This window comes from Dokdonella fugitiva (assembly GCF_004342425.1).
In the GTDB taxonomy this organism is placed as follows: Bacteria; Pseudomonadota; Gammaproteobacteria; order Xanthomonadales; family Rhodanobacteraceae; genus Dokdonella_A; species Dokdonella_A fugitiva.
Genome location: NZ_SLWQ01000006.1, coordinates 238,610 through 285,813, shown reverse-complemented (window position 1 = coordinate 285,813; position 47,204 = coordinate 238,610). Strand labels below are relative to the sequence as shown.

Genomic DNA, 47,204 nt, shown 5'->3' with positions numbered 1-47,204 from the left:
CAGCCGACGCCCGCACCAGGCATTGGGAATGAAGACGCCGGACGAGGCGTTCAAATTAGCGGCGTGACCTGAGCAGAAACCGCTGGGTCATTACAGGTGTGACATATTGCGGCCTAAGGAAGGTCTGATCAAGTCACTCGCACGCCATCACTGAGAGCGGATCGTGGTGGCGGGCCGACGGAATGCACTCGACCACCGAAATAGTTCGGTTTCTCGCCGTTCGCGTTCCTTTTCTTGCCTCATTTTGCGAACTGCGGACGCAATGACCCTGTCATCGCCAATAGCCTTCGCCGCGCCATCCACAAATTCGACAGCGCGAACAGGGTGATGATGTGTGCGGTGTTCTTCGCCAACCCACGGAACCGCACCTTGACCAAGCCGAATTGGCGCTTGATCACCCGAAACGGGTGCTCGACCTTGGCACGAATACTCGCCTTGCGCTTCTCGATCTTCTCTGCGGTGCGTTTGGCCTGGCCTTCCGGCATGGCCTGGATCTTTCCGCGCTTGGCGGCAATTTCCCAACGCAGGTTCTTGCGCTCGACACGCTTGTCCGCTCCGGTGTAGCCGGCATCGGCGTACGCGACTTCTTCCTTGCCGTGCAGCAGTTCATCGACGACCGCCACGTCCGCTTCGTTCGCCGCAGTCGTCACCACGGTATGCACCAATCCCGACTCTGCATCGGCCCCAATGTGCGCCTTCATGCCAAAGTGCCACTGGTTGCCCTTCTTGGTCTGATGCATCTCCGGGTCGCGCTCGCCCTCGGCATTCTTGGTCGAACTCGGTGCCGCAATGATCGTCGCGTCCACGATGCTGCCACGCTTGAGCAGCAAGCCTTTCCGGCCCAGGTACTTGTTCACCCGCGCCAGAATCTCCGGCGCCAGCTCGTTCTGCTCCAGCAACCGGCGAAAGTTCAGGATCGTCGTCTCGTCCGGAATCGCCTGCGTCAAGGTCAGCCGCGCAAACTGCCGCATCGACGTGATCTCGTACAACGCTTCTTCCATCGCCGGATCGCTCAACCCGAACCAGTTCTGCATCAGGTGCACGCGCAGCATCGTCGCGATTGGATACGGATGCCGGCCGCGGCCTGCCACCGGATAGAACGGCTCGATCAGCGCCAACAACGAGCCCCAGGGAACGACTTGCTCCATCTCGGCCAGAAACTGTTCGCGCCGCGTGCGCTTCTTCTTGCCGCTGTATTCCGCATCCCCGAAGCTCATCTGATTCATCGCACGACCCTGGCTCGACGTTGAGCAGAAGTATACTATCCGTGCGCAGACTTGTTCAGACCTTCCCTAACTACAAATAGACCCCGAAAGCGGGGCGTTGCACGGCATCCTGCGCGTGTGCGGATACAGCGTCAACCCGTATTCTTACACAATGTCAGTAACTTGCGCGGTCGCGCCTGCCGTCCAGGGCGATCACACTCCGTCGCAACATCCCTGGCGCGAGGGCGTAATGGATTACGCATCCGGAAACGAGGGCGTAACGGGTGGCGGTGCCAGCGCGCGCGCCTCGCCTGATGGACGAAGTTCGGCGCAGGATCCGGCTCAAGCACTACAGCTTGCGCACCGAGCAGGCTTACGTGGGATGGATTCGGCGGTTCATCCTTGCCAACGGCAAGCGGCATCCGCGCGACCTCGGCGCGACGGCGGTGTAGGCGTTCCTGGGTGCACTCGCGAAGGACGGCGGCGTTGCGGCGGGGACGCAGAATCAGGCACTGTCGGCGATCCTGTTCCTGTATCGCGAGGTGCTGCGCCTCGATCTTCCGTGGTTGAGCAACGTGGTTCGCGCGAAGCGTCCGCGTCGCCTGCCGATGGTGCTGGCGAAAGACGAGGTGGTGCGGCTGCTCGCAGTAATGGAAGGCAGGACCTGGTTGATGGCGAGCCTGCTGTACGGCGCCGGCATGCGCCTGATGGAATGCCTGCGCCTGCGCGTGAAGGACGTCGATTTCGCCCGCAACGAAATCCTCGTGCGCGACGGTAAAGGCGGCAAGGATCGCCGCACGATGCTGCCGCGTTCGTTGGTCGAGCCGCTGCAGCGGGAGATCGAGCGGTCGTTGCGGCTGCACGCGGTGGATCTCGCCGCCGGCTTCGGCGCGACGCGCCTTCCGCACGCGTTAATGCGCAATATCCGGGCGCGGCGCGCGAGCCTGGTTGGCAGTTCGTGTTTGCGGCGACGCAGCGGTCGCGCGATCCGCTCGACGGCGCCGAGCGGCGTCATCACGTCGACGATGCCGTCCTCGCCCGTGCGCTCGCGCGCGCGCGTCGGGCTGCCGCGATCGCCAAACCGCTGAGTGCGCATGAGCTCCGCCACAGCTTCGCGACGCATCTGCTCGAAGCCGGCTACGGTCGGCGCACGATCCAGGAACTGCTCGGCCACAAGGACGTGTCGACGACGCAGATCTATACCCACGTGTTGAATCGGGGCGGGCGAGGCGTCGTCAGCCCCCTGGATTGATTCGCAGGGTGCGCAGCGGGTTCGCCACGGGCGACGGCACTCGTCTTCGAACGGATGCGTGGGGCGCGCGTGTCGAAGAAACACCCGGCACGTCAGCGGCCGCTCGATCGAGGTGTCCGGCCACTCCACGCATCCGTCGTTACCTTGGACGAACCGTCAGTCGCCGCTCCGCTTGACCGTCAGTTTCAGCCCGATGTCGCCGACATCGATGCTGGCTGGCACCCCCGGCCTGACGACGACCGTCGGCGCCATCATCCCGTGCGGTGAGTCCACCGTCGCAACGACTTCGATCTCGTTCGCGGCCAATTCCCTGACGGTGAATCCAAGCCTGTACGGATCCGCGCCGGACGCCTCCACGGACGCGGGTTCGCCTTCCCGCACCACGGCCGACGGTGCAGCAAATGCTTTGCCCTGGTGCGACAGCTCGGCCGACACCGCGAACAGGCCCGACGCATGCGCAGGGAACGATACGGACAAGGCAAGCAGCGGGATGGCGGAAAACATCGTTCGCATGTTCATGGTTCCTGAGCGGTGCGACCCCAGCGCCGCTGCCGCACGAAAGGTCGGAAATCTGCGTGCAGCCGCCGTGATCGAGCCCGTGACAGCATCGCTGGCACTCGCGCTACCCGATTGCATCGCGGCGATTGCACCAGGAAGAAGTTGCAGTCGCCTGGAAGTGTCCCTGGATGTCGCGTGGGCACCATCAGTATACCCATCGAGGGTCCTGAAGGTTCCCCGGGGAAAGCCGGCAAGGGTGCGAGAGGGGGATGACCAGTCAGGTTGTAGCCGACGGCGCCGTCTCGGCGCGGGCAGCGAGCAGGCGGAATGCCACGCCCGAACGGCGCATACGTGCGATGCGGGCGCGATCGAGACCGGCGACGCCATCTTCGCGAACGGCTTCAACTGATCGTCGATCCCGGTCGTGCGGCAGGGGAACGCTGCAACCCCCGCGGTCACGCGGGCAGCTCGCGCAGGCGATAGATGTACGCTTCGACGGGCGAGCCGTCGTCGAGCCGCGCGGTCGTTGGCACGCGTTCGTAACCTTTGCCCTCGAATGCGTCGAGGCGTTCCCAGTGCGCAGCGAGTTCCTCCGAACTGAAGACGAGGCCGCGCACGGGTTCGCCATGGTCGTCGAGCACGATGCCGGGAAAGCCGAGCGCCGCGCCCCAGCCTTCCGCGAGCAGGCGACCGTTCACGCTCGCGGGCTCCCAGGTGCCGCGCACGCCGGCGAGCACGTGCGCGTTCGGCTTGCCCGGCGCGAGGGTTCCGTAGACGAAAAGGCGCTCGATCATGGATGCAGCATGCGAACCGCGCCCGGCGATTGCAAGCCCGCGCATGGGCATGGATTCGATGACCATGGGTGAGACCGCGGCGTCGCGATGCACCGCGGCGCGATGGTCGCGCACAGGGGTGCGCTCCTGCACGGCGCCGGCCACCTCGCTTCGTGGCGAAAGGCCGTTGAGCGACGTCGCTAGTGGTCGCACGCCCGGTCGGTCAGAATGCCGCACCTCACCCGCGCCGGAGCCCCGTCATGAAACACCGCCTCGCCTTCGCCGTCCTCTGCGCGCTCGCGCCACTCGCCGCCATCGCCGCCGACGGCGCGCGCTACACGGCGATCTTCGGCGGCAAGAACGTCGGCCACGTGTTCGTGACGACCGAGGGCGACACCAGCACGGTCGACTACGACATCAAGAACAACGGCCGCGGCCCGACGATCGTGGAAACGCTCACCCTGGACGAAAGCGGCTTGCCGCGGGCATGGACGATCAAGGGCACGACCACGTTCGGCAGCAAGGTCGACGAGACCTTCGAACGCAGCGGCGCCGACGCGAGCTGGGTCGATTCGACCGGCAAGGGCACGGCCAGGGTCGACGCGCCGGCGGTCTACGTCGCGCAGAGCGCGAGCCCATGGTCGGACGAAGTGTATGCGCGCGCGTTGCTGAAGCGGCCGGATCTCGGCATGCCCGCATTGCCGGGCGGCACGTTGCGGCTCGAGAAGGGCGCCACCATCGACGTCGACGGTGCGGGGGGCAAGCTGCAGGTCACGCGTTACGATCTCTCCGGCATCGACACGCAGCCCGAGACGATGCTGCTCGATGCGAACGATCGCCTGTTCGCCGCGGTGTCACCGTCGTTCATCCTAGTGCGCGAAGGCTACGAGGCGGAGGAAGTGCGCCTGCGCAAGCTCGCCGCGGACTGGACCACCGAACGCTACGCGACGATCCAGCGCGAGATCGCGCATGCGTACGGCGCGCCGGTGCGCATCCGCAACGTGCGCGTGTTCGATCCCGTCACGGGCGCGCTCGGCGAGCCGGTGGCGGTGCTCGTCAACGGGCGCGAGATCGCCGCGATCGAGCCGCTCGACAGCCCGGCGACACCGGGCGAGGTCACGATCGACGGCGCCGGCGGCACGCTCGTCGCCGGCATGTTCGAGATGCATGCGCACCTCGGCCAGAACAGTGCCTTGCTGAACCTGCTCGCGGGCATCACGACCGTGCGCGACATGGGCAACGACAACGCCGTGCTCGACGCGCTCGTGCAGCGCATCGAGAAGGGCGAGACGGCCGGCCCGCACGTCGTGCGCTCGGGCTTCATCGAGGGCAAGAGCCCGTTCAGCGCGAACAACGGCTTCGTCGTCGACAGCCAGGACAAGGCGATCGACGCGGTACGCTGGTACGGCGCGCGCGGCTACTGGCAGATCAAGGTCTACAACAGCATGAACCCGGCGTGGGTGCCGGCGATCGTCGCCGAGGCGCACAAGCTCGGCATGCGCGTGACCGGCCACGTGCCCGCGTTCGCGACGGTGGACCAGATGATCGAGGCCGGCTACGACGAGACCACGCACATCAACCAGTTCGCGCTCGGTTGGGTCATCGGCCCCGGCGAGGATACGCGCACGCTGTTCCGCCTGACCGCGCTCAAGCGCCTGCCGGCGCTCGACCTCGACAGCGCGAAGGTCCAGCACACGATCGACCTCATGGTGAAAGGCAAGAAGGCGATCGACCCGACCCTCGGCATCCACGAAATGCTGCTGCTCAACCGCGACGGCCAGGTGCCGCCGGGGGCGGTCGACTACCTCGACCACCTCCCGGTCGGCGCCCGCCGCGACGCGATGAAGCAGCTCGCGGACACCTCGGCGCCGGGCGACGACGCGGCCTATCGCGGCGCGTTCGACAAGCTCATCGACGTCGTGCGCCGACTGCACGATCGCGGCGTGTTCATCGTGTTCGGCACCGACACGGGCGGTTCGTTCACCTACCACCGCGAGCTCGAGCTGTACCAGAAGGCCGGCATGACTGCGCCCGAGATCCTCAAGCGCGCGACGCTCGACAGTGCACGCTACCTCGGCCGCGACCAGCGCACGGGCTCGATCGCGAAGGGCAAGCTCGCCGATTTCTTCCTCGTGCCGGGCGATCCGACCAAGGACCTCAAGGCGATCAAGAAGATCGCGATGGTGGTCAAGGACGGCACGTTCTACTACCCGTCCGAGGCGTATCCGAAGTTCGGCATCGTGCCGTTCGTGCCTGCGCCGAAGGTGACGTTGCCGGCGCCGCCGCCGCCCGCGGCGAAGTAGCGCGCGACGAAGCCGTTCGCGACGAAGGGGTTCGCGACGAAGTGGTTCGCGCGGGCGAAGCGGCGCACCGGTGTTCGCCTCTCCCGCTCGCGGGAGAGGCCGACGCGCGCAGCGCGGCGGGTGAGGGGAATCGCGCGCGGCGTCCCGAGGTCGCGCCGTCGACGGTGACGCGCTCGAGGCTCGTGCTTCGTCATCGCCGGCGATTCGCCCGGCGTCGTCGTCGACAGGCTCGCGTACACCGGCAACAGCGAGCCCGTCGAGATCAGCGGCGACGCCGTGGTGCTGCTGTGCGACAGCACGTTCGCACAACGTCGCGCTCGACGGCGCCGACCAGCCGGGCGCGTTGTGGGTGCACGGCGCGGGTGCGATCGTCGGCATCGACCGCTCCACGTTCGAGCGCAACCGCGACACGGCCGACGCCGGCAGCGCGGTGGGCTATCGCGGCAGTCAGGCGCAGACGATCCTGCGCCTGCAATGCGGCGCTGGCTCACAGTCCCGCTCCGCGCGCGCGGCTAGGATCGCCGCACGATCGAACCGGGGAGGCGACGCGATGCGGGCAATCACGCAGGGAAGGGGCGTGCACGTCGTGCTGGCGCTGCTGGCGATGTTCGCCGGCGTGCGCGAGGCGCGCGCGTTCGACACGCTGTTCCGCAATGGCTTCGAGCATCCGCTCAATTACGATTCGCCGCTCGGCGCGAACCTCGACGGCGTGGTCGACTATTCGACCAGCTACAACTTCGTCGACGCGATGAAGCAGTCGCGCGCCTGGATCACCCAGGACACCACCGGCAGCGGCGTGTTCGACACCGGCGAGGAAGACTGCCTCGACCTCGATGCCAACGGCTACCTGCGCACGCTCGCGCCGGTGGCGAGCCGACCGGGATGCGCGGGTACGTCGTACAACGCGGTCGCGACCCTGTTCTTCTTCGGCGACTTTCCGGGCCACTATCCGAGTGGCCGCTACGTCGTCACCTACCAGGGTCACGGAACGATCAGCTACTTCTTCGCCGCGCATCGCAACGCGGCGCTGTCGACGCCTGGACGGGACGTGCTCGACGTCGACGCGGGATCGGGCGGCTGGATGATGCGCTTCGATGCGATCGACGCGGCGGACCCGCCGCGCGACATCCACGTCTGGATGCCCGGCTACGACGAGCACTCGGGTCCGTCGCAGCTGTTCCATCCGGATTTCCTGTCGCTGGTCCGACGCAACAAGGTGCTGCGCTTCATGGACTGGATGCAGACCAACAATTCCGCGCAGCAGGATTTCGTCGACCGCCCGATGCTCGACGACGTGCGCTGGACCGAGCACGGCGTGCCGCTCGAGATGATGGTCGAGCTCGCCAATCGCACCGACGCGCAGCCGTGGTTCAACGTGCCGCACCGCGCCACGGACGACTACATCACGCAGTTCGCCCTCCGCGTGAAGGCGCTGTTGCGACGCGACCTGCGCGTCTACGTCGAGTACTCCAACGAGGTGTGGAACGGCCAGTTCGGCCAGGGCGCGTACGTCGAGGCGATGGGCACGGCCGAGTATGGCAACGTCGGCTCCGGCTTCGATCGGCGTCTCAACTGGCACGGCGAACGCACCGCGCAGATGTGCGACCTGTGGAAGGCCGCGTGGGGCGGCGAAGCCTCGCGCGTGACCTGCGTGCTCGGCGCCCAGGCCGCGAACGCGTACACGCAGACGCAGTCGGCCGACTGCCCGCTGTGGAGCGGGGGTGCGCCGTGCAGCGCGCACGGCATCGATGCCGTGGCGATCGCGCCGTACTTCGGTGGCTACCTCGACGGCCCGGATACCGCGGCGACCGTGCAGGGCTGGACGACGACGACATTGTTCGCCGAGCTCACGAACGGGGGCCAGGTCGCGGGCGGCCCTCCCGGAGGTGCGCTGGCCGACGTGCGTGGCTGGATCGATGCGCACCACGGCGCCGCCGTCGCGCGCAGCCTGCGTCTGGTGAGCTACGAAGGCGGCCAGCATCTCGTCGGCATCCTCGGCGTCGAAAACAACGACGCGATCACCGCGTTGTTCACGTCGGCCAATCGCGACGCGCGCATGGGCGCCGCGTACGCGCAGCACCTCGTCGACTGGCGCGAGCACGGCGGCGAGTTGTTCATGAACTTCACGGCGTCGAGCGGTTACGGCAAGTTCGGCAGCTGGGGTGCGGTCGAATACCTCGATGCGCAGGACACGCCCAAGCAGCAGGCGCTGCTCGGCTTCATCGATGCGAATCCGTGCTGGTGGAGCGGCTGCACGCAATGATGCGAAACCGGGCGCGGGACCACGGACGGGTACGCCGGGCGGGCTGAAGGGCGGATCCCTGCCGCGCGTTCCGTCGCGCAGGGACGTCGTTCGTGCCGTCGCCACCGTCGCTCGTCGCACGCGGGTTCGTGCGCGAGCAAGGCGTCGCTAGGCTGCGCGTATCTCATCGAGGATGCTCGCATGCCGCCGTTAGTCGCCACCGCCGATACGCTCGAACCCGCCGAAGCCGTTGCGATGCCGCAAGCGCCAGCACGGGCGGGTGGCAGGGCCCTGCGCGGCGTCGCCGCGGCCTGGTGGGTGGTTGCAGTCGCGGGCCAGCTGCTGTTCGCGTTCTACATCGTGATGTTCTATGCGCGCAGCGCGCTCGCCGGCCGGCCGGAAGCGTGGAATGCGGTGGTCAAGGGCGCCTACGCGCCCGGCGACACGGTCGGCAACCTCGTGTTCGCGTCGCACCTCGTGTTCGCCCTCGCGGTCGTCGCGGGCGGCGCGCTGCAGCTCGTGCCGCGCATCCGCAGCCGGTGGCCTGCGGTGCATCGCTGGAACGGTCGCGTGTTCGCGACGGCGGGCGTCATCGCCGCACTCGGCGGCCTGTTCATGGTGTGGAGCCGTCCGAAGCCGGAGCAGTTCGTGCAGCACCTCGGCATCAGCCTCGACGCCGTGCTCATCCTCGCCTTCGCGTTCCTCGCCGTACGCGCCGCGCGCGCGCGGCGCTACGACGCGCATCGGCGCTGGGCGCTGCGCCTGTTCCTCGCGGTCGGCGGCGTCTGGTTCTTCCGCATCGGCCTGATGGCATGGATCGTCGCGAACCAGGGGCCGGCCGGCTTCGATCCGAAGACGTTCTCCGGACCGTTCCTGTCCTTCCTCGCGTTCGCGCAGTACCTCGTGCCGCTCGCGTTGCTCGAGCTTTACATCCGCGCGCAGCGCGGCAGCGCGCGCGTGCAGCTCGCGATGGCGTTCGGACTCGGCGCGGCGACGCTCGTGATGGCCGGCGGCATCGCGGCCGCGGGCGCGATCCTCTGGCTGCCGCGCATCTGATGCGCCGGCCGCGGCCGGCGCGGTGCCGCCGCCACGCGCGGGCCGGCTGCACTATGCTCGCGCCATGACCGCGACCGCGCCCATCGACGAGCCGCCTGCGCCGATCTTCGGCTGGCGGCGCGTGCGCGTCGTGCTGATCGCCGCCGCCGTGGTCAGCCTGCCGCTCGCGCCGGGGTGGCAGGTCTCGTACGCGATCCTCTACGGTCGCGTGTTCTTCATCGCGCTCGCGCTGTTGTGCGTGTTCGGCGTGTTCGAGCGCTGGCCGCCGCGCCTGCCGCGCTGGTTCGCGCGCTGGGCGCTGCAGGTGATCGCGGTCGCGCTCGCGGTGCCGTTCGTCGTCGCGATCGCGTACTGGCTGACCACGCTCGGCCTCGATCAGCCCTGGTACAAGGACAAGGATCGCCTCGGCGGCTACTCGGCGATGACGATGCTCGCCCTGCTCACCGCGCCGTGGATCGCGGTCGCCGCGCTGCTGCGGCAGATCAAGGAGGTCGCGCAGAAGCAGGCGCTCGCGTTCGAGCTCGAGCGCAGCGAGTACGAACGCCGCGCGCTCGACGCGCGCCTGCGCCTGCTGCAGGCGCAGGTCGAACCGCATTTCCTGTTCAACACGCTCGCCAACGTGCGCGAACTCGTCGATCGCGGCTCGCCGCAGGCATCGGGCGTGCTCGGCAGCCTGATCGCCTACCTGCGCGCCGCGGTGCCGCGCCTGCACGAACCGTCGACGACGCTCGGCCAGGAGATCGAACTCGTGCGCGCCTATCTCGAGGTCATGCACATGCGCATGCCGGACCGGCTGCAGTTCGCGCTCGATGTCGACCCGCTCGCGCGCGGGCTCGTGCTGCCGCCGATGAGCGTGCTCACGCTGGTCGAGAACGCGGTGCGCCACGGCATCGATCCGAGCGAAGAGGGCGGGCGCATCGACATCGAGGTGCGCCGTCGCGCCGATCGCTGCCTCGTGCGCGTGCGCGACACCGGCGTCGGCTTCGGCACTGGCGGCGACGGCCTCGGTACCGGGCTCGAAACCTTGCGCGAGCGGCTGCAGCTCGTGTTCGGCGAAGCGGCGCGCCTGCGCCTCGACGGCGTCGTGCCGCACGGCGTCGAAGCCGAGCTCGACCTGCCCGCGCGCGAGGCCGGCGTATGAACGGCCGCCCGACCGCGCTGATCGCCGAAGACGAACCGCTGCTGCGCGACGCACTCGCGCGCCAGCTCGCGCAGGCGTGGCCGGAACTCGAGATCGTCGCGCTCGCGCGCAACGGGCGCGAGGCGATCCGCCTGTTCGACGCGCGCCTGCCCGACGTCTGCTTCCTCGACGTGCACATGCCGGGGATCTCCGGCATCGAAGCCGCGCGCCACATCGGCCGCCGTGCGCACCTCGTGTTCGTGACCGCGTACGACCAGTACGCGGTGCAGGCATTCGCGCAGGGCGTGCTCGACTACCTCGTCAAGCCGGTCGAGATGGAGCGCCTCGCCGAGACCGTCGCACGCGTGCGCGAGCGCCTGCGCGCGGCACAGCCCGCGATCGATACGGAAGCCTTGCTGCAGCAGCTCGCCGCGCAGTTGCAGCGCGGCGCCGCGCCGGCACCGCTGCGCTGGATACGCGCGCAGGTCGGGCAGACCTTGCGGCTCATCGCGATCGACGACATCGACTACCTGCGTTCGGACACGAAGTACACGCTCGTCGCCTGGCGCGGCGACGACGGCCAGCCCGGCGAGGCGCTCGTGCGCACGCCGCTGAAGGAACTGCTCGCGCAGCTCGACCCAGCGCAGTTCGCCCAGGTGCATCGTTCCGTCGTCGTCAACCTGCGCGCGGTCAGCCACGTCACGCGCGGCGACAACGAGACCGCCGACGTGCACCTGCGCGGGCGCAAGGACGTGCTGCCGGTCAGCCGCAGCTACCTGCACCTGTTCCGCCAGATGTAGCAGGTCACATGTGGGAGCGGCGGAAGCCGCGATGCTTCTTCCTGGCCGGAACGAAGGGCATCGCGCCTTCCGGCGCTGCCACACATGCGCGCGGCGGTGCTCGAACGGAAGGCCCGCGCACGTGGGAGGTGGAAGCCCGCGATCGGGGCCGACGAACAACCGTCCGTGTCGTCGTTCGTCGCCTCCGCCTCGTGGTCCGTCACGTGCCTCCTTGTGGCGAGCGCGACCGCACCGGGCCCTGCAGCGGTCACGGTCGTGCAGGGGACGCATGAAAGCCATCCACATCATCGCCGGGCTGCTCGCGCTCCTCGCGGGCGCGGTCGCGCTGTACGCGACGAAGGGCGCGCCGCTGCATCGGCGCAGCGGCTGGGTGTTCGCGGTCGCGATGGCGACGATGACGACGACCGCGGCGGTGATCGCGCAGTTCTTCTCGCCGAACCGCGTCAACGTCGTCGCCGCGGTGCTCACGTTCTACCTCGTCGCGACCGGCGTGCTGGCCGTGCGCCGCACGGTGCCGCAGATGCGCGCACTCGCGACCGCGTTCATGCTCGTCGCGGTCGCGATCGGTGCGCACGCGCTCGCGCTCGGCGTCGAAGCCGTGTCGTCGACGGCGCATCGCGTCGACGGCATTCCCGCGCCGCCGTTGTTCATGTTCGGCAGCGTCGCGCTGCTCGCCGCGTTCGGCGACCTGCGCATGCTCCGCGCGGGCCGCATCGAAGGCGCTCGCCGGCTCGCGCGCCATCTCTGGCGCATGAGCTACGCGATGTGGATCGCCACGACCTCGGCCTTCCTCGGCCAGGCGAAGTTCATCCCCGAGCCGTTGCGCAAGCTGCCGCTGCTCGTCGCGCCGGTGCTGCTCGTGCTCGTCGTGATGGTCTATTGGCTCGTGAAGGTGCATCGCCGCCCGCGTGTCGCGGCGACCGTGCGCTGATCCGTCGTCATCGCACGCTGGCGCGTCTCGTCGCTGCGACGGCGGCGACGAGCATGAGCGTGAATCCGCTGGCGACCTCGAACAGGATCGTCGCGTTCGTCGCCAGCGTGTGCTCGGAACAGAGCGCGAGCGTGTAGTGAGCGAGTCCGTCGAGGCCGAGTGCACCGTACGCGCTCACGACCGCGAGGCCGAGCGCGTGCAGGCCGAGCCGCACGAGGCCGAGCCCGGCCACGCCGACGCCGGTGACCGCGAGCCAGGCGAAGTAAACCTTCTCGCGCGTGAGCCAGGCGGGCATGTTCGGGTAGATCGAAATGTACTCGGCGTTGTGCGCGAAGTGGGCGAGGCTCGCGACGAAGTAGACCGCGACGAGCACGACGAGCGCCCTCGACAGCGCGCTTCGCGTGCGTGCACTCCCGGCACGGACACCCATGACGCGTGCTGCTGGTGGTGGCATGACGGACATCTTCAGCTCAGGGTGAGCCGAGAGCTGAGGGCCGCAGCGGCGGCGCACAAGGGCCGGAACCGTATCGCGGACGCAGCGACGCAACGTCACGCCGCGATGAATCGCAGCGCCGAGCCGGCGAGGAACAGGCCGACGCCGAACACCGCATGCGTAACCAGGCTGCGCATGCGCGCGGCTCTCGGATCCGGCGTGCGCCACGCGGCGATGCCCGCGCCCATGCCGGGCTGCATGAGCAGGAACGGCGCGGCGACGCTGCCGATGCCGACCGCGAGCGCGGGCAGCACGGTCGGATCGCGCACCCAGCCCGGACCCGCGAGCACGAGCAGCAGGCCCGCGAACGCGATGCCGGTCGCGTAGTGCACCACCCAGCCGAGCGCGCGCTCCGCGCGAACCGCAGGGGTCTTTGCGATCGCTGCATGACGGAAGCGGCCGCGGCCCATGTGCGCGATCCAGCGCCCGACCAGCGCGTAGTCGGGCAGCGGCGTGCCGGACAGGCGCCGTCGCACGAGCGCGAACAGGTCCATGAACGCGGTCGCGGCGAAGCCGATCGGGACCGCGTGGACGAGGTACGCGACGACGGCGTTCATCGCGATCCTCCCGCGCCCGCCGCGGTGGTCGATCGCGCGACGATGCGCCAGCACGCGGCGTCGAAACGCACGTCGTCGCCATGCACGAACGGCGCGAACGCCTCGTGCGCGGCCGATACGATGCGTGCGCGCGTCGACGCGTCGACGTCCGCCAGCATGCGCCCGAGCGGTCCGAGCCGGGTGAAATAGCGCTCGAGCGATGCGGCCGGGAAGCGCATCGGCACATCGAGCGCGTCGATCGCCACGTCTGCCCAGCCGGCCCCGGCGAGGATGCGCGCGACGCGGTCGCGCTCGGCGAACGCGAACTGCCCCGGCGCGTGCGGATCGGCGACGGGCATCCGCGGCAGCCAGGGGCGTGCAGCGCGTTCGGCGGTCGTTATGAACGGGTTTTCGGCCGGGCTGCGCCAGACGTAGCCGCACAACGAAGCGTCGTGCGTCGCGGCGCGACGCAGGTTCGAGAATGCGGCGACCGGGTCGTCGAAGAACATGAGGCCGAAGCGCGACACGAGCAGGTCGTACGCGCCGGCGTCGAACGCGTGGCGTTGCGCGTCCGCGCAGACGAAGTCGGCGTTCGTGCCGGCATCCGCGCGAGCGCGCGCGGCGGTGATCAGCGGCTGCGAGATGTCGACGCCGGTGCCGCGGCCTCCGGCGGGCAGCGCGCGCGCGATCGCGAGCGTCGTCGCGCCGCTGCCGCAGCCGACATCGAGCACGCGGCGCGCGGATCGGCGGCGCGCGTCGTCGACGAGTCGGCGCTCGATCGGTTCGAACAGTGCGTCGAGCAGCGCCTGGGCGTCGACCCAGGCCTGTCCGGCACTGCCGTTCCACAGCGTGGCCTGGTCGATCGGTTCGGGGCGTTCGGGATGCATGGTCGGTCTCCGGTGCTTGCTTGCGCGAAGCGGTGAGCGCAAGGTACGACTTCAAGTCGACTTGAGGTCAAGCCCCATGCGCGAGCTGGACATCGGCGAGGTGTCGCGACGCTCGGGCGTGTCGGCGTCGGCGCTGCGTTACTACGAGGAGATCGGCCTGATCCGCCCGATCGGCCGGCGCGGCCTGCGCCGCCAGTACGACGAGGCCGTGCTCGAGCGGCTCGCGCTCGTCGCGCTCGGGCGCGCGGCGGGGTTTTCGCTCGAGGAGATCGCCTCGATCTTCGCGCAAGGGCGTCCGCGCATCGATCGCGCACGCCTGGCCGCGCGCGCCGACGAACTCGATGCCACGATCCGCACGCTCGCGGCGATGCGCGACGGCCTGCGCCACGCCGCTGCCTGCCGCGCGCCGAGCCATCTCGAATGCCCGACTTTCCGTCGCCTCATGCGGGCGGCCGTGGCGGGTGCATTCGAGCCGGTGATGGCGGCGCCGTCGCGTGCGGCGCCGAAACGTTCACGCGCTCGCAAGCGCGCCTAGTCCGGCGGCCAAGGGCGGTGCGCCGCAGCGCACGCCTCGACCGCCATGGCGCGTCAGGGTACGACCTGGTCGATCACGAGCGCGATCGGTTCCTTGCGCTGCACGTCCGTCGGCGGCGACAGTGCCTGCAGGTCGCCGCTTTGCGGCATCGCGTTGCCGGACTTCGACACGCGCGCACCGATGACGACCTGCGGGAACATCGAGAGCCTGAGGTTCGGCAGCATGCCGTTGCCCTCGTCGAGCGTGACCGTGAGCGGCAGCTGCGACGCCTTCAGGCGCTGGATCGCGAGCGGCATCGGCGGACCGCTAGCCGCGCGCGCGAACACGAACAGCGTCGCGGCGGGATCGAGGCGGTCGACCAGCTTCGGATCGAGTGCGACCTGGACGGTGAGCCTGGGCGCATTCGCCGTGGCCGTGCCGGAATCCGTGGCGGCAGCGGATGCGGCCGCGCCCGTGCCGTTGGTCGACGGCAGCGGCGCCGGCGCTTCCTTGCCGTCACGCCGCGCTTCGGCGAGCGCGATCTGTTCGCGCACGCTGTCGGCGACCGGGCCGGGGCCGAGCAACGGCAGCAGGTGGTTCCAGCGCGCGATGGCGGCATCGTAGCGGTCGGCCTGGAATTCGCTGATGCCTACCAGCCAGAGCGCGCGCTGGTTGTCCGGATCGGCCGCGAGCACGCCGTCGAGCAGGCTGCGCGCCTCGCCTTCGATGCGATGGCCGGGCGCGACGACCGCGAGCGCCTGCGCGTATTCGACGGTGATGCCGGTGTTGTCCTTGGCAAGCGCGTGGGCGCGGCGATAGGCATCGAGCGATTCCTGTGCGCGCCCGGTCGCCTGGTACGCGCGCGCGAGCAGGGCCCAACCCTCGACGTCGTCGGGTTGCTCCGCCAGGCGCGCAGCCAGCGCGGCGATCGCCTGGTCCATGTCGGCGGCGCGCTGGCCGTCGTTCGTGGCGAGGTTGGCCGGGTCGAGCGCCTGCGGCGTGCCGACGAGGCGATAGAGCAGCAGCGCGGACGCCGGCAGCAGCAGCGCGACCAGCAACAGCGCGGCGAAGGCGGCGCGCGACGGCCGCGCCGGGGCCTGCGCCGTCGAGGCGAGCGCGGCGCGCTTGCGCGCATGCTCGCCGGCGTCGATGACGCCGGCGGCGAGCGCCTCGTCGAGCGCGCGACGCTGGCGTTCCCCGAGTCCGCCGTCCGCGCCTGCACGCCGATGGCGCAGCAGCGGCACGAGCACGAAGGCGAGCGCGACGGCGATCATCGACGCCGCGCACAACACGAAGATCGCCATCACCAGTCGTCCTCGACGTCGCTCGACGCGCGCAGCGCCGGGGGTTGCACGGCGGCCGCGGCACGCGCACGGCGCCGTACGCTGAGCGCGACCGCGGTCGCGCCCGCGCCGAGCACGAGCAGCGGCCCGAACCACAGCAGGAACGTGCTGCCGCGCAGCGGCGGGTCGTACAGCACGAAATCGCTGTAGCGCGCGGTCAGCCACGCCTTGATCTCGTCGTCGCTCTTGCCTGCGCGCATCTGCTCGAACACGTCGCGACGCAGGTCGGCCGCGAGTGGCGCGCTCGAATCGTTGAGGCTTTCGTTCTGGCAGACGAGGCAGCGCAGCTGCTTGGTCAGGTTCTGGAAGCGCACCTCCTCGGCGCGATCCTTGAACGGTAGCGGGTCGATCGCGGCGTTTGCGGCCGAGGCGGCCAATGCCAGCGCGAGCGCGAGCAGCAGGCGCGTCATTTCGTCTCCTGCTGGAGCTTGGCGATGCGCGGCAGCAGCTCGGTCGCGATCACCTGCGGCGTGATCGGGCTGATGTACTTGTAGCGCACGATACCGTCCGCATCGACGAGGAACGTTTCGGGCGCGCCGGTCACGCCGAAGTCGATCGCGACGTCGCCGGGCAGGTCGGCGACGACGTCGTCGTAGGGGTTGCCGTATTGCGCGAGCCAGCGCTTCGCGTCCTCGGCCGGGTCCTTGTAGTTGAAGCCGACCAGGCGGATGCCGAGGCGCTTGCCTTCGCGCATGAGGATCGGGTGCTCGTCGCGGCAGGCGACGCACCAGCTCGCGAACACGTTGAGGAGGTACGGCTTGCCGGCGAGGTCCTTGCTGCCGAGCGACTTCGAGGGATCGTCGAGCAGCGGCAGCGAGAATGCCGGCGCGGGCTTGCCGATCAGCGGCGAGGGCACCTCGCGCAGGTCGTGCGTGCCACTCCACCAGACCCCGAAGCCGAGCAGTGCGAGCACGAGCAGGAAGCCCGCGAAGGGGAGCAGGCGCGTGGTCATGCGGGGGAGCCGGGAGAGGGGAGTGGGGAATGGGGAATGGGAGAATCCGGTTCGATGCGATCGCGCGCGCTCCCGGCTTCGCCGATTTTCGGGTCGCGCCCTGAAGCCCGCAGGCGTCGGTCGCTGGCGGCGAGCAGGCCGCCGAACATCATGAACAGCGCGCCCAGCCAGATCCAGCGCACGAACGGCTTGACGTAGACGCGCACCGCCCAGGCGCCGTCGTCGCCGACCGGTTCGCCGAGCGCGACGTAGATGTCGCGGAACAGGCCCGGGTCGATCGCCGATTCGGTCTGCGGCTGCTGGTTGCGCGCATAGATGCGTTTCTGCGGATGCAGGGTCGCGACGACCTTGTCGCCCTCGAGCACGCTGATCGTGCCCTGCTGGGCGCGGAAGTTCGGCCCCTGCGCGTCCTTCACGCCGTCGAAGCGGAACGCGAGCGCGCCGATCGTGACGCTCTGGTCCGGTGCGAGGCGCACGTCCTTCTCGACACTGGTCGCTTCCACCACAAGCACGCCGGCGAGGAACAGCGCGACGCCGAAATGCGCGCAGATCATGCCGAGCATCTCGGGCGTGTAGCGGCGCCCGCGCGGCGCGGTGCGCCAGCGGTGCAGCGCGTACAGCACGATGCCGAGGCCGACCCAGAGCGACGCGGCGACGCCCCAGTACGCGCGACCCCAGGCGGAGACATCGCCGCCGCGCAGCCACGCGGCGAGGAGCAGGGCGACGGGCAGCACGTAGAGCGACGGACGCAGGCGCGCGAACGCCGCCTTGAAGTCGCCGCTGCGCCACTTCACGAACGGCCCGAACGGCAGCAGCAGCACCACTGGCAGCATCAGCAGCACGAACATGAAGCCGAAGTAGGGCGGGCCGACCGAGATGCGGCCGAGGTCGAACGCGTCGCCGATCATCGGGAACAGCGTGCCGAGCAGCACCATCGCCGCGGCGACCGTGAACATGAGGTTGTTGACGAGCAGCAGGGTCTCGCGCGACGCCGCCGCGAACGGTTCGCCGCCGGCGACCTTCGGCGCGCGCAGCGCGTACAGCAGCAGCGAACCGCCGATCACGATCGCGAGGAACGAGAGGATGAACAGGCCGCGCTTCGGGTCCGCCGCGAACGAGTGCACGCTCGTCAGCACGCCCGAACGCACGAGGAAGGTGCCGAGCAGCGACAGCGAAAACGCGAAGATCGCGAGCAGCAGCGTCCATGCGCGGAACGAGCCGCGTTTCTCGGTCACGGCCTGCGAGTGGATGAGCGCGGTGCCGACCAGCCACGGCATGAACGAGGAGTTCTCGACCGGGTCCCAGAACCACCAGCCACCCCAGCCGAGCTCGTAGTACGCCCACCAGCTGCCGAGCGCGATGCCGAGGGTGAGGAACGACCACGCGACGTTCGTCCACGGTCGCGCCCAGCGCACCCAGGCGACGTCGAGGTTGCCGCCGAGCAGCGCCGCGATCGCGAACGCGAAGGCGACCGAGAAACCGACGAAACCCATGTAGAGCATCGGCGGATGCACGATCATGCCCGGATCCTGCAGCACCGGGTTGAGGTCGTTGCCGTCGGCCGGCACCGGCAGCGCGCGCAGGAACGGATTCGACGTCAGCACCATGAACAGCAGGAAGCCGAAGCTGACGAAGCCGAGCACGCCGAGCACGCGCGCGATGAAGTCGTCGGGCAGGCGCCGGCTGAACGCGGCGACAGCGACGGTCCAGAGGTTCAGCACCAGCACCCACAGCAGCATCGAGCCCTCGTGCGCGCCCCAGACTGCGGTGCAGCGGTAGTACCACGGCAGCAGCGAGTTCGAATTCTGCGCGACGTAGGCGACCGAGAAGTCCTGCGTGACGAACGCGTACGTGAGGATCGTGAACGCGAGCACGACGAACACGGCCTGGCCGGCGACCGCGGGCCGCGCGACCGCGATCAGCGCACGGTTACGAAGCTGTGCGCCGAGGATCGGCAGCACGCACTGCGCCGCCGAGAGCAGCAGGGCGAGGATCAGGGCGAATTGGCCGAGTTCGGGGATCATGCGGGCGACGAGGCGGCGAAACCGCAAGCTTACGCGACTTGCGCAGGGGACTGAACCGCGCCGGGCGCGGCATGAGGGCGCAGAGCGGCCCCGCGCGGGGGATTGTCCGTGTTTCCTCCGCGCGAACCTGCCGTTACCATGCCCGCCGCCTCAGGAGGCCCCGCATGCTCGCGTATTCCCACCGTCGCCGCGCGCATGGCGCGTGCATCTTCGTTCTCGCCGCATCCGCGGCGGTGCTTGCTCCCTGCGCGTCCGCGCACGATTTCTGCGTCGCCGACGCCGCCGGCCTGCAGCAGGCGCTCGCCGCGGTCTCCGACGGCGGCGCCTTCGTCGACGAGGACAGCACGATCCGCGTCGTCGCCGGCAGCTATGCGACCGGCGCCGCCACCGGCGATGCGCCGTTCACCTCGGTCGCGATGAGGACCACGCACGCATTGGCGATCGAAGGCGGCTACGACACCGGCTGCACCCAGCGGGCGTTCCCTGCCGCGGCGACCGTGCTCGACGGCCAGGAAGCGACCGGCGTGATGGTCCTCGGCCGCCCGAACGGCGCGCTGGCGGTGAGCCACCTCACGTTCACGCGCGGCAACGCCGACGTCGGCGTGGGATTGCAGGTCAACTACGATCTCTCACCGGCGCGACCCGTGAGCATCGACCACGTCATCGTGCGCGACAACCACGCGAGCGGGATGTCGGCCGGCGGCCTGTACGCAGTCGGTAGCGCGCCCGCAGCGAACGCAGTCGCGGTGCTGCTCGACGCGAGCCTGATCAGCGGCAACAGTGGCCGCTCCGGCGGCGGCGCCTATGTCATGGCGAACCAGGGCGTCGCGGCCGTGACCTTCACGACGATCGTCGGCAACAGCAGCACGGTGAATGGCGACGGCCTGCTGTGCGCGCACGGTCCCGGCAGCACTTGCTACCTGCGTGGCGTGGTCGCCTGGGGCAACGACACGTCGAGTGTCCACTTCATCTCCTACCGCGACAACATCGGTGTCTGCAACGACATCGACCTGCGCACGGGCTACCCGTTCTACGGCGAAGCCGACAACCGTTCGGTGGACCCCGGCTTCGTCGGCCCGGCCAACGGCGACTACCACCTGCGCGGCGATTCGCCGCTGTTGCGGGCCTGCCCATGGCCGGCCTACGGCGCGACGGATCTCGATGACCGCCCGTATCCGTCGTCGGGCCTCGCCGACCCCAGCTTCGGCGCCTACGGCGACACCGTGTTCGCCGACGGGTCCGAACCATGAGTCGCGCCACCATGACCTGCGACGTGCACGCATCGCCATGCCGGAGCTGCCGCATGCCCGCCCTTCCATCGCAACGCCCGTCCGTCCGTTTCGCCGCCGGCCTGCTCGTGCTGTGCGGGCTGCTCGCAAGCGTCGCGGCACAGGCGCGCGGTTTCTGCGTGGCCACCGCGGCCGAGCTGCAGCATGCGCTCGATCTCGCCTCCGACGGCGGCCCCTACGTCGACGAAAACGTGACGATCCAGATCGTCTCGGGCACGTACCTCACGCCGGGACAGGCGTTCACCTCCAAGGCACTCGAGACGACGAGCGGGCTGACGATCGAAGGCGGCTTCGCTCCCGGCTGCCCGGGCGTGGCGCGCGACGCGAGCACGACCGTGCTCGACGGACAAGGCGTGAACGGCGTGCTCATCCTGCGTCGCCCGCATGCCTGGACGACGGTGCGCCACCTGACCCTGCAGAACGGCAACAGCGACGTCGGCGCCGGCCTGCAGGTGAACTACGACGTCACGCCGACCGAGCGCGTCGCGGTCAACCACGTCATCGTGCGCGGCAACCACGCCAGCGGCGCGGGCGGCGGGATGTACCTGCGCGGCGCCGCACCGGCGGGCTTCCTCGGCGTCGACGTGCGCTGGGCGCTCGTCGTCGACAACGCCGCCGGCGACGACGGCGGGGCGATCAATGCATTGGCCACGTCGGGCGGCGCGAGGGTGGAGCGTTCGACGATCATCGGCAATTCCGCCGCTGGCAGTACCGTCGGCGGCGTCACATGCGGCTGCCCGCAGGCCTGCCTCATCAAGGCCGTGTACGCCTGGGGCAACAGCACGAGCAGCCTGCACCTGTTCGTGCCTTCCTCCGTCGCCTGCGTCGACGCCGACGTGCGCACCGGCGTGGCGCCCTATTACGAAAGCAGCAACCTTTCGGCCGAGCCGATTTTCGTCGACGCTGCCGGCGGTGACTACCGCGTGCGCACGGATTCGCCGGGCTTTCGCGCCTGCCTGGACCTGGTGCCTCAGGATGTCGACCTCGACGATGGCATCTACCAGACGCCCGGCACGTCGAGCCACATCCTGACCACGTTCGGCGCCTACGGCGACGTGCCGTTCGCCGACGCCTTCGACGGCTGAACGGCGCGGCGCCGGCGCATCGCGCGATGCGCTGCCGGCGGGTGGCCTAGTCGCGCAGGTCGACCACCGCGCACGGCGCGACGAGGCGGTCGATCACGGCCGCGGTCATCTCCGCGGTCGTCGCCGCGCGGTACGGCGACAGGTCGGCGGTGAACACGCCGGCATCGAGCGCATCCGACGCCGCGCGCTCGACGCGCACGGCCTCTTCCTCGAGCCCGAGCGAGTGGCGCAGCAGCAGTGCCGCGCTGAGGATCGCGCCGACCGGATTGGCAATGCCGCGCCCCGCGATATCGGGCGCCGAGCCGTGGATCGGTTCGTACAACCCCGCGCGGCCTTCGCCGAGGGAGGCCGACGGCAGCAGCCCCATCGAGCCAGCGAGCATCGACGCCTCGTCGGTGAGGATGTCGCCAAACATGTTCTCCGTGACGACGACGTCGAATGCACGCGGCTTGGCGAGCAGGTGCATCGCCATCGAATCGACGAGCTGGTGCTCGAGCACGACGTCGGGGAATTCCTCGCGCGCGACGCGCGTGGCGACGTCGCGCCAGAGGCGCGAGGTCTCGAGCACGTTCGCCTTGTCGACCGAAGTCACGTGCCGGCGCCGCGAGCGCGCGAGCGTGCACGCGCGCCGCACCACGCGCTCGATCTCGGCGACGCTGTACGCGCACAGGTCGCTCGCGCCGTCGCCGTCGCGCGTCTTGTCGCCGAAATAGATCCCGCCGGTGAGTTCGCGCACGACCACGAGGTCGACGCCGGCGAGCAGGTGCGGCTTGATCGGCGCCGCGCCGAGCGTCGCCGCATGGGGCTGCACCGGGCGCAGGTTCGCGTACAGGCCGAGGCCCTTGCGCAGCGTGAGCAGGCCCTGTTCCGGGCGCACCTTCGCGTTCGGGTCGGACCACTTCGGGCCGCCGACCGCGCCGAGCAGCACCGCGTCCGCCGCGCGGCATGCGGCGAGCGTGGTTGCCGGCAGCGGCTCGCCGCAGGCATCGATCGCGGTGCCGCCGATCGCATGTTCGTGCAGGTCGAAGCGATGGCCGTGCACGCGCGCGATTTCACGCAACACGGCGACCGCCGCGGCGGTGACCTCGGGGCCGATGCCGTCCCCGGGCAGTACGACGATGTCAGCATGCATGGGCGGGTTCCTCGTGGACGGGAAGGCGGGATTCCCAGGCGCTGATCGCGGCGTCCTGGCGCAGCAGGTAGCCGAGCGTGTCGACGCCCTCGAGCAGGCAGGTGTGCGCGAACGCGTCGAGCGGGAACGTGAACGCACGGCCGTCGGGCAGGGTGAGCGTGCGGGCGGCGATGTCGACGACGAGCTCGATGCCGGGGCGGGCGAGCAGTTCGTCGACGATCGCCTCGTCGAGCACGATCGGCAGCAGCCCGTTCTTCAGCGCATTGCTGCGGAAGATGTCGGCGATCTCGCTGCTCACGACCGCGCGCAGGCCGAGGTCGAGGAGCGCCCACGGCGCGTGCTCGCGCGACGAACCGCAACCGAAGTTGCGGCCGGCGACGAGGATCGCCGCGCCCGCATTGGCCGGGTCGGCGAACGGAAAATCCGGGTTCGGCGTGCCGTCCGCGCGCGTGCGCCAGTCGGCGAATGCGTGCCGGCCGAGGCCGCGTCGTTCGGTGGTGGTGAGAAAGCGTGCGGGAATGATCTGGTCGGTGTCGATGTTGCGCTGGGGCAGCACGACGGTTGTCGAGGCGAAGCGGTGGTTCATGTCGAAGCGTCCCGTTGTTGGCAGCCGTCATGCCCGCGAACGCGGGAACCCGATCCGGACCCGGAACAGCACCACGGATGTGCGCTTTCGCGGGCATGCGTCCGGTTCATGCTGCCTCCGTCGACAGGAATGCGCGCGGATCGGTGATCTCGCCGGTGACCGCGCACACCGCCGCGGTCAGCGGCGAAGCAAGCACGGTGCGCGCGCCCTTGCCCTGGCGGCCCTCGAAGTTGCGATTGCTCGTCGATACCGCGAGCTGTCCGGCGCCGACGACGTCACCGTTCATCGCGATGCACATCGAGCAACCTGGTTCGCGCCATTCCGCGCCCGCTGCGCGCACGATGCGATCGATGCCTTCGTCCTCGGCCGCGCGCTTGACGCGTTCGGAGCCCGGCACGACGAGCATGCGCACGCGCGGATGCACGCGGCGGCCCTGCAGCACGCGCGCGACTTCGCGCAGGTCGCCGATGCGCGCGTTGGTGCAGCTGCCGACGAAGACGACGTCGACCGTGCGCCCGGCGACCGCGGCGCCTTCGCTCCAGCCCATGTAGTCGCGCGCCTTGGCCGCGTCGGCATCGCGGGCCGGCGGGATGCGCGCGTCGATCGCCGCGACCTGGCCCGGATGCGTGCCCCAGCTCACGCTCGGGCGCACGTCGCGCGCGTCGATGCGCACCTCGGCGTCGTGGCGGGCGCCGGGGTCGCCGGCGAACGACCGCCAGTACGCGACCGCGCGCGCGAACGCCTCGCCCCGGGGTGCGCGTGGTGTCTTCGCGAGGTAGTCGAAGGTGACGTCGTCGGGCGCGATCAGGCCCGCGCGTGCGCCGGCTTCGATCGACATGTTGCAGATCGTCATGCGCTGTTCCATCGACAGCGCGCGGATCGTGCTGCCGCGGTACTCGATCACATGGCCGGTGCCGCCGTCGACGCCGATCACGCCGATCACGTGCAGGATGAGGTCCTTCGCGCCGACGCCGGGTGCGAGCGCGCCGTCGATGGTGATCGCGAGCGACCTGGGTTTGCGCTGCAGCAGGCATTGCGTCGCGAGCACGTGGGCGACCTCGCTGGTGCCGATGCCGAACGCGAGCGCACCGAACGCCCCATGCGTGGCGGTGTGGCTGTCGCCGCAGACGATCGTCATGCCCGGGCGGGTGAGCCCGAGCTCGGGCCCGACGACGTGCACGATGCCGCGTTCGCCGCCGTCGAAGTCGAACAGCTCGATGCCGTGCCGCGCGGCGTTGCGGCGCAACGCCTCGACTTGTGCCCGCGCATCGGCGCTCGCGTACGGCACCCGTCCGTCGGCATCGGCGGGCAGGGTCGGCGTCGAATGGTCGAGCGTCGCCTTCGTGCGTCCGGGCCGACGCACGCCGAGGCCGCGCGCATCGAGTTCGGCGAATGCCTGCGGCGAAGTCACCTCGTGCACGAGATGGAGATCCACGTAGAGCGTCGCGGGTGCCGCGTCGGTTTCCGGGACGACGACGTGCGCATCCCACAGTTTGTCGAACAGGGTTCTCGGTTGCATGGTCTTGGCCGATGGGAGGGAAGGGTCAGGCGACCGCAGCTACGCGTTGCGGCGCGCGCCGCGCGACGCGGTTGGCGACGTCGAGCCAGGCGAGCGCGCTCGCCTCGATGATGTCGGTGCTCGTGCCGGTGCCCGTCATCTCGACGCCGTCGCTGCGCGCGACGACGTTCGCCGTGCCCTGCGCATCGTCGCCGGTGGTCAGGCTCGACACGCTGTAGCTGTCCACGTCGAGCGCGACGCCGGTCGCGCGCGCGAGCGCGGCGAACAGCGCGTGCACCGGCCCGTCGCCGACCGCCGCTTCGCTGATCGACGTGCCATCGGGGGCGAGCAGCTCGACGCTCGCGGTCGGCAGGCTGCCGTCGCCGACGCCGGTGCTGACGTGCGCACGCGCGAGGCGGTGGCCGCGCGGGCGCTGCCGGTCGGCGTCGAGCGCGAGCGCCTCGATGTCCGCGTCGAACACTTCGCGCTTCTTCTCGGCGAGCGCCTTGAACGCGGCGAACACGGCATCGAGACGCGCCTCGTCGAGCACGTGGCCGAGCGTGCGCAGGCGATCGGCGAGCGCGGCGCGGCCGCTGTGGCGGCCGAGCACGATCTGCGACGCGGCCCAGCCGACGTCTTCCGGATGCATGATTTCGTAGGTGCCGCGGTGGCGCAGCATGCCGTGCTGGTGGATGCCCGACTCGTGCGCGAACGCATTGCGGCCGACGATGGCCTTGTTGCGCTGCACGGCCATGCCGGTCAGCCGCGACAGCAGGCGGGAGGCGGGCACGAGGCGGCGCGTGTCGATGCGCGTGTCCGCGCCGAACCAGGCGTTGCGCACCTTGAGTGCCATCACGAGTTCCTCCAGCGCGCAGTTGCCGGCGCGCTCGCCGATGCCGTTGATCGTGCATTCGACCTGGCGCGCGCCGCCTTCGATCGCGGCGAGCGAGTTCGCCACCGCCATGCCGAGGTCGTCGTGGCAGTGCGCGCTGAACACGACGTCGCGCGCGCCGGGCACGTTCGCGATGAGTCGCTCGAACAGCGCGCGCATCTCCCCCGGCGTCGTGTAGCCGAGCGTGTCGGGCACGTTGATCGTGGTCGCGCCGCTGGCGATCGCGACGCCGATGACCTCGGCGAGGAAGTCCTCCTCGGTGCGCGTGCCGTCCTCGGTCGAGAACTCGACGTCGTCGCAGCCACTGCGTGCTAGCGCGACCATGCGCGCGGTCGCGTCGAGCACGGCGGCCTTGTCCATGCGCAGCTTGTGCTCGCGATGCAAGGGGCTGGTGGAGATGAACACGTGCAGGCGCGGTTTCGCCGCGTGTTCGATCGCGCGCATCGACGCCTCGATGTCGGCGGGCAGGCAGCGCGACAGGACGCACAGGGTCGTCTCGCGCAGCTCGCGGGCGATCAGCGCGGTCGCCTCGCGGTCGGCCTGCGAGCTCGCGGGGAATCCCGTCTCGATGACGTCGACGCCGAGCTCGGCGAGCGCGCGCGCCATCACGAGCTTCTGCTGCGGCATCATGCTGCAGCCGGGCGACTGTTCACCGTCGCGCAGGGTCGTGTCGAAGATGCGTACGTGGGGCTCCGATGGCGCGTTCATGCGGTGAGTTCCTCGGGCAGGGGACGAAGGGGTGCGCGCGACGGCGCGGGTGCCGCGCGCGGTGTGTGGTCGCCGGTTTCGTCGTGGCGCCGACGGCGCGGACGCCGTGGCGGGCGCGGGCGCTCTTCGGCGAGCAGGCGCGCGAGCACGCCGGCGTCGACGTTGCCGCCGGAGACGATCGCGCACTTGCGCCGGCCGGCGACGCGGCGGCCGGCCGCGAGCGCGAGCGCGCCGGCGCCCTCGGCGATCACGTGTTCTTCCAGCGCGAGGCGCACGAGCGTCTCGCGCAGTTCCGCCTCGCGCACGATGACGATGTCGTCGAGCAGGTTGGCGAGCACGCGCCGCGTCAGCCGGCCCGCTTCCTTCACGCGCACGCCATCGGCGAGCGTCGGGAGGGGATCGCGGGCCTCTTCGCCGCGCAGCGCGCGCGCCATCGCGTCGACGCCTTCGACCTGGGCGCCGACCACGCGCAGGCGGCGCGTGCCGCGCAGTGATTTCAGGGCGAGTGCAATGCCCGCGGCGAGCCCGCCGCCGCCGATCGGCACGATCACGACGTCGGGCACGAGCGCGGCCAGTTCGAGGCCGACCGTGCCCTGGCCGGCGATCACGTCGGCGTCGTCGAACGCCGGCAGCAGGCGCCAGTCGTGCTGCGCCGCGAGCGCGGCCGCGAACGCCTTCGTCTCGTCGTAGCCGTCGCCGTGCAGGCGCACCGTCGCGCCCCAGTGCGCCACGCCCGCGACCTTGGTCGCGGGCGCGCAGCGTGGCATCACGGTGATTGCACGCGCGCCGAGCCGATGCGCCGCCCAGGCGAGGCCCTGCGCGTGGTTGCCGGCCGATGCGGCGATCGTCGCGCGCCGGTCGCCGCGTTCGCGCGCGGCGAGCAGCGCGTTGAGCGCGCCGCGTACCTTGTACGAGCCGGTGCGCTGCAGGTTCTCGAGCTTGAGCCAGCAGCCGAAGCGCTCGGCGTGGTGCAGCGGCGTCGGCGCCAGGTGCGCGCGCAGGCGCGCCTGCGCGACGAGCACGTCGGCGAAGCCGGGCACGCGTACGTCGGGTTCGATCGCGGCCATGGTCAGGCTGTCGCGAGCCATGCCGCCGGCATGGATTCGAGGCCGCGCACGAGGCGTGCGTAGAGCGCGGCGATTTCGCGCGTGACCGGTCCGACACCGTATTCGCGTTCTTCCAGCGCCGCAATCGGCGTGACTTCGGCTGCGGTGCCACAGACGAACACCTCGTCGGCGTCGCGCAGTTCGGCGAGGCTCATCGGTCGGCATTCGGCGCCGCAGGTCGCGACCAGCGTGTCGCGCGTGATGCCGGGCAACGCGTCGGCGTGCTCGACAGCGACGATGCGATCGCCGCTGACGGCGAACACGTTCGCGCCGGTGCACTCCACGACGAAACCGTCGTCGTCGACGAACAGCGCCTCGTCGCAACCGCGCGCCTTCGCCTCGCGCTTGGCGAGGATCGAGTTGACGTAGCCGCCACAGAGCTTGAGCGGGGGCAGGGCGCGCGCCGGGTTGCGCCGCCACCGCGACACGCCGAGGCGCGTGCGCGCGCCGCCGAGGTGCACCGGCGTCGGCGTCGTCGCGACCATGAAGTGTTGCGCATGGCCGGCGACGTCGAGGCCGAAGCTGCCCGCGCCCACCCAGGCGAGCGGCCGCACATAGGCATCACGGTGGCCGTTCGCGCGCAGCGTCCGCACCACCGCCTCGGCCGCCACGTCCGGATCGAACGCGATGCCGAGCAGGGTTGCGCCCTTGCGCATGCGCTCGAGGTGGTCGGCGAGGCGGAACACCGCCGCGCCGTCGCGTGTCGCGTAGGCGCGGATCCCTTCGAACACGCCGCTGCCGTAGTGCAGCGCATGGGTGGTCACGCCGACGCGCGGCCCGTCGGCATCGACGAGTTCGCCGTCGAACCATACGCGTGCGATCGCGGGTGAAGCCGCTTCCACGGGAGCCGCGCGGCTTCGTGGGGGCCGCCTCGATGCACCCCCTTCGCCCTCGAGCGGCAGCGTCGAGCCTCGTGGCGCTAAACCAGGGACGATCATGTCGGCGCGCGTCAGCACGGCGACACCTGCACCGCGAGGCAGTCGTAGAGCTTGGCGAGCTGGCCTTCGAGCACCTGCTCGCCGCGCTCGCCTTCGACCGTCATGCACAGGTGCCAGCGATCGCCGTCGGGCTGCGCTTCGCCGTCGACCGACAGCGGGCGGAAGCCGCGGCGTTCGGTCGCGCCGAGTACGCGCGCGAGCGCGCCTTCGGCATGGCGCAGGGTGAGATCAAGCCGGTAGCGCATGGGAGTCCTCCGTGGGTGTGGGTTCGGATCCGGTCGTCGCGAGCGGCAGCGATGCGACGTCATCGGCATCGAGCATCTGCGCGTTGTTGTGGTTCGGCGGCACGAGCGGCCAGACGTTCGCGCCCGTGTCGATCGCGACGTGCAGCAGCGCGGGCCCGCGCGCCGCGAGCAGCACTTCGAGCGCGGCGCCGACATCGCCGGCGCGTTCGACGCGCCGGGCCTCGATGCCGAACGCGCGCGCGACCGCGACGAAATCGGGGTTGTCCGACAGGTCGATCTCGCTGTAGCGGCGGTCGAAGAACAGTTCCTGCCACTGCCGCACCATGCCGAGCGCCCGGTTGTCGAGCAGCACGATCTTCACCGGCAGCCCGTAGCGGCGCAGCGTCGCCAGTTCCTGCACGTTCATGAGGAACGAGCCGTCGCCGCTGACGCAGATCACCTGCGCGCGCGGGTCCTGCATCTGCGCGCCGATCGCGGCCGGCAGGCCGAAGCCCATCGCGCCGAGCGCGCCGCTCGTGAGGTGCCGGCGCGGATCGTCGAAGCGCCAGTGTTGCGCGACCCACATCTGGTGCTGGCCGACGTCGCAGGCGACGATCGCCGACGGCGCGAGCGTGGACAGGCGTCGCAGCAGGCTCGGCGCGTGCACCGCGTCGCCGGGTGCGTCGTAGCGCGCGGCGTGCGCTCGCGCGCGCTGCTGGCACAGCGCGCGCCATTGTCGCCGCGCCTCGCCGTGGCGCGCGTGCAGCTGTGCGGCGCAGGGCAGAGTCAACGCCGCGAGCGTGCGGCGCAGGTCGCCGCGCACGCCGGCGTCGGCATGGCGCAGCTTGCCGATCTCGCCCGCATCGAGGTCCATGTGCACGACGCGGGCAAACGGTGCGAACTCGGCGAGCTTGCCGGTCGCGCGGTCGTCGAAACGCGCGCCGACGACGACGAGCACGTCGCATTCCTGCACGGCCGTGTTCGCCGCGCGACTGCCGTGCATGCCGAGCATGCCGAGGTTGAGCGGATGCTCCGACGGCAACGCGCCGAGTGCCTTGAGCGTGAGCACGGCCGGCATCTGCGTCGCGTCGACGAAGGTGCGGAAGTCGCGCACCGCGTCGCCGAGGACGATGCCGCCGCCGCCGTAGACGACGGGGCGCCGCGCCTGCGAGATCAGCGCGAGCGCTTCGTGCAGCGACGCATCGGCGGGGCGCGGCACCGCATCGACGGGCGAGGGCGCATGCGCGGGCAGGTGCGCGGCGCACGCGAGCTGCACGTCCTTGGGCAGGTCGATCAGCACCGGGCCCGGGCGGCCCGAGCGCGCGATGCGGAACGCTTCGCCGACGAGGCGCGGCAGCTCGTCGACACGGCGCGCGATGAAACCGTGCTTGACCATCGGCATGGTCATGCCGAACACGTCCAGTTCCTGGAACGCGTCGGTGCCCATGAGGCCCGTCGCGACCTGGCCGGTGATCACGACCATCGGCACCGAATCGAGCATCGCGTCGGCGATGCCGGTGACGAGGTTCGAGGCACCGGGTCCGGACGTGGCGACGCACACGCCGACGCGACCGCTCGCGCGCGCGTAGCCGTTAGCGGCGAACGCGGCGCCCTGCTCGTGGCGCACGAGCACGTGGCGCAGGGGCGCGCCGTGCAGCGCGTCGTAGAACGGCATGATCGCGCCGCCCGGATAACCGAACAGCGTATCCACGCCTTCGGCGACGAGCGCGTCGACGAGCCAGCACGCGCCGTTGCGCGCGCGCGTCGTCGCGCCGCTCTCCATCGGCTGCGCGGGCGCGTCCATCACGCGGCCTTGGTCTGCTGCGCCGGCGCGGCCGGCGCCGTCGACAGCCACTTCATGTTCGCGCGCAGCCGGCATCCGACCGCCTCGATCGGATGCTCGAGGTCGGCCTGCTTGAGTGCGCGGTAATTCGCGTTGCCGGCGGCGTACTCGGCGATCCACTGGCGCGCGAAGGTGCCGTCCTGGATCTCGGCGAGCACCTGCCTCATGCGTGCGCGCGTTTCGCCGTCGACGACCACGTCGCCGCGCGTGAGCGCGCCGTACTGCGCGGTCTCGCTGATGAACTCGTGCATGCGCGTGATGCCGCCTTCGTAGAACAGGTCGACGATGAGCTTGAGTTCGTGCAGGCACTCGTAATACGCGACTTCGGGCTGGTAGCCGGCGTCCACGAGCGTCTCCCAGCCGGCCTGCACGAGCCTGGTCGCGCCGCCGCAGAGCACCGCCTGCTCGCCGAACAGGTCGGTCTCGGTTTCCTCCTTGAACGTCGTGCGGATCGCGTTCTGCCGTGCTCCGCCGATGCCCGCGCAGTAGGCGAGCGCGCGTTCCTCCGCGCGCCCGCTGCGGTCCTGGTGCACCGCGTACACGCTTGGTACGCCGCGGCCGATCTCGTACTCGCGCCGCACGAGCGCGCCCGGTCCCTTCGGTGCGACGAGCACGACGTCGAGGTCGTCGCGTGGCGTGATCTGGCCGTAGTGGACGTTGAAGCCGTGCGCGAACAGCAGGCACGCACCGGGCGCGATGTTCGGCTCGATGACTTCGCCGTAGAGTTGCGGCTGCACCATGTCGGGCGTAAGCACGGCGACGAGGTCGGCGCCGCGCACGGCTTCGGCAGGCGACTTCACGGTGAAGCCGTCGCCTTTCGCCTTGGGCTCGGTCGGGCCGCCCGGGCGCAGGCCGACGGTGACGTCGAAGCCGGAGTCGCGCAGGTTGAGCGCGTGCGCGCGCCCCTGGCTGCCGTAGCCGATGATCGCGAGGGTGGGCTTGCGGGTGCTGTCCATGGTTGCGTCCTTGTGTAGGAATGGATATGTCGTGTCGCGCGGTGTCATGGGAGTGGCTCCAGCGGCGAGGCTTTCGCCGGGCGATCGCGGCTGAAGCCGCTCCCACGAGATGGATTCAATGCGGGCACATCAGGCAGGCTCCGCGACGAGCGTCGCTGCGATGCGCCGGGAAACATCGAGCGGACCGGGCGCCGTGACCGCGCCGCGCGCGGCCGAGCCGACGTCGCGCGCATACCGTGCGAGCACGCCGGTGGCCACGCGCGCCGCGATGCGCCGCGGTTCGCGCGTAGCGAGGTCGGCATCGACGTCGATGCGCCGCGTCGCGACGTCGATGCGGATGCGATCGCCTTCGCGCAGGCGCGCGATCGGGCCTCCACGCGCGGCTTCCGGCGCGACGTGGCCGACCATGAAACCGTGCGTTGCGCCGCTGAAGCGTCCGTCGGTGATGAGCGCGACGTCGTTGCCGAGGCCCTGGCCGACGAGCGCCGCGGTGACCGCGAGCATCTCGCGCATGCCGGGACCGCCGGCCGGGCCTTCGAAGCGGATCACGATGACGTCGCCGCCACGGATCGCGCGCGACTGCACCGCGGCGAACGCGGCTTCCTCGGAATCGAACACGCGCGCCGGGCCTTCGAAATGTTCGCGGCCGTGTCCGGCGAGCTTGACGATGCAGCCTTCCGGCGCGAGGTCGCCGTACAGGATCGACCAGCCGCCGCGCGGCTTGATCGGATCGGCCACGGGCCGCACGGCGTCCTGCGTGGCGTGCGCGGCAGCGGTCGCGTTCCATGCGTCGAGTTCGGCGAACAGCGAACGACCGCTCACCGTCGGGACGTCCTCGAGCAGGCCGGCGGCGCGCAGTTCGCGCGCGACGAGCGCGACTCCGCCGAACGCGAACAGCTCCGCCGCGGTGTAGCGGCCGCCGGGCTTGAGGTCGGCGATCACCGGCGTGCGCGCGGCGCGCTCGAATTCCTCGAGGTCGAACGGCACGCCCGCTTCGTGCGCGATGGCGAGCAGGTGCAGCGCCGCATTGGTCGAGCCGGCCGTGGCCGAGACCGCGCGCGCCGCATTGCGCAGCGAAGCGGGCGTGACGAGTTCGCGCGGCGCCGGCGCACCCGCGCGCAGGCGCTGCATCACGAGTTCGCCGCAGGCGCGCGCGACGGCGGGCTTGCCGGCATGCAGCGCGGGCACGTCGTTCGCGTGCAGCGGCGACAGGCCGAGGAAGGTCAATACCATCGCCATCGTGTTCGCGGTGAACTGGCCGCCGCAGGCGCCCGCGCCGGGGCAGGCGCGGGTTTCGATGCGCCGCAGCTCGGCGTCGTCGATATGGCCGGCGGCATGCGCGCCGACCGCCTCGAACACGTCCTGCACGGTGAGCATGCGCTCGGCGTCGTGCGCCACCGCGCAGCTGCCCGGCATGATCGTGCCGCCGTAGAGGATCACGCACGGGATGTCGAGCCGCGCAGCGGCCATCGCCGCGGCGGGAATCGTCTTGTCGCAGCCGACCAGCAGCACCATCGCATCGAGGCAATGACCGCGCACCGCGAGCTCGATCGAGTCGGCGATCGTCTCGCGCGAGACGAGCGAGGCGCGCATGCCTTCGCTGCCCATCGCGATGCCGTCGGTGACCGCGATCGTGTTGAACTCGATCGGTGTGCCGCCGCCATCGATGACGCCGCGACGCACGTGCTGCGCGAGATCGCGCAGGGTCAGGTTGCACGGCGAGACGTCCGACCACGTGTGCACGACCGCGACGAGCGGCCTCGCGATCGCCGCGTCGTCGAGTCCGGTCGCCCGCAGCATCGCGCGAGCGGGAGCGCGTGAAGGGCCTTGCTTGATCGCGTCGCTTTTCACGTTCCTGGTTTCCTCGAAGCGGAAACCCAGGGCCCAGAAAGCAAAAACCCCGCGCCTTTTCGGGCGCGGGGTCTTGGTTCTCTCGACCTGGGTCTGGTGGTGTTACTTACGCAAACCCGATTCCCGCGCGTGTGGTCACGGTAATAAGGACGAGTACGAGGACGAGCACCGCGGCGATGCGGTCGCGCAGCGCGAGCGCCACGTCGAAGGACGTGTCGTCGGGGAGCTGCGGCTGGCTGTTGCGCTGCGTCATGGTTCGAGCAAACCATGGCGCCGTGAATGTTGTCAACAGATTTTTTTGCATAAGGCGACGGCGCATGCGGCCGGCGTGCCGTCCGGCTCAGTCGGCGGGCGTGGCCGCCTGCGCCTGCTTCGCCTTTTCGATCGCGTCCTTCACTTCCTTGGGCATGTAGCTCTCGTCATGCTTGGCGAGTACTTCGGTGGCGACGAAATGGCCGTCCTTGAGCGTGCCGGTGGCGACGATGCTCTGCCCCTCGCGGAACAGGTCGGGCAGGATGCCGGTGTACTCGACCGGCATTTCCTTGAAGCGGTCGGTGACGATGAAATGCACCTCGAGCGAATCCTTCGCGCGCCGGATGGACTGTTCGAGCACGACGCCGCCGAGGCGGAAGCGCGCGCCGGCCGGCGCATGCCCGGCGGCGATCTCGCTCGGCGAATACAGGTACGTCATGTTCTGCTGCAATGCGAGCACGGTGAGGCCGGCCGCGACGCCGACGGCGGCGAGGATCAGCGAGACGACGATGAGGCGGCGCTTGCGGGTCGGGGTCATGCGGAAGGCTCGTTGCGTTGCTCGCGGCGCCGCAGGCGACCGCGCAGTTCGGTGAGTACGCGGCGGCGCGTCGCGCGCGGCGCCAGGGCCTCGATCGCGAGCACGACGAAGAACACCGCGTACGAACCCCAGACGTAGGCGCCGTAGCCGCCCATCGCGAGGAAATCGTTCATGCGCGCGCCTCCGTCTCGCCCAGCGCGATCGCGCGCACCCAGTCCTTGCCGCCGTCGAGTTCGAGCAGGCCGATGCGCGTGCGCGCGAGCACGCTGCCGAAGAACCAGACGTGCGTCGCGAGCGCCATCAGCAGCAGCGGCCATATCATCGACCCATCGATCTTCGACGGCCCCATCAGGCGCACGGTCGAGCCCTGGTGCAGGGTGTTCCACCAGTTGACCGAGAAATGCACGATCGGGATGTTGACGACGCCGATCAGCGCGAGGAAGCCGGCCGCGCGCGCGGCCTGGCGCCGATCCTCGATCGCCGCGTGCAGGCCGATCACGCCGAGGTAGAGGAACAGCAGCACGAGTTCGGAGGTCAGGCGCGCGTCCCAGGTCCACCATGTGCCCCACATCGGCTTGCCCCAGAGCGAGCCGGTGACGAGCGTGATGAAGGTGAACGCGGCGCCGACCGGCGCGGCGGCCATCGCCAGCACTTCGCTGAGCTTGATGCGCCAGACCAGCGCGATGAACGCGTTGGCGGCCATGAAGAAGTAGGCGAACAGCCCCATCCATGCGCAGGGCACGTGGATGAAGATGATGCGATAGGCATCGCCTTGCTGGTAGTCGCGCGGGGCGAGCACGAGGCCGCCGTACAGCGCGACGAGGCCGAGCACGAGGCCGAGGCCGTAGCACCACGGCATGATCCGTCCGGCGAGCCGGTACGCGGTCGGTGGCGAACCGGTCTTGTGGAACCAGAGGGTCAGCGCGTTCATGTCGGCGCGTTCATGAAAGGGAGATCCTGAGGGCGGCCGCGCACGCGAGCGGCGCGAGCACGAGCACGAGCACGAGCGCCGCGCCGAGCCAGAGCAGCGGCGCGGCGAACGGCAGGCCGGCCTGCGCCGCGTTGCAGGCCCCCGCGCCGAAGATCAGCACGGGCACGTACAGGGGCAGCACGAGCAGCGCGAGCAGCATACCAGAGCGGTGCATGCCGACCGTAAGCGCGACGCAGACTGCGCCGAGCAGGCTCAGCAGCGGCGTCGCGAGCAGCAGTGCGAGCGGCAGCAGGCCGCGCAGCGGCGCGGCGAGGTGCAGCAACTCGCCGAGCAGTGGCGAGACGACGATCAGCGGCAGCGCGGTGGTGAGCCAGTGCACCGCGATCTTGCATGCGAGCAGGAGCGACAGCGGATGCGGCGACAGCACGAGCTGTTCGAGTGAACCGTCCTCGTAGTCGCTGCGGAACAGCGTGTCGAGCGCGAGCAGGCCGGCGAGCAGGATCGCGACGAAGACCACGCCCGCGGCGATGCGGCGCAGCTGTTCCGGCTCGGGGCCGAGCGCGAGCGGGAACAACGCGACGACGATCAGCGCGAACAGGATCGGATTGGCGGCGTCGCCGCGCCGGCGCCAGACCAGCGTGAGGTCGCGCCGCACGAGCGCGGCGCAGGCGGCGAGGGTCGAGCCGGGTTTCATGCTTCGCCCCCGCTGTTCGAACGGTCCGCGGGAGCGGCTTCGGCCGCGAAGCCGTCGCGTATTTCCGGAACAGCAGCATCGCGGCTGAAGCCGCTCCCGCCAGCAGGTCCGCCGCCACCGGGATTCCCGCCGCGCAGCGCGATCCGCCGCGGCGTGCCCGAGGTGTACGCATAGGCGCCGTGCGAGGTGATCAGCGCCGCGCCGCCGCGGTTTGCGTGGTTCTCGAGCAGGCGGTTGACGAGCTGGATGCCGTCGCGGTCGAGGTTCGCGTACGGCTCGTCGAGCAGCCACAGGCCGACCGGCGCGAGCAGCACGCGCGCGAGCGCGACGCGCTTCTTCTGGCCTGCCGACAACGTGCGCGTCGGCACGTCGTCGTAGCCGGCGAGGCCGACCCCGGCGAGCGCCGTGGTCGGCGACAGGCCGCTGCGCAGCCCGAGCAGGCCCGCGGCGAAGCGCAGGTTCTCGATCGCGGTGAGTTCGGGCTTTAGGCCGTTCGCGTGCGACAGCAGCGCGACCTGCGGCGACAGGCGCGCGAGCGTCAGCGGTTCGCCGGCGAGGCGGATCTCGCCCGACGTCGGGGCGAGCAGGCCCGACAGCACGCGCAGCAGGGTGGTCTTGCCCGCGCCATTGTCGCCTTCGACGAGCACGACCTCGCCCGGGTGCAGGGCGAAGTCGAGCGGGCCGAAGATCGGCTCGTCATTGCGCGACAGCGCCAGTCCGCGCGCTTCGAGCAGGGCGGGGCGGTCGCGATGGTCCTCGGGCTGGCGCGGAGCGGGCGGCATGCCGCGCGCATGCTAGCGGCCCGTGGCCCGCAATGCCATGTGGCGCGATGTCCCAAGCGGGCGGCGCGGGGCGCAAGGCGCCGCGCCGCCGGGGCACGCTATTCACTCGAACGCATCGGCGAAGATCAGGTCCGACTGCAGCCGCGTGACGACGCCGTCCATGTCGCCGGTGTTGTCGCGCGAGGTGCCGACGAGCAACGGGCGGCTGCCGCCGTCGACGAGCACGTCGTCGAAGCCGCTGTCGGTACTGGCGCTGCCCGCGCCCGTGGGCGCCTGGTAGAAGCGCGTGGCGAGCAGGGCGGCGAAGTCGGCGTCCTCGGAACCGTCCGCGCGCAAGCGCGTCAGCATCGCGCTCGATTCGCTCGTGCTCGTGCTCGTGAAACGTCCGGACAGGAGGATGCTGTCGTCGCTGCGCACGGCCACGCGCGTGCGTGCCGTGCCATGGCCGGGATCGACGTCGGTGCTCGACAGCGCCGACACGTAGTTGTACGCGTAGGTCGGCGAGCCGCCGCCGACGAAGCTCGTGTCGAGGGCGAGCGTGGCCGGGTTGCCGCTGCCGTCGGCGAGCACGAGGATGCGGTTGGCGGCGATGCGCGTGCTCGCGACGCCTGCGAGCACGACGCGGCCGCCTGCGGCGAGCGCGGCGTCGGAGGCGAAGTCCGAGAGCGAGCCGTCGCCGGCAGCGACGTCGAACGCGAACGAGCCCGCATCGCTGTAGCTCGAATCGACCGTCAGCGACGGCTTGACGATGCGCGCGCCGAAGTCCGCATCGTCGGCGGCGACCAGCGTGCTGCCGACGACGAGGTAGTGGCCGTTCGGCAGGCGCAGCACCTTGGTGCCGACCGCCTTCTGGTTCTGCGCATAGCGTCCGGCGACGCGCGCATCGAGGCTGCCGTCCTCGCGCAGGCGGATCAGGCCCCAGCGCACGTCGTTGCCGTCGTTGGAGAAGATGCTGCCCGCGACGACGACCTTGCCGTCGGGATCGGTGGCCACCGAACGGGCGAGGTCCTGGTAGTAGGTCGGGATCGCGCCCGAGGTGTCGTCGAAGCCGATGCTGACGCCGCCGTCGCCGGCGAAACTCGTATCGTCGCTGCCGTCGGGGTTGAAGCGCACCACGCCGAAGTTCTCGGTCCCGCCCGGGCCGGGTGTCGTACCGACGACGACGATGCGCCCCTGCGCATCGATGGTCATGTCGGTGACCGTCTTGAGCGCCGCGTCCTTGAGCACCTGCCCGCTGCTGCCGAAGGCGGACACGCGGTGGCCGTTCGCGTCGAGCTTGAACAAGCCGATCTTCGCGCCATCGGTGCCGCCGGGGACGGACAGGCAGACGATGATGCTGCCATCCGCGTTGCGGGCGGCGGCGACGCCGTGTTCGTCCTGCGCGCCGAAATACAGGCGCTCCCAGCCGGGCAGCGCATTGCCGGTCGGCGCGAACGCGGGATCGATATCACCATCGCCGGCGCGCGCGGCGCAGGGCAGCAGCGCAGCGGCGGCAGCGGCGAGCGCCGCGGCGATGGGCAGGGCGGGGAGCAGAAGGCGGTGGAACGGCATGCGTGACCTCGCGATGGCGGATGTGCCGTGGGAGTACGCAAGGCGGCGCGGGATCGGGACATCGGCCGGGGCGCACGAAGAAGAACTTCTTCCCGATTCCCGCCGTTCTCCGTGTGCTCCGTGTTTCGGGCTCCTGCTTCAGGCACCCCGGCAGTGATCACGGCGCCCGGTCGGCCGGTTGCGCGCCCATGCTCGCCGCGAGCAGGTGGCGCGCGGCCTGCCAGTCGCGCTTGATCGTGCGTTCGTTGAGGCCTTCGAGTTCGGCGATCGCGGGGAAGGTGAGGCCGCCGAAGAAGTGCAGTTGCACGACGCGCGCGGCGCGCGCGTCGATCGCCTCGAGTTCGCCCAGCGCGCGGTCCAGCGCGAGTACCTCGAACGCTTCGGCGGGCGTGTCGGCCGCGTGGTCGTCGAGCGTCACCACGAGTGCGCCGCCACCACGCTTGTCGGCGGTGCTGCGGCGCGCGTGGTCGACCAGCACCTGGCGCATCGCCCGCGCCGCGAGCGCCATGAAATGGCGCCGGCTCTCCAGCCGCAGGCGCTCGCTGGCGACGAGCTTGACGTAGGTCTCGTGGACGAGCGCGGTGGTCGACAGCGTCGCGCCGGCACCGTCGCGCTGCCGATGCGCGCAGCGGCGCAACTCGTCGTAGAGCAGTTCGAACAGGCGATCGGTCGCGGCCTCATCGCCGACGTCGATGGCTTCGAGCAGTTGGATGGGGTGCGTGTCCATGCGATGCAATGGCGATCACGCGCACAGCATTGCAGCGCGATCGAGCCTGCGTCAATGCGAAGCGCGGCCCAGCGCCGCGCGCTGCGTGCGCAGTTCGGCGAGCTCGGGCAGCCAGGCGCGCCCAGCCGACAGGGCGGCGATCGCGGCATCGAGCTCGGCGCGCGCGGCATCGCGGTCGCTGCCGGCCAGCACGAGGCCGAGCACGCCGCGCGCGCGGGCGGTGCGCCAGTGTGCATCGCCCGCGTGCGCGGACAGCAGCACGACCGCCTCGCGCGCGACCGCGCGCGCGGTGGCGGGATCGTCGCGCACGATCGCGCGCGCGAGCGTCGCGGCCGCGTCGGCAGCGATTTCGTAGCCGGTCGGCGCGAGCGCGCGCAGCGCCTCGAGCGCTTCGCGTGCGTCGCGCGCGGCCGCGGCCGCGTCGCCGCTGCGGCGTTCGGCTTCCGCGCGCAGCGCGAGCAGGCGTTGCCGGTTCAGATCGCTCACCGGCCGCGTGCGTGCGATCGACCACGCCGGCTCGATCATCGCGAGCGCGTCGGCGGGGCGGTCCTGCAGCAGCAGGTTGTCGGCCAGCAGCGCGCGCGTCGCGACGACGCCGTCAGGGCCGGCCGCGTCGCGCCTGGCTTCGCGCGCGGCGAGCACGTGGCGAAGCTGCGCTTCCGCGTCCTGCAGCCGGCCGAGGCCGGACCAGACCGAGGCGAGGTTGGCGCGCCCGGACAAGGCGTACTCGTGGTCCGGCGCGAGGCGCCGTTCCCAGATCGCCAGTGCCTCGGAAAAATGCCGCGCCGCTTCATCGCTGTCGCCGGCGCGGTTGCAATCGTAACCCCAATTGTTGAGTTCGGCGGCGAGCAGCAGTTCGTCCGGCTGGGGTTGCCGGCGCAGGATGTCGACGAGTTCGACGTGCAGCGGCAGCGCCTCGCGCGCGCGACCGAGGTCGCCGAGGACGACCGCACGCATGCCGAGGCTGCGCGCCAGCTCGGGATGGTCGGGTGGCAGGATCCGCCGCCGCAACGCGAGCGCCTCGTCGGCGAGTGGCAGGGCTTCGTCGTTGCGCCCGAGCGCGTTGAGGATCGAAGCGAGGCCCTGCAGGTCATCACCGATGCGCGGATGGTCGTTGCCGAGGCGGGCACGGTCGCCATCGAGCACGCCGCGCGCGAGGGGCAGCGCCTCGTCGTACCGACCGACCGCGTACAGGGCGTCGGCATGATCGGCCTGCGCCTCCAGCGTCGCGGCGGCGGCAGGGCCGAAGCGCGCGCGGCGGTGCCGCCAGATTTCCCCGGTCAGCGCGAGCGCCTGCGTGCGTTCGCCGCGATCGGCGAGGATGACTGCGCGCACGCGCAGCAGCTCCGTGTCGTCACCGCCGGTATCATCGCCGCCCGGTTCGCGTTCGGCGCGCGCGAGTGCCTCATCGACCAGCGCGAGGGCCTGGTCGAGATCGCCGCTGCGGCGGCGCACGTCCGCGAGCAGGGCGAGCACCTGCGCGGTGCGCGGATCCTCGTTCGCCCTCATCCAGGCCAGCGCGCCGCGCAACTGCGATTCCGCCTCGCGGAAATTGCCGAGCGAGAGGTAGGCGCTGCCGAGCGTCGAGCGCAGCGAAGCCTGCGCCGCGGGATGTTCCGACAGCTCGCTGCCGATGCGCGTGCTGCCCGCGTCGAGGAGTTCCTTCGCGCCGACGTCGCGCCCGCGTGCGCGCGCCGGGTCGATGCTCGAGAAGATGCTCTCGAGGAAGCGGCTGACCGTTTCCGCGCGCGCCGCCTCGCCTTGCGCGATGCGCGACTGGCGGATCGCGATGCCGGCGCCGCCGAGGACGGCGATCGCGGCGAGCATCGACACGGCGACGAGCCAGCGATGACGCGCGACGAAACGACGCAGGCGATAGCCGCTGCTGTCGGGGCGGGCGAGGATCGGCCGGCCGGCGCGCCAGCGGCGCAGGTCGTCGGCGAAGGCTTCGACGGTCGCGTAGCGGCGTGCGGGATCGGCATCGGTGGCACGCGCGACGATGATGCCGGCATCGCCGGCGAGCATCTTCGGCGTGATCGCGGCGGGGCCGGACGCGCCGGCCCGCTCGCGCGCGGCGGCGAGGCGTCGGACCGGACGCGTCGTCGCGTCGTCGCCCGCGAGACGCGCGCCGGTGAGGAGTTCGTGCAGCAGCGCGCCGAGCTGGAAGATGTCGGTCGCGGTGGTCGCCGCAAGACCCTGCAACTGTTCGGGTGCCGCGTAGGCGCGCGAGACGAAGCGCGCCGCGGTTGCGGTGGCGTCGTCGCCGGTATCGGCCTCGAGCACGCGCGCAATGCCGAAATCGAGCAGGCGCGGCGAGCCGTCGGCGGCGACGATCACGTTGGCGGGCTTGATGTCGCGGTGCACGACGAGCCGCTGGTGCGCGTGCGCGACGGCCGCGCAGAGCGCGAGCACGAGCTCGACGCGCGCATCGAGGCCGCGATCCCCGCGCGCCGACCACGCCGGCAACGGCTCGCCGTCGATGTACTCCATGACGAGGTACGGACGCCCGTCGGCGGCGACGCCGCCGTCGAGCAGGCGCGCGATCGCCGGATGCGCGAGGCGCGCGAGGATGTGCCGCTCGCGCCGGAAGCGATCGAGCATCGCCTGCGAATCCATGCCGCGCTTGATGCGCTTGAGCGCGCCCTGCTGCACGTAGCCGTCACCTTCGCGTCGCACGCGGTAGACCGCGCCCATGCCGCCGCTGCCGACCAGGGCTTCGACCGTCCATGCGCCGATGTTCGATCCCGCCGGCAGGTCGTCCACCACGGCGTCGCCGACGAGGCGCGCGGCCAGTGCATCGACGCCGCGGTCGAGCACGTGCGCGCCGGACGCGCCGAGCAACGCCTGCACCGCCTCGGCGAGGGCGGCATCGCCGCCCGCCTGCCGTGCGATCCACGCGGGCCGGTCCGCTTCGTCGACGTCGAGCGCGCCGCGCAGCAGTTCGAAGGCGTGCCGCCGCCGATCGAAGCCGGCGTCGGCGTCGCCGGTCACGCTGCGTCCAGCGCCGACAGGCGTTCGCGCACGAGCCGGTCGGCGCGTTCGAGATCGACGTCGTCGATGCGATCGATGCCGGCGGTGAGTTCGTGCAGCAGCTGGTCCTGGATCGCGCCGCGCGCGAACGCCTGCGCGTACGGCATGCGCGTGAACGTGACCATCGAGTAGCGCGGCACGAAGCGCGCCGGATGGCGACCGGCGAGCACGCGGCCAAGTTCGCGTCGCAGCAGGAAGCCCGCGTCGGCGACCGAATCGCGCATCTCGACGTAGTTCTCGAGCGCCATCTTCGCGATCGCTTCCGCGTTCGGCCGCCGGCGCCGCTCGAATTCGGCGAACGTCCAGGCGAGATCATCGTCGTGTTCGTCGAGCAGCGCGGCGAGCTCGACCGCGTCCTCGAAGCCGCAGTTCATGCCCTGGCCGTGGAACGGCACGATCGCGTGCGCGGCATCGCCGAGCAGCAGCGCGCGGCCATCGAGATGCCAGCGGTCGAGGTAGAGCGTGGACAGCACGCCGACCGGATTCGCGCCGAAGTCCTGTTCGAGTTCGGGGATCAGCGGCAGCAGGTCGGTGAAATCGCGCTCGAACAGTGCGCGCGCGGCCGCGGGCGTCGCCACGGTCGCGAAGCTCGGATCGCCGGCATTGGGCAGGAACAGCGTGACGGTGAAGCTGCCTTCCGCATTCGGCAGCGCGATGCACATGTAGGCGCCGCGCGGCCAGATGTGGAGGGCGTTGGGTTCGAGGGCGAAGAGCGAGGGCCGAGGGCCGGGGGCCGAGGGCTGGAAACCCGGCGATTCCGCGGCAGTTCGGCCTTGCTCTTCAGCCCAGGGCCTCGGGCCCTCGGCCCTCGGCTCCGCCGCGGGAATCTCCAACTCCTTGTATCCATGCCCGAGTTCCTCGACGCGCTCGCCGAGCGCGCGGCGCGCGTTCATCGCGGCACGCACGGCCGAACCCGCGCCGTCGGCGCCGAGCACGTAGTCGCATGCATGTTCGTGCGTGGTGCCGGCGACGTCGTCGTGGAAGTGCAGGGTGACGCCGTCCGCGAACTCCGCACCGACGAGGCGGCGATCGAAATGGAAGCGCGCGCCGGCGCGCTCGGCGGCGTCGATGAGCGCGATGTTGAGGCGGCCGCGGCTGATCGACCAGATCACCTCGCTGTCGTCGCGACCGTAGCGCAGCAGTTCCGCATGGCCGTCGCGGTGATGAACCATGCGCCCGCGCATCATCACCGCGAGGCGCATGATCTCCCCGGTGAGCCCGGCCAGGCGCAGCCCATGCAGGCCACGCTCGGCGAGCGCGAGGTTGATCGAGCGGCCGCCTGCGTAGCCGGCCTTGCGCGGGTCGGGACGCCGCTCGAACACGTCGACCGAAAAACCGCGCTGCGCGAGCAGGGTCGCGAGCAGGGCGCCGACGAGCCCGCCGCCGACGATCGTGGTGCCGCGTGCGTTCATGCTGCCTCGCAAGGTCGTGCCGGAGCGCGCAACTTGCTCGATCGGCGGGTCGGAATGCAATCCCCCGGCGGGTCAGTCGACCGCTGCGGCGACATCCGTCGCAGCCGGCGCGACGCCGGCGGCCTGGCGCAAGCGGTCGAGGAAGCGGTCGTGGTAGCCGGACGCGTCGAGCTGCTGCAGCAGCGGCATCGCGTCGGCGGTGCGATCGACGCACAGCAGCAGCTTGGCCTCGCGCACGCGGTTGTAGATCAACGGCCGCTGCAGCAGTGGCTGCGCGCGGGCGAGCGCGTCGCCGCAAGTCCGGCGGGCGGCGTCCGCGCGACCGGCGAGCTGCTCGGCATCGGCGGCGGTGAGCGCGGCCTCGACGTAATTCGCGGCGGCGTCCTCGTCGCCGGGCGCGGCCGCGGCGACGGCGGCGAGCGCCTCGACGGCGGCGCGCGCGTCGGCGAGCCCGCGCTCGACGTCGCCGCTACCGACTTCGGCGAGGCCGATCATGCCCTGCATGCGCGGCACGTTGGCGGCGGCGAGCTTCGGCAGACGTGCGTACTGCGCGGCCGCTTCGCGCAGCAGCGGCAATGCCTCGGCATGGCGGCCGAGATTGTTCAGGGTACCGCCGAGCGCCTTGAGGTTGAGCGCGTACGACGGATACGGCTGGTCGCCGAACGCCTTGCGGTAGATCGCCAGGCTCGCCGCGAAATCGCGCCGCGCGCCTTCGAACTCGCCGAGCAGTGACTGCGCATTGGCGATGCTGAAGAGATCGCTCGCATACGAGGTGTGTTCGCCGAGGCCGAGGTCGAGGTAGATCTTCTCCGCCGCGCGCAGGCGCGTGAGCGCGGCGCGGAAGTTGCCGCGGTTGCGCTCGACGCCGGCCATCGTCTCGTATACCGCCGCGATCGAGGTCTGGTTGCCCTCGGGGTGCTCGCGCAGCATGCCGAGCGATTCCTCCAGCACGCGCATCGCGTCGTCCTCGCGCCCGAGGTAGATGTAGCTGACCGCGAGTTTCCACAACGCCTCGGCGTGGTCGTCGCCGCGCGGGGCGATCTCGGCGAGCGTGGCGACCGCTTCTTCGAGATGGTGCGCCGCGGGTTCGGCGTCGTGTTCGCCGTTGTAGGAGTTGCCGATCGCGATGCGTGCGCGCGCCGCGGCGAGGCTGTCGTCGCCGTGCAGCGCCTGCGCTTCGCGCAGGGCTTCATGGCCGAGTTCGAGCGCGCGCGGGTAGTGGCCGAGCGCGTCTTCGGTGTCCTGCAACGCGAGGCGCAGTTCGGCGCGTTCGTCGGAACCGCGCGGCAGCACGGTGTCGTCCGCGGCGAGGGCCCGTTGCAGCAGCGGCTGCGCCTGATCGAACAGGCCGAGCGCGAGATAGACCTGGCCGATCGCCGACAGCAGCGGCACCTGCACCTCGGGCTGCGTCGCGAAGCGCTCCTGCACGTTCGCCGCGCCGTGGTCGATCGCCTCGCGCACGGTCAGTCGCTCGCCGCGCGTGTGCTCGGGATCGGCCTGCTTGAACAGGTCGACGAGGAAACCGGTCACCGCGCGCGCGGTGGCGGCCTCGCGGTTCGCGCGCTGCGCCTCGAGGCTCACGCGGCGGATGCCCCAGGCGAGACCGACCACGAGTACCGACAGCAGCGCGAGCGCGGGCACGAGCCAGCGCCGGCGCCGGCGCCGCCTGAGCTCGCGCGCCCGCCGGCGATCCTCTTCCGCACGCTGCGCGCGTCGCTGCGGCAGCGCGCGCAGGCGTGCGGCGAGTTGTTCGAGGCTGCCGATGCGCGCGGACGGATCGCGCGCGATGAGGCCGGCGATGTCCTCGCGCAGCAGCGGATCGGTGACGTCGCGCTCCCAGCCGGGCGCGAGCGACTTGCCGAAATCGGCGCACACGACCTGGTAGAGCAGCACGCCGACCGCGTACGCGTCGGCATAGGTCGTCGCCTCGCGGCCCTCGATCTGCTCGGGCGCCATGTACATGCGCGTGCCGAGCGAGCGGCTGCTTTCGCCGAGTGCGAGCGCAGCGGTCATGCCGGTCGGCACGATGCCGCGGCCGTGGCGGTAGCGGCTGCCGGCGCTCAGGGTGGCGATGCCGAAGTCGGCGAGGCGCGCGTGCGGCTTGCCGTCCGCGCCGCGCGCGATCAGCACGTTGCCGGGCTTGACGTCCTTGTGCAGCACGCCGACCGCGTGTGCCGCGGCGAGTGCGTCGGCGACTTCGGCGACGAGGCCGATGCGCGTATCGGGCGAGATCGCGTCGAGGCCGCCGCTCGCCGCGGCCCAGCTGGCGAAGTCACCTGCAGGGTAGTACTCGGACTCGATGCAGTACGGTTCTTCGTCGAGGCGCCAGTCGATGATGCGCGCGATGTCGTCGCGCTCGCCGAGCGCGCCGCGCAGCAGGCGGAACAGGGTCACCTCGCGCTGCAGCGAGCGCAGGCGCCCGAGCTGGAAACAGAACTTGAAGACGCGCTCTTCGCCGCTCGCCGCGTGGCGCGCGAGCCAGGCGTCGCCGAAGCCGCCTTCACCGAGCTTGCGTTCGAGCACCCAGCCCGCGCGACCCGGGATTTCCTGTCCGGCGCCCGCACGCCAGCCGGTGAGCAGGTTGTCGTCGCGCAGGTGGCGCGCTTTCTCGACCTCCTGCGGTGGCGCGAGCGGCGCGCGGCCTTCGTGGCCGACCTCGTGGATGAGCAGTGCGTCGTCGACGCCCTTGAGCGTATACAGGCCGTGGCTGAGCCAACGCAGTCGCGCGGGCTCGCTGAACGCATCGCGCCGCGCGTACTGTGCTTCCTCGAATGCGTCGTGGGTGAGCAGGGTCTGCCCGGCGCCCGCGAGGTTGCACACGCGCGCGCAGATGGCCTTGGCGAGGCCTTCGACCTCGAGCGGCTTGGCACCGAGCGCAATGGCGTCCGGCGTGTTCTCGCGCGTGATCGCCTCGCCGCAGTGGATGCCCGCGCGCGCGCCGAGGCGGATGCCGTGGTCGCGCGCGAGCCCGGCGATGCGCGCATGCAGGTCGAGCGCGGTCGCGAGCGCGGCGACGGGGCCGGCGAAAAGGACGAGGAAGCCGTCGGTGTGGTCGATCTCGCGGCCACCGTAGGCGAGGAAGGTTTCCCGTGCGGCGTCGGCGAAGCGGGCGAGCACGACACCGGCTCGGCCGTCGCCGAGTGCCTGGATCAGCGCGGTACTGTCGACGAGGTCGACGCAAAGCAGGGTGACCCGGCCATCGGGCGCGGCATCGGTGGGATGCTTGGCTGGAGCCTGCATGACCGCCCTTGAACCCTCCGCGGGTGGCGCCATGGTAACGCTGCTGTCCGCGCGATGGCGCACGGGTGTCGCGCGACACCCGCACGGCCGCACGCGTCGCCTGCGATGGTGCGGCGCGTGGATGCACGCGGTACAGTCCGCTTTCCGGGGAAGCGGCGACGACGACCAGCGGTCACGGCCGCGCTGCGGGGAAGCACATGCGGATCAGTCTCGAACTCGAACCTGCCGACATCCAGCGTTTCCACGCCGCGCTGGCGCGGGCGCGCCGTGCCGCCGAATGCGCGGACGAATTCGAGGTCATCGAGGCGGCCAAGTACGCGCTCGATCACCTGAACACCGCCGACGTGCCTGCGTTCGTGCGCAAGCGCGTGGTCGAGGTGCAGAAACTCATCGTCATGCTCGAGGACGAGGCATGGGCACTGTCTGGGCCCGAGCGCGCCGACATCATCGAGACGCTGCTCTATTTCAGCGATCCCGACGACCTCATTCCTGACGAGATCGAGGTGATCGGCCTGCTCGACGACGCGATCATGCTCGAGCTGCTGCTGCAACGCATGCGCCACGTGCGCAAGGCCTATGCCGACTTCTGCAGCTTCCGCAGCGCGCTCGAGGCCGACGTCCGCGATGCCGAGGCGCGCCGCGTGCACGCGCGGGAACTGGCCACCCAACGTACCCAGCTGCAGGCCCGCATGCGCCGCGCGCGCCCGCGCGACGCGCGGCGGGAGGCTGGCACGAAAGCCTGACGCAGGCGCGGCGGGCTGTCCCTGATCGTAGGGCGGCTCAAGGTCGAAGGCCGGAGCCGCCGCGTGCCACGCGCGACCGAAGCGGCGGCACGCGCGTTGCGATGCGGAGGCTTGCAAAGCAGAAAAACATGGAAACATGCATCTTTCGCTCCGGCCAGGCGCTTCGGCGGCACGCGCTGCGCGCGTACCGCCCTACGCGAGATCGCGGCGCCCGGTCGAGCGCGTAGGGCGGGTCGAGCGCGCAGCGCGAGTCCCGCCGCGGCGATG

At 70.9% G+C, this 47,204-nt stretch carries 41 protein-coding genes and 1 pseudogene; 11 read left to right on the top strand and 31 right to left on the bottom strand.

From position 1 onward, the window contains the following. Positions 1-239: 239 nt before the first annotated feature. Entirely contained in the window at positions 240-1,226 is a 987-nt protein-coding gene (locus EV148_RS12585) for an IS5 family transposase (protein ID WP_131998739.1), read from the bottom strand. A gap of 293 nt (positions 1,227-1,519) precedes the next feature. Here EV148_RS12585 and EV148_RS18950 point away from each other — a divergent pair. Then, positions 1,520-2,457 (top strand): annotated as a pseudogene (locus EV148_RS18950) (integron integrase). A gap of 156 nt (positions 2,458-2,613) precedes the next feature. Here the strand turns inward: EV148_RS18950 and EV148_RS12565 are convergent. Further along, complete coding sequence (locus tag EV148_RS12565) at positions 2,614-2,970, bottom strand: hypothetical protein (protein WP_131998731.1); 357 nt, start codon at positions 2,968-2,970, stop codon at positions 2,614-2,616. Positions 2,971-3,410: 440 nt separating this feature from the next. Beyond that, positions 3,411-3,749 (bottom strand): gamma-glutamylcyclotransferase family protein, encoded by a 339-nt coding sequence (locus EV148_RS12560; RefSeq protein WP_199222773.1) that lies wholly within the window; start codon positions 3,747-3,749, stop codon positions 3,411-3,413. 239 nt (positions 3,750-3,988) lie between these two features. Between EV148_RS12560 and EV148_RS12555 the strand changes: the two genes are divergently transcribed. The 6 genes from EV148_RS12555 (at position 3,989) to EV148_RS12525 (ending at position 12,180) form a co-directional block, all read left to right on the top strand. Next, positions 3,989-6,031, top strand: a complete 2,043-nt coding sequence (locus tag EV148_RS12555) for an amidohydrolase family protein (RefSeq protein ID WP_131998729.1) — start codon at positions 3,989-3,991, stop codon at positions 6,029-6,031. A 577-nt stretch (positions 6,032-6,608) separates the two neighbouring features. Then, positions 6,609-8,294, top strand: a complete 1,686-nt coding sequence (locus EV148_RS12545; protein ID WP_131998725.1) for a cellulose-binding protein — start codon at positions 6,609-6,611, stop codon at positions 8,292-8,294. Positions 8,295-8,474: 180 nt separating this feature from the next. After that, positions 8,475-9,329: a DUF2306 domain-containing protein gene (locus EV148_RS12540; protein ID WP_241988078.1), complete on the top strand. Its 855-nt coding sequence runs from the start codon at positions 8,475-8,477 to the stop codon at positions 9,327-9,329. A gap of 64 nt (positions 9,330-9,393) precedes the next feature. After that, positions 9,394-10,470 (top strand): sensor histidine kinase, encoded by a 1,077-nt coding sequence (locus EV148_RS12535; protein WP_131998723.1) that lies wholly within the window; start codon positions 9,394-9,396, stop codon positions 10,468-10,470. Then, positions 10,467-11,249 carry a LytR/AlgR family response regulator transcription factor gene (locus tag EV148_RS12530; protein WP_131998721.1) on the top strand — a complete coding sequence of 261 codons (783 nt, stop codon included), beginning with the start codon at positions 10,467-10,469 and terminating at the stop codon, positions 11,247-11,249. Before EV148_RS12535 ends, EV148_RS12530 begins: the two co-directional genes overlap by 4 nt. Before the next feature lie 268 nt (positions 11,250-11,517). Further along, the gene (locus EV148_RS12525; RefSeq protein WP_131998719.1) at positions 11,518-12,180 is read left to right on the top strand and encodes a hypothetical protein; all 663 of its coding nucleotides are present in this window, start codon (positions 11,518-11,520) and stop codon (positions 12,178-12,180) included. A gap of 7 nt (positions 12,181-12,187) precedes the next feature. Here EV148_RS12525 and EV148_RS12520 read toward each other — a convergent pair whose 3' ends face one another. The 3 genes from EV148_RS12520 to EV148_RS12510 all read right to left on the bottom strand — a co-directional run bounded on the left by EV148_RS12520 (position 12,188) and on the right by EV148_RS12510 (position 14,096). Continuing rightward, positions 12,188-12,610, bottom strand: coding sequence for a hypothetical protein (locus EV148_RS12520; RefSeq protein ID WP_131998717.1), 423 nt, complete (start codon positions 12,608-12,610; stop codon positions 12,188-12,190). 119 nt (positions 12,611-12,729) lie between these two features. Continuing rightward, complete coding sequence (locus EV148_RS12515; protein WP_131998715.1) at positions 12,730-13,230, bottom strand: DUF2938 domain-containing protein; 501 nt, start codon at positions 13,228-13,230, stop codon at positions 12,730-12,732. Further along, entirely contained in the window at positions 13,227-14,096 is an 870-nt protein-coding gene (locus EV148_RS12510; RefSeq protein WP_131998713.1) for a class I SAM-dependent methyltransferase, read from the bottom strand. Before EV148_RS12510 ends, EV148_RS12515 begins: the two co-directional genes overlap by 4 nt. A gap of 76 nt (positions 14,097-14,172) precedes the next feature. Here EV148_RS12510 and EV148_RS12505 point away from each other — a divergent pair, with 76 nt between their 5' ends. Then, positions 14,173-14,631 carry a helix-turn-helix domain-containing protein gene (locus EV148_RS12505; RefSeq protein WP_131998711.1) on the top strand — a complete coding sequence of 153 codons (459 nt, stop codon included), beginning with the start codon at positions 14,173-14,175 and terminating at the stop codon, positions 14,629-14,631. Positions 14,632-14,684: 53 nt separating this feature from the next. On the opposite strand, the gene ccmI is transcribed toward EV148_RS12505, so the two are convergent. The 4 genes from ccmI to EV148_RS12485 are packed head-to-tail and all read right to left on the bottom strand — an operon-like array spanning position 14,685 to position 18,929. After that, positions 14,685-15,914, bottom strand: coding sequence for a c-type cytochrome biogenesis protein CcmI (gene ccmI, locus EV148_RS12500; protein ID WP_206750691.1), 1,230 nt, complete (start codon positions 15,912-15,914; stop codon positions 14,685-14,687). Beyond that, the gene (locus EV148_RS12495; protein WP_131998707.1) at positions 15,914-16,363 is read right to left on the bottom strand and encodes a cytochrome c-type biogenesis protein; all 450 of its coding nucleotides are present in this window, start codon (positions 16,361-16,363) and stop codon (positions 15,914-15,916) included. The genes ccmI and EV148_RS12495 overlap by 1 nt, the downstream gene beginning before the upstream one ends. Beyond that, positions 16,360-16,905 carry a DsbE family thiol:disulfide interchange protein gene (locus tag EV148_RS12490; protein ID WP_131998705.1) on the bottom strand — a complete coding sequence of 182 codons (546 nt, stop codon included), beginning with the start codon at positions 16,903-16,905 and terminating at the stop codon, positions 16,360-16,362. The genes EV148_RS12495 and EV148_RS12490 overlap by 4 nt, the downstream gene beginning before the upstream one ends. Next, positions 16,902-18,929 carry a heme lyase CcmF/NrfE family subunit gene (locus EV148_RS12485; RefSeq protein ID WP_131998703.1) on the bottom strand — a complete coding sequence of 676 codons (2,028 nt, stop codon included), beginning with the start codon at positions 18,927-18,929 and terminating at the stop codon, positions 16,902-16,904. Before EV148_RS12485 ends, EV148_RS12490 begins: the two co-directional genes overlap by 4 nt. Before the next feature lie 164 nt (positions 18,930-19,093). Here EV148_RS12485 and EV148_RS12480 point away from each other — a divergent pair, with 164 nt between their 5' ends. Both EV148_RS12480 and EV148_RS12475 read left to right on the top strand, forming a co-directional pair. After that, positions 19,094-20,179, top strand: a complete 1,086-nt coding sequence (locus EV148_RS12480) for a hypothetical protein (protein WP_131998701.1) — start codon at positions 19,094-19,096, stop codon at positions 20,177-20,179. A 53-nt stretch (positions 20,180-20,232) separates the two neighbouring features. Further along, complete coding sequence (locus tag EV148_RS12475; RefSeq protein WP_131998699.1) at positions 20,233-21,303, top strand: right-handed parallel beta-helix repeat-containing protein; 1,071 nt, start codon at positions 20,233-20,235, stop codon at positions 21,301-21,303. Positions 21,304-21,349: 46 nt separating this feature from the next. Here EV148_RS12475 and leuB read toward each other — a convergent pair whose 3' ends face one another. The 21 genes from leuB to EV148_RS12375 form a co-directional block, all read right to left on the bottom strand. Next, complete coding sequence (gene leuB, locus EV148_RS12470; RefSeq protein ID WP_131998697.1) at positions 21,350-22,435, bottom strand: 3-isopropylmalate dehydrogenase; 1,086 nt, start codon at positions 22,433-22,435, stop codon at positions 21,350-21,352. Further along, positions 22,425-23,021: a 3-isopropylmalate dehydratase small subunit gene (gene leuD, locus EV148_RS12465; RefSeq protein WP_131998695.1), complete on the bottom strand. Its 597-nt coding sequence runs from the start codon at positions 23,019-23,021 to the stop codon at positions 22,425-22,427. Before leuD ends, leuB begins: the two co-directional genes overlap by 11 nt. Before the next feature lie 106 nt (positions 23,022-23,127). Continuing rightward, complete coding sequence (leuC, locus tag EV148_RS12460) at positions 23,128-24,540, bottom strand: 3-isopropylmalate dehydratase large subunit (protein WP_131998693.1); 1,413 nt, start codon at positions 24,538-24,540, stop codon at positions 23,128-23,130. A gap of 25 nt (positions 24,541-24,565) precedes the next feature. Then, a complete protein-coding gene (locus EV148_RS12455; protein ID WP_131998691.1) occupies positions 24,566-26,119 on the bottom strand; it encodes a 2-isopropylmalate synthase in 1,554 nt (517 codons plus the stop codon). Beyond that, positions 26,116-27,207, bottom strand: a complete 1,092-nt coding sequence (locus EV148_RS12450; RefSeq protein WP_425479861.1) for a threonine dehydratase — start codon at positions 27,205-27,207, stop codon at positions 26,116-26,118. Before EV148_RS12450 ends, EV148_RS12455 begins: the two co-directional genes overlap by 4 nt. Further along, entirely contained in the window at positions 27,189-28,067 is an 879-nt protein-coding gene (locus tag EV148_RS12445; protein WP_158287455.1) for an aminotransferase class IV, read from the bottom strand. Before EV148_RS12445 ends, EV148_RS12450 begins: the two co-directional genes overlap by 19 nt. 107 nt (positions 28,068-28,174) lie before the next feature. After that, entirely contained in the window at positions 28,175-28,408 is a 234-nt protein-coding gene (locus EV148_RS12440; RefSeq protein ID WP_131998687.1) for an ACT domain-containing protein, read from the bottom strand. Further along, entirely contained in the window at positions 28,392-30,170 is a 1,779-nt protein-coding gene (ilvG, locus tag EV148_RS12435; protein WP_131998773.1) for an acetolactate synthase 2 catalytic subunit, read from the bottom strand. Before ilvG ends, EV148_RS12440 begins: the two co-directional genes overlap by 17 nt. Positions 30,171-30,190: 20 nt before the next feature. Next, entirely contained in the window at positions 30,191-31,234 is a 1,044-nt protein-coding gene (ilvC, locus tag EV148_RS12430) for a ketol-acid reductoisomerase (RefSeq protein ID WP_131998685.1), read from the bottom strand. A gap of 81 nt (positions 31,235-31,315) precedes the next feature. After that, positions 31,316-33,037, bottom strand: a complete 1,722-nt coding sequence (locus EV148_RS12425; protein WP_131998683.1) for a dihydroxy-acid dehydratase — start codon at positions 33,035-33,037, stop codon at positions 31,316-31,318. Positions 33,038-33,143: 106 nt separating this feature from the next. Beyond that, entirely contained in the window at positions 33,144-33,290 is a 147-nt protein-coding gene (locus EV148_RS18535) for a hypothetical protein (protein ID WP_158287454.1), read from the bottom strand. Positions 33,291-33,377: 87 nt separating this feature from the next. Continuing rightward, the gene (gene ccmE / locus EV148_RS12420) at positions 33,378-33,827 is read right to left on the bottom strand and encodes a cytochrome c maturation protein CcmE (protein WP_131998682.1); all 450 of its coding nucleotides are present in this window, start codon (positions 33,825-33,827) and stop codon (positions 33,378-33,380) included. Next, positions 33,824-34,000, bottom strand: a complete 177-nt coding sequence (ccmD, locus tag EV148_RS12415; protein ID WP_131998680.1) for a heme exporter protein CcmD — start codon at positions 33,998-34,000, stop codon at positions 33,824-33,826. The genes ccmE and ccmD overlap by 4 nt, the downstream gene beginning before the upstream one ends. Then, complete coding sequence (locus tag EV148_RS12410; protein WP_131998678.1) at positions 33,997-34,758, bottom strand: heme ABC transporter permease; 762 nt, start codon at positions 34,756-34,758, stop codon at positions 33,997-33,999. The genes ccmD and EV148_RS12410 overlap by 4 nt, the downstream gene beginning before the upstream one ends. Before the next feature lie 10 nt (positions 34,759-34,768). Further along, positions 34,769-35,452 carry a heme exporter protein CcmB gene (ccmB, locus tag EV148_RS12405; protein ID WP_131998676.1) on the bottom strand — a complete coding sequence of 228 codons (684 nt, stop codon included), beginning with the start codon at positions 35,450-35,452 and terminating at the stop codon, positions 34,769-34,771. Beyond that, positions 35,449-36,234, bottom strand: a complete 786-nt coding sequence (gene ccmA / locus EV148_RS12400; RefSeq protein ID WP_131998674.1) for a heme ABC exporter ATP-binding protein CcmA — start codon at positions 36,232-36,234, stop codon at positions 35,449-35,451. Before ccmA ends, ccmB begins: the two co-directional genes overlap by 4 nt. Before the next feature lie 102 nt (positions 36,235-36,336). Next, positions 36,337-37,785: a hypothetical protein gene (locus tag EV148_RS12395; RefSeq protein ID WP_131998672.1), complete on the bottom strand. Its 1,449-nt coding sequence runs from the start codon at positions 37,783-37,785 to the stop codon at positions 36,337-36,339. A 157-nt stretch (positions 37,786-37,942) separates the two neighbouring features. Continuing rightward, a complete protein-coding gene (locus EV148_RS12390) occupies positions 37,943-38,512 on the bottom strand; it encodes an ECF-type sigma factor (RefSeq protein WP_131998670.1) in 570 nt (189 codons plus the stop codon). Positions 38,513-38,563: 51 nt separating this feature from the next. Further along, positions 38,564-41,503 (bottom strand): serine/threonine-protein kinase, encoded by a 2,940-nt coding sequence (locus tag EV148_RS12385; RefSeq protein WP_131998668.1) that lies wholly within the window; start codon positions 41,501-41,503, stop codon positions 38,564-38,566. Beyond that, entirely contained in the window at positions 41,500-42,954 is a 1,455-nt protein-coding gene (locus EV148_RS12380; RefSeq protein WP_131998666.1) for an FAD-dependent oxidoreductase, read from the bottom strand. The genes EV148_RS12385 and EV148_RS12380 overlap by 4 nt, the downstream gene beginning before the upstream one ends. 72 nt (positions 42,955-43,026) lie before the next feature. Next, positions 43,027-46,194, bottom strand: coding sequence for a protein kinase domain-containing protein (locus tag EV148_RS12375; protein ID WP_131998664.1), 3,168 nt, complete (start codon positions 46,192-46,194; stop codon positions 43,027-43,029). 197 nt (positions 46,195-46,391) lie between these two features. On the opposite strand from EV148_RS12375, the gene EV148_RS12370 reads away from it, so the two are divergent. Then, the gene (locus EV148_RS12370; protein WP_131998662.1) at positions 46,392-46,937 is read left to right on the top strand and encodes a YkvA family protein; all 546 of its coding nucleotides are present in this window, start codon (positions 46,392-46,394) and stop codon (positions 46,935-46,937) included. The last annotated feature ends 267 nt before the right edge of the window (positions 46,938-47,204 follow it).

Coding starts and splice junctions, on each gene's coding strand:
- ilvC (WP_131998685.1), bottom strand. CDS start 31,234: ATGACACCGCGCGACACGACATATCCATTCCTACACAAGGACGCAACC.
- EV148_RS12530 (WP_131998721.1), top strand. CDS start 10,467: ATGAACGGCCGCCCGACCGCGCTGATCGCCGAAGACGAACCGCTGCTG.
- EV148_RS12475 (WP_131998699.1), top strand. CDS start 20,233: ATGCCCGCCCTTCCATCGCAACGCCCGTCCGTCCGTTTCGCCGCCGGC.
- EV148_RS12585 (WP_131998739.1), bottom strand. CDS start 1,226: ATGAATCAGATGAGCTTCGGGGATGCGGAATACAGCGGCAAGAAGAAG.
- EV148_RS12485 (WP_131998703.1), bottom strand. CDS start 18,929: ATGATCCCCGAACTCGGCCAATTCGCCCTGATCCTCGCCCTGCTGCTC.
- EV148_RS12565 (WP_131998731.1), bottom strand. CDS start 2,970: ATGCGAACGATGTTTTCCGCCATCCCGCTGCTTGCCTTGTCCGTATCG.
- EV148_RS18535 (WP_158287454.1), bottom strand. CDS start 33,290: ATGACGCAGCGCAACAGCCAGCCGCAGCTCCCCGACGACACGTCCTTC.
- EV148_RS12510 (WP_131998713.1), bottom strand. CDS start 14,096: ATGCATCCCGAACGCCCCGAACCGATCGACCAGGCCACGCTGTGGAAC.
- EV148_RS12370 (WP_131998662.1), top strand. CDS start 46,392: ATGCGGATCAGTCTCGAACTCGAACCTGCCGACATCCAGCGTTTCCAC.
- EV148_RS12380 (WP_131998666.1), bottom strand. CDS start 42,954: ATGAACGCACGCGGCACCACGATCGTCGGCGGCGGGCTCGTCGGCGCC.
- EV148_RS12535 (WP_131998723.1), top strand. CDS start 9,394: ATGACCGCGACCGCGCCCATCGACGAGCCGCCTGCGCCGATCTTCGGC.
- leuB (WP_131998697.1), bottom strand. CDS start 22,435: ATGCATGCTGACATCGTCGTACTGCCCGGGGACGGCATCGGCCCCGAG.
- EV148_RS12525 (WP_131998719.1), top strand. CDS start 11,518: ATGAAAGCCATCCACATCATCGCCGGGCTGCTCGCGCTCCTCGCGGGC.
- EV148_RS12540 (WP_241988078.1), top strand. CDS start 8,475: ATGCCGCCGTTAGTCGCCACCGCCGATACGCTCGAACCCGCCGAAGCC.
- EV148_RS12495 (WP_131998707.1), bottom strand. CDS start 16,363: ATGACGCGCCTGCTGCTCGCGCTCGCGCTGGCATTGGCCGCCTCGGCC.
- EV148_RS12515 (WP_131998715.1), bottom strand. CDS start 13,230: ATGAACGCCGTCGTCGCGTACCTCGTCCACGCGGTCCCGATCGGCTTC.
- EV148_RS12410 (WP_131998678.1), bottom strand. CDS start 34,758: ATGAACGCGCTGACCCTCTGGTTCCACAAGACCGGTTCGCCACCGACC.
- EV148_RS12520 (WP_131998717.1), bottom strand. CDS start 12,610: ATGGGTGTCCGTGCCGGGAGTGCACGCACGCGAAGCGCGCTGTCGAGG.
- ccmB (WP_131998676.1), bottom strand. CDS start 35,452: ATGAAACCCGGCTCGACCCTCGCCGCCTGCGCCGCGCTCGTGCGGCGC.
- leuD (WP_131998695.1), bottom strand. CDS start 23,021: ATGAACCACCGCTTCGCCTCGACAACCGTCGTGCTGCCCCAGCGCAAC.
- ccmE (WP_131998682.1), bottom strand. CDS start 33,827: ATGACCCCGACCCGCAAGCGCCGCCTCATCGTCGTCTCGCTGATCCTC.
- EV148_RS12390 (WP_131998670.1), bottom strand. CDS start 38,512: ATGGACACGCACCCCATCCAACTGCTCGAAGCCATCGACGTCGGCGAT.
- EV148_RS12375 (WP_131998664.1), bottom strand. CDS start 46,194: ATGCAGGCTCCAGCCAAGCATCCCACCGATGCCGCGCCCGATGGCCGG.
- EV148_RS12490 (WP_131998705.1), bottom strand. CDS start 16,905: ATGACCACGCGCCTGCTCCCCTTCGCGGGCTTCCTGCTCGTGCTCGCA.
- EV148_RS12505 (WP_131998711.1), top strand. CDS start 14,173: ATGCGCGAGCTGGACATCGGCGAGGTGTCGCGACGCTCGGGCGTGTCG.
- EV148_RS12455 (WP_131998691.1), bottom strand. CDS start 26,119: ATGAACGCGCCATCGGAGCCCCACGTACGCATCTTCGACACGACCCTG.
- ilvG (WP_131998773.1), bottom strand. CDS start 30,170: ATGGAGAGCGGCGCGACGACGCGCGCGCGCAACGGCGCGTGCTGGCTC.
- EV148_RS12480 (WP_131998701.1), top strand. CDS start 19,094: ATGCTCGCGTATTCCCACCGTCGCCGCGCGCATGGCGCGTGCATCTTC.
- EV148_RS12560 (WP_199222773.1), bottom strand. CDS start 3,749: ATGATCGAGCGCCTTTTCGTCTACGGAACCCTCGCGCCGGGCAAGCCG.
- EV148_RS12450 (WP_425479861.1), bottom strand. CDS start 27,207: ATGGCTCGCGACAGCCTGACCATGGCCGCGATCGAACCCGACGTACGC.
- ccmD (WP_131998680.1), bottom strand. CDS start 34,000: ATGAACGATTTCCTCGCGATGGGCGGCTACGGCGCCTACGTCTGGGGT.
- EV148_RS12555 (WP_131998729.1), top strand. CDS start 3,989: ATGAAACACCGCCTCGCCTTCGCCGTCCTCTGCGCGCTCGCGCCACTC.
- ccmA (WP_131998674.1), bottom strand. CDS start 36,234: ATGCCGCCCGCTCCGCGCCAGCCCGAGGACCATCGCGACCGCCCCGCC.
- leuC (WP_131998693.1), bottom strand. CDS start 24,540: ATGCAACCGAGAACCCTGTTCGACAAACTGTGGGATGCGCACGTCGTC.
- ccmI (WP_206750691.1), bottom strand. CDS start 15,914: ATGGCGATCTTCGTGTTGTGCGCGGCGTCGATGATCGCCGTCGCGCTC.
- EV148_RS12395 (WP_131998672.1), bottom strand. CDS start 37,785: ATGCCGTTCCACCGCCTTCTGCTCCCCGCCCTGCCCATCGCCGCGGCG.
- EV148_RS12440 (WP_131998687.1), bottom strand. CDS start 28,408: ATGCGCTACCGGCTTGATCTCACCCTGCGCCATGCCGAAGGCGCGCTC.